Raw genomic sequence first — 57,671 nt, 5'->3', positions numbered from 1 at the left:
CGGTAGCGGTTAGACAGGCAACCTCCTTCGTCCACTTGCTGAAGCCGTTGACCAAACTCGCCAGATCATGGTGAGCGAAGTCACCGAGCTGATCGACGGAAAGCGCGCGGCGAACGAGTTCACCCGCGATCTTGACTGTGACTTGCCGAGCCGCGAACTCGCCAGGCCACCTGCTGAATCCGTTTACGAAGTTGGCCAGACGCTGCGGACTGAAATCGGTGACATGATCGGAGCGGCGGAGAAGCTCGTTGCTGATACCGATCGCTGCTTTGCGACAACTCGACTCTTCCGGCCACTTGCTGAAGACATTGACCAGACTCGCCAACTGTTGTTGCGTGAAATCTGAGAGTCGATCGCTGCGGCGCAGAAGCTCATCTGCGATCGTGACAACGGCCGTGTGAAAGCATTCGTCTCCCCGCCATTTTCCAAAGCCGTTCACGAGCGTTGCGAGATGCTGTTGAGTGAACGCGGAGAGACGATCGTCGGAGCGCATCCGGCAAAGTATCTCGGTCGCGATCTTGACCGCGGCTTCACGAAGCGCCGGTTGATCCGGCCACTTGCTAAACCCGTTTACCAGCAATGATAAGTCTAGGCTCGTCAGGTCCTGGAGGGTCTCGCGCTTATCGCGACAAACTTCAGCAATTCTGATCGTGGCATCCCGGCATTCGGAAGATGCAGGGTGGCGACCAAATGAGCATGCGAAAAGCGAAAGCGATCCGAAGCCGACTTGTTCTATCAGTGTGTGATCAAGACGCGAGAGCCGAGCCGCCAAAGCTTTGCAAAGTTCAGCACCTGCCTGACCTCCAGACTGGCGGCTTAGCTCATTACATATCGTGGCGTATCCCGATGCATGCTTGAGGCGGATGTCTTCTTCAAATCGTGGAACAAATGCGATTTTGAAGGCAATCCCGGACTTTCGCAAGAAGCGTGCTCGATTTGATCTCGTGAGCTGGTTGGAATGCTCTAGTAGTGAACTTGAGAATGCTCGTACGTCGTGACAGCGGCAAGCATCCCCGATTGTTGCGAGAAGCTCATCGAGTGTGGCCATCGCTCGATTCGGTGGTTTTGAGTGTACAGCGTGAACGCGCTGCTCCAACGGGAGCCGGTCAAACGAGGCTGCTTGTCCAAGGCTTGTCATCTGCCGACCCTTCCCTCGCCGGGATCTCAAACCGAAATCACATGACGACATTGCTCACTCAAGCTGGTTGAATTTGGACAGGCAGCAACGGCGTCCTCACGCAGTATATGTCTGCGGTAAAGGTGAAGTGCGTCCGGTGTGCAAGCCTTTCGCTCCCAAGCCGTCGGCAGGCGCTCGTGGACGCTCGCCCGCGCTGGACATAAAGCGGCAGGCGTCGCAATAGAATGAACAACAGCTCTCGCGTTGCGCTGAGGGTTGAGCGTCGGGGAGCCATACATGTCCTTCTTTCGGCTCACGAGGCTCTTTTCCAGTTCGTAGATCCGCGGTCTTGTCATTCTTCCTGTCAATCCCCACCTTCCGCGCAATCGAAGTGATGCCCAGCTCGCTCAGGGTCGCCAAGAAGGCAATAGAATGACCGGCGCTTGGACATGCGACCTGCCCGAAGGGCCTATCGTTGGGCCGCGAATGAAGCGCGCCATCCAATCGGGCTTCTCGAGCTTTCGATGCGTCGAGGAGGCCGTAATTTCTTAGGCCTGAACCCTCCTGAGATTGCTCAGCAAACTGTGAGCCAGCGTATAATCGGACCATCTTTCCTCCGATGGCCGAATCATTGCAGCCAGGCATGACGAGAACGTCGCGATAGGAGGATGCGTACCGAACACTATGGCAACGTGTATGCCTACAGCTGCCCCGTTTCGGCGCGAGCAAGCCATTTGCAGGTTGGTGGTGGTTGGATCACGACCGCATAATTTGGGTATGGCCTCCAACTTCCATTCCACTCTGAGCGGCAAGGCGCTGATCTCCGGACGGCGGCCTCCGCCGTGAGCAATATCTCAAATCGGGCAATCGCCACGCGGCGATGCTGTTCCGATCTTAGAAACCGGTTCTGCTGCACTCCCGGTTTCATCTCGATATCTTGCAACGATTCGCCGAGGCCGCCTCACCGAGGCGTTTGGGGCCACCGCGGGCGTTCTCAAATCTGAGCTCCAAATCACACATTCCCAATTTTGTCGCCCGGAAGCTGTTGTACGGCCAGTTGCGGTCGCCAGCTGCATGAAGACCTTACAATCTGACGCTACGTCCGATTCAAGCCCTTATGTCGAGAGTAGCGCATTTAACGCGGGGACCTGACGCGAGTCCAATCGCCATTATCATTTTGCGTTGGCTTGGTGTTTCCAAGCGGGCGTTCTCAACCGAGAAGACCGTAGTGAAGCTTACTCCTTGGGTTTGTTGCGAGTGGCTTGTCGCATCTCAGACATTGACAGAGCGGGCGGTAGATGGAGGCGAATGAGCTGTGCTTTGGTGAAAGCCGGCCTACGGGATCTTACGTAGGTCATGTGTCGCATTTTCTTGATCTAAATATTGCATCGTCTTTTGCATGAAGCAGAAGAAGCCATTCTCCGACGCCAAACATTGGCGAGGCCGTGCGGAAGCGACGCGAGTAAAAGCGGAGTCGCTCGAGGACGACACATCCAGATGCAGGCTCCTCAAGGTCGCTGAGGAATATGATAAGCTGGCCCGCCTCGCGGAGGGGCAGCAAAGAAATGGGGTTGACGGGCAGTTCTGATCGCCGCCGGAGCGAACGGTTGCATCGAAGGTAAATGCGTTGTGATCGCGGCGCGGAAGCCTCTCCGTTGGAACGCTCTAGGGCTGAACTGCGAAACGCCCTCCTACGGCAAGGCCAATGAGCGAGGCTGTTCAAAAGTGCGGCCCGCGCGGCCGGACCTCTGGCCGTGAATCAATGGTGAATCAGGATGGTCGGCCACATAGATGACGCATTGACGGTGTCTCAGGCGGCAAGCCGGCTAACCTGGACATGAGAAGGAATGAGATGAAAGCCCATCGTCAGATCGTCGCAAGAGCGAAATTGCAAGCCTCTCGCTCGACGAACTGGCGAAGCATCGGCGTCGCTTTTGCATGATCTGCTGAAGCCGGCGACGTGTCTTTAGGTGACAAACTAACGCATCGCCGGATCATGCGAATTGGCTTCCGCCGCCATTTTGGCTGTGAAGCGTTTTAGTCGAATTCCGGCATCTTGCACCAATATCGTTAGCTCAACGCATAACGTTGCGGACTTGTTAAGGCGGAGAGGCGAGCAGAACCCCTGCTGGCATGGCTTGCGTAGCCAAACCATCGGAGATGTCTGCGCGGATCGTCTGCATCAGGCAAGTTCGCAACAAGTCACGCACGACGAGAAAACACACCACAACAGAACTCTTCAGTGGACGATTCCGGACAGAACCGATGTTCTTCATCCAGGTAAGTTGGGTGCAGATGATCAGGAGTATTTGGGGCTGCTCATGCCGGGTAGCAGCCGCTCGATGTATGAGTCGGACAACACGTGTGGTGCGGAGTCAACTCTGTCGGTCGAAACAAGGAGAACGCGTGAGGAAGCAAATTGTTGAAAGACTCGAGGCGGGGCGCGTACGCGATGGCCGATTCGCCACCGCTCCGGGATCTGGTCCTTCCGGTCTCTTCTACGTGCAGGGGCCTTGTGGCTGTCAACTCAAGATCATCGGCTTCGTCCGTCCAGGATGGGAGCATGTCTCTGTGTCGACGCCACGGCGTTCTCCAAACTGGGACGAAATGTGCCTTGTCAAAGATCTGTTTTGGGATCAGGAGGAATGCGTGATGCAGCTGCATCCTCCTCGTTCGCAGTATGTGAACAATAGTCGCTATTGCCTGCATCTCTGGAGGCCGACACGTCAGGTCATTCCGATGCCTTCGGCAGCTTTCGTGGGCATCGTCGGGCTCGGGCCGTCTGAAGCGGCAATTCTGTTTGGGCAGATGAGTGCCGGGGCATAACCGATCCCCCCGCGTCGCTGTTAAGTCGAGCGGCGGCAAAGTACTCTGCTGTTCCCGCAGATCATCCTCGAGAGTGCAGATGGAGTTACGCACCGCAGCCATGGGCGACGTGCACACCGTCGATGGAGAATAGGTGAGCTAATCGTGCACAGGCCCGCCAAGAGGGTGCGGGCCACCACTCTGCGCCCAAGAGCCCAGCTCGCTTCGCTTCTGAAGCGGGCGAGGGGCGCTCGCAGAGGCGGCTCGTCCGGACCACCATTTATTGTGCGGAATGCGACGTGCATGACCACCAGCGAGGAATTGGCAGGGTGACCATTAAAGCAGATCCGCCGCTCCGTTATACTTGTGGCGCGGCCAAACCACTTTTGCGTCAGGAAACGATCCTATGGAGCGCAACCATCGCTCGCATTGGCTAGTTGCCCGAATGAGACGCGTTGGGGAATGTTGTTGAGCGTGCCGCGATGCTGCGAGGAAATCCTGCATGAGGGGCGGCTATTAGCCCGATATGAGCGCCATCCCGGCGCAACTCGGCGATAATTCTCGTTTAATCCCGGGCAAGAGTGCTGCTTTGCGGAGCTACGCACGACGGTATTGTCTGTATGGTCGAGCGAAACTCTTGGGGGATGCTGTGGAAGGCGAAGGCAATAGCGGCCACGACAGCGCGCCGGTCCGCCGCGACTGGGAACGTGCCGAGGCGGAAGGGGTTTACGCGCTGCCACTTGCTGACCTCCTATTTCAGGCCCACACCGTTCATCGCGGCAATTTCGACCCAAATCACGTCGAAACCGCAAGCCTGCTCAGCATCAAGACCGGCGGTTGTCCTGAAGATTGCGCCTACTGTGCACAGAGCGTGCATTACGACACTGGCCTGAAGGCAACTCGCTTGATGGATCGCGTTGATGTGGTCGCCGCCGCGCAGGGCGCCAAGGCCGCCGGCGCGACTCGCTTCTGCATGGCCGCGGCCTGGCGCAGTCCAAAGGACCGCGACCTCGATCGGGTCTGCGACATGATTGCTGCCATTAAACGTGTTGGCATGGAGACGTGCGCAACGCTCGGCATGCTCACGCCAGGGCAAGCCGCACGGCTCGCCGACGCCGGCCTCGACTTCTACAATCACAACGTGGACACTTCGCCGGAGTTCTACCGCAGCATCATCACGACCCGGACCTTGCAGGATCGGATCGACACTCTTACGCGCGTGCGCGAGGTGGGCATCAAAGTCTGCTGCGGCGGCATTATTGGTATGGGTGAGCACGTCGAGGACCGTCTCGGCATGCTGGTATTGCTCGCCAATCTTCGCAACCATCCGGAAAGCATACCGATCAACGTCTGGAACGAGGTGAATGGCGTGCCGGTGAAGGTCACGGCGGAGCGTCCCGATCCGATTGCCCTGGTGCGCCTGGTGGCGACCGCGCGGATCATGATGCCCAAGAGCGTCGTACGGTTGGCCGCAGGGCGCCAGTACATGACTGATGAACTCCAGGCGCTATGCTTCTTGGCGGGTGCGAATTCCATCTTTGTCGGCGATGTGTTGCTCACTACCAAAAACCCGCAACTTGACCGTGACGCAAGTTTGCTCGCCCGCCTCGGCATTACGTCTGGACTCGCTTAGGTTATCAGAACAATAGAGGTGCTGCGCGCAAGCGATCAGCGTAGGTGTGAAATGCAGCTTGTCTTGATGAAGGGAACGATTCATTGCGCCTCCGTAACTGAATCCGACCTGCACTAAGGTTCCATCTCGGTTGATCGCGCGCTTCTGGACGCGGCCGGTATCCTGATCAACGAACGCGTCGAACTCTACAATCTCGAGACGGGATCACGCTTTGCAACGTTTGTGACAGAAGCGCCACAAGGATCCGGCACTGTAGACGTGAACGGTGCGGCGGCGCGATTGGCAACGCCCGGAGATAAGATAAGTATCGTCGCATACCCGTCATTTGACGAGGAGGATGCAAGAATCTCCAGACCGCGCGTTGTGCTGGTTGATCGAGAAAATCGCATCCTGCCGGTTTGATCCAACAAGCCAAACCCGGAAGGCCCCGTTCTTCGGCGCGAGTTAGAGTTTTGCGCATCCACCGTTGCTCAGCGAGTGAAGAATGAGTTGCATCGTTGCCGCTAAAGTCGCCAGCTATGTGGCAGGCTTGGAAGCGCTTAAACAAGACGACCGCCTGCGCAGTCTCAGGCCGCGCACCGGGGCCGACTTTTCATCAAACGATTATCTGGCCCTGGCGAGCGCACCGCGCATGAAAAAGGCCATCGTGACTGCGCTCGAAGCCGGTACTCCGATCGGAGCCGGCGGATCACGGCTTCTGCGCGGCAATTGCGAGGAGCACGAATGCCTCGAAGCAGAAGCGGCGCGGTTCTTCGGCGCGCAGACCGCGCTCTTCTTCGGCGGTGGTTATGTCGCAAATTTTGCGGTGCTGACAACGCTGCCGCAACGGGACGACCTGCTCATCCTTGATGCCCTGGTTCACGCCAGTATTCACGAAGGAGCGCGAGCTGGCCGAGCCGCGTTTCGAATCAATGCCCATAACGACCCGCAGGCTGTCGAAAGCGAAATTTGCGACTGGCGGACCGCGGGCGGAACCGGGCGGGTCTGGATCGTGGTCGAGAGCCTCTACAGCATGGACGGCGATTTCGCGCCGCTTCAAGACCTGCTCGCGATCGCGGACCGGCACGATGCGTTCTTGGTTGTGGACGAGGCTCATGCCACCGGCGTTTACGGCGAGCAGGGACGAGGGCTCACTGCTCCCTACGAAGGACGCGAAAATCTCCTCGTTGTCCATACCTGCGGCAAGGCGCTGGGAGCTGCCGGCGCGCTTGTCACCGCCTCTGGCGTGCTGCGCGACTTCATAATCAATCGCAGTCGACCATTTATTTTCGCGACTGCCCCTTCGCCGTTAATGGCGGTGGCGGTGCGGGAGGCTCTGTTGATCCTGCAAGAGGAGCCGGAGCGCCAACAGCGGCTGGCGAAGCTTGTCGCGTTTACGCATCGGGAGATGGGTGTGCGAGGCGAGAGAAGTCCTTCGAACTCGCAGATCCTGCCCTATATCGTTGGCGAGAATGCCCGCGCCATGAGGCTGGCCTCCGCGCTGCAGGCACGCGGATTTGACATACGAGGAATCAGACCGCCAACGGTGCCGGCCGGCACAGCCCGTTTACGAATTTCACTGACGCTCAACGTCGGAGAGGATGAGGTGCGTGCGATGCTCGATGCGCTCGCTGAGGAGACGAGGGACAGGTTTCGATGAATCAGCGGATCGTGGTGACCGGCACAGATACAGGGATCGGTAAAACTGTCTTTTCGGCAGGCCTTGCCCAGCTCATCGGCGCGAATTATTGGAAACCAATTCAGGCCGGTCTTGAAGATGAGACCGATAGCCAGCTGGCTGCTCGACTGGGCGGTCTCTCGGCCGATCGGATCGTTCCGGAGCGTTACTGCCTTAGAACGCCCGCTTCCCCGCATCATTCCGCTGAAATAGACGGAGTTCGCATCGATCCCGACTCGCTGGTTGTGCCGGATACCGGGGAGCGACCGCTCGTCATCGAAGGCGCCGGCGGGCTGATGGTGCCACTGAGTTCTAACGTACTCTACATCGACGTCTTCGAGCGGTGGCGCCTTCCCGTCGTGCTTTGCGCCCACACGCTACTCGGGACCATCAATCACTCCCTGCTATCGATAGAAGCCTTGCGAAAGCGCCAAATCGACATTCTTGGGATCGCATTCATCGGGGAAAGAAATCCTGAAACTGAGAGCGCAATTTGCGACATCACGCGGGTACGTTGGTTAGGGCGGCTGCCCTGGATTTCTCCTCTGACGGCAGACAGCCTGCAGGTTGCCTTCAAAGGCTCGTTTATTTCCGGCGATTTCAATCCATGATGCCAGACACGCGGTGGCCAATTTGGCATCCATTCACGCAGCATGCTCTTCACAACGAGATGACCAAGGTTGTGCGCGGCGAGGGTGCTTATCTCTACACTGCCGATGATCACCGAATCATAGATGCAATCTCATCTTGGTGGGTCGTCACTCACGGCCATTGCCATCCGCAGATCGTCAGCGCGATTCAGGAGCAGGCCGGCAAGCTGAACCAAGTCATTTTCGCCGGCTACACGCACGATCCGGCCGAGCAGGTCGCTCAGCTCCTTTTAAAACTCACGCCCCGAGGCTTGGACCATGTGTTTTACTCAGACAGTGGCTCAGCCAGCGTGGAGGTCGCCTTGAAGATGGCACTCGGCTATTGGCACAATATAGGCGAACAGCGAACACGCATCATTGTGATGCAGCACTCCTATCATGGCGACACGTTCGGCGCGATGTCCGTTGGTGCCCGCGGTATCTTCAACGCGGCGTACGGTCCCCTTCTGTTCGACGTAACCTCAATCCCGTTCCCTGCCAGCGGTCGTGAGCAGGCGACGTTTGATGCACTCGAGTCAGCATGTCGGAACGAAAATCCCGCAGCCTTTATTGTCGAGCCTCTGGTGCTAGGGGCGGGCGGAATGCTGATGTACCCAGCCTGGGTGCTAAGAGAGATGAAGCGGATCTGCGAGGCGTGGAATGTCCTGTTCATTGCCGATGAGGTCATGACGGGCTGGGGCCGCACCGGAACAATCTTCGCCTGTGATCAGGCCAATGTTGTACCAGATATCGCGTGCTATTCGAAGGGTCTCACGGGAGGGGCGCTGCCGCTCGCCGCGACACTTTGCCGGGCAGAGATTTTCGATGCTCATTATTCAAAAGACCGTACGCGCACATTCTTTCACTCGAGTTCGTATACGGCAAATCCGCTGGCCTGTGCCGCCGCCAAGGCTAACCTGGATCTATGGAAAGACCAGGAAACTCACCGACGAATCGCTGCGGTCGCAAACATGCAAGAGCGGGCAATTGAAGTCTTCCGCGCCGATCCGCGCTTTGCAAACGTTCGTCGCAGCGGCACCATCACAGCACTCGATCTGAATGCGAGAGAGACCGGCTATCTCGCAGGAGTCGGCCCGAAGCTTCATGCCTTCTTTAAAGGCCGCAATCTCTTGCTGCGCCCACTCGGGAATACGATTTATGTGATGCCGCCCTATTGTGTAACAGCGGGCGACCTGGACGAAATATATGCAGGCATCCGTGACGCTGCCGATGCGCTAGCCTGAATACGCGCGCGGCATTGCAAAATCAAGGATTCCGCGGTGCCGTCGGCTTTTCGAACGACTTGAGAGAGTCTTGCCTTAGACTGCCTACGAAATGGACGATTGTTGCCTCGCATCTGCTGGAGTCTGCGGCAGCCGTGCGAGTGCTGGTGCATCTTTCCATTTCCCTCGCCTGGATCCGGGTTCGTTTGCGGAAATGCGCCTGCACTCCGCCGAAGCTGCGCCTTTAAGCGCCGCAAGCCCATCAGCAGCGGAACGAAATGGACATGCCGCCTCAAGGGTAACACGAACTTTGACACGTAAATCGGAGCATCATGAACACATCCGCTGTCGCCGCCTACGTCGTTTCCAGGCCGCCGTTTGTCCCGCAGCGTGCTTGGATGGTGGGCCCAGAATCTCCATGCAGAAGAAGATCTTGAAAGATCTTGTTTACTGAGCGCTCAATCATCGGAAGTGTGTTGCTTTCCAACTTCTCAGTGGGATGCGCCTTTTCGTCCGCTGTAGTGATAGATACCTTTAGGTCTTCAGGCAAAGGCCATTGGGCAAAAGGCTAATAAGGCGCGGTCGTGCGCCGCATGGTCGTGTATCCAAATCGTCCGATCGAGATCGTCACCGCTCCGAGAGACCGTGAGAGGCCGAAAGGTTCGCAACGAGTAATTGCACCCGCCATCTCGCCGAATAAGAACGACTTGTTGGTTGCCGAGGCGCTTTTCCTTCGAGCAGCTGCGCCCGAGACGGAGATTTGAACGACTGGGACGTCTCGGGCAGTACGGCACCCGAAGGACCATCTCGCCAACTGATTGGATTAGGTTCGATCCCCAGATCTGGGTCGAAATCCCCCCGGCTAGAAGACTGGTACAACGAAGCTACCTCAAGACGCTCGATCTTACTTGGATGAACGGCAATGGGCTGAGTTCAACGCTTGGATGGGGTTGCTCGTACGCCGATCACCGGCTCAACCGGCGGCACACCGTCGCCGCCGGATCTGGGTTCGAACGGTATTCCGGCGACGTCAAAAGCCGACGCCATCGCAACACTGCCGTACTCAAAGAATAGATAGAGCTAGACCACCGATTCCATGAAACCGGCACGGAACTGGAAGTGTGTTCGTGGATTCCTCGTTTGAGATTCTCCGAACGAGGATAGGTATCATGGCAACATGGCGACACGCAGTCGAGTTGGCGATGACCGAGGAGGAAATTGGCACGTTGAGCGCTCTTTCGCGGTCGCGGAGCGAGCCAGCGAGCCGGGTATCGCGGGCGGCGATGCTGCTCGCGTACCGCGAGAACCCGTCGTTCTTTGCCGTGGCACGAAAACTTGGCGCCCATCATCAGACGGTCCAGCGCTGCGTCGAGCGGGCGGTGGCCTACGGCGCGTTGGGGGCGCTTGACGACCGGCCGCGACCGGGCAAGGAGCCGGTGATCACGCCGGAGGCCAAGGCCTGGCTGGTGTCTTTGGCGTGCGACAAGGCCAAGGAGCACGGCTATCCGCACGAGCTGTGGACGACGCGGCTGCTGGCACGCCATGCGCGTCAGCGCGGACCGGAGGCCGGACATGAATGTCTCGCCCGTCTGGTCCAGGGCACGGTGTGCAAAATTCTCGGCCAGGAGGAGATCAAACCGCACAAGGTGCGCTACTATCTGGAGCGTCGCGACGCCGAGTTCGAGCAGAAAATGGCGGAGGTCCTGTGTGTCTATCGCGAGGTCCAGGTCCTGAAGAAGGCCGCAGCCAAGTGGAAGAAAGCCAGGTCGAAGACATCGGGCAAGCCGGTAGCGATCGTCTCCTACGACGAAAAGCCGGGGATTCAGGCCATCGCGACGACGGCGCCGGATTTGCCGCCCATCCCAGGCGTCCATCCGGCCTTTGCACGCGATTTTGAGTATCGACGCCACGGCACGCTCAGCCTGTTGGCGGGGATCGATCTGCTGACTGGGAAGGTCCACGCTCTTGTCAGAGATCGCCACCGCAGCCGCGAGTTCGTCGAATTTCTCAAGCTTCTCGACGCGGCCTATCCGGCCAGCACGGCGATCAAACTGATCCTCGACAATCATTCCGCACACATATCGAGAGAAACCAGAGCTTGGCTCGACACACGACCCGCAGGTCGCTTCGAATTTACGTTCACGCCCAAGCACGGCTCCTGGCTCAACCTCATTGAGGGCTTCTTCTCGAAATTCGCCCGCTCTGTCCTGCGTCACATTCGGGTGACATCAAAACACGAGCTCAAGGAGCGCATCATGGCCGGCATCGACGATGTCAATAAGCATCCGGTCATCCACACTTGGTCCTACAAGCTCGCTGAGGCAGCCTGATATGATTCGAACCACGAAAACGCTGACCTAGTTCATTGCAGGCTTGGCTTGCGGGAGACCTGAGCGTGGTGGCATTCCAAGGACCAACTGAGACAGATATGGAACGCCGCGAACGATCGCGCGGATCGTTAGGGCTGTCGCAACAATGGCGGCCCCCAACACACCTGCGATGATCAACCGGGTCGTGAGATCCCAAAATTCTCCGAACTGTATGAAATCCATGAGACGGAACACGGTACCCTGGACGAGGTAGAGCAGCAGCGTGGTCTGGCCCAACTCCACAGCGATAAACCGGGCCATTCGATTTGAATGGCCAAAGCTCCAGCATTGCAGCAGGAGTTCGATAGCGATTGCTGAGGCAGCTGCAGCGCCAACAAACATCAGAAGCACGTCTTTGGCCGACCGGAAATCGTGAAAGACTGCAAGATTATTATAGACATAAGTGTCCTTGCCCCAAGCTAGAAAGGATATGCAAGTCACTATCGAGAGAAAGAAAATCAGGAGCGGCTTGTGATCTCGCGATGTGCTCGTCCATCGTTCTCTCGAATGGGCCAGCAAGAACCCCAAGCAGAAGAACGGGTAAGTGAATCTGATTAGGGGAGATATGGAGAACGTCAGAGGCGTGAGTGCGACCAGTATGGCTGAGCCAGATACGGCCCAGAATGGGTGGCTGAGCCTGGTAAAAATCTTGATGAGAAGGTAGGAAAAAAACGTGGCCCAGATGAACCAGTATGTGCCAGCCAGATCGTCTACAAATTCCAAAAGTCCGCTCGTTAGGCTGGTCGCGCGCCACAATGCCGTTAACTTAGCTGTCTCCATTAAAGCCCACCAAAACAGCATCGGTAGCAAAAGCTGCTTTGCACGGTCGCTGACGGCTCGAATGAACGACTTTTGCAGCAGCGATCCAACAGACAGATATCCGCTTATCGCCATGAACAGTGGCATGTGAAACATATAGATCGATTTGTAATAGGGCGAATACCAAAACCCGTCGTCTCGATAGATGACGTACTGGATCAGGTGCCCAACGATCACCAAGACAATGAGCGCACCTTTCGCGAAATCTAAGCTTAGATCTCGATCGTTTGCCTTTGTCGCGCGCGAGCTCGGGGCGATCGTTCCAGTCACGCGTAGCAATCTCTCAAACATCTTGATATCTGTTGTTGACGAGCCGGCGGCCCATTGTTCGCTTCTTCTGCCTCATTTTTGAGCCAAACGAAAGGTGATGGCGGGAGTTTTTGGGAGGGGAATAAGCCCAGCTTGTTAGGGCTGGAAGAATGAGCTGGGGCCGACCGTCTCGGTTGGCTCCGGGAACTTTGCGGCAGAGAGTAGATATCGAAGTTGAGATGCAGGCGTAGCAGAACGGGCAGGCATACTAGTTGCAGACGCGGTTTTGGGAGGAAGACTGTCGCCCTCAGTCTTCCACTCAGCCCGACGCATCTCAGACCCGGCAGATGCGTCGGGCTTCTTCGGTTGGCCCAGAATAATCGGCGTTTGGTCCGTCACCTTCTTGACGCCGAGGTGCTTACGCCAATGGGGGCCTTTGATAACTGAACTCGGGCACGCCAAGATGGTACGGCGGCGCGCTACGCGCGAACGCGGATGGCGGTGCTCATCAGTTCTGGAGCAAAAGCGAAAACCAACGCTTCCTGATTGAGATGCGCGTTCGGTTTTGTGTAACTCACGCCGTGAACCGCTGGTGCTGTGACGACTTTCGGCGCAACGCCGCCGCCGGAGTGATTGCTGCTGCACCGATACTGTAAACGGCTCGGGCTGGATTGCTGCTGCACAATGTCTACGGCGCTCACAAAGTCTGCGCCCGTGCGATGGGCGCGGGCTCATCAAGACCGGGCGTGCAAGGGCCTGCGCGAGTGGAGTGCCATGTCTTGCTGAAGCTCGTTGATTGGAAGTGCATCCGGCCAAGGCGCTAGTTAGATCGTACCTGGTCGGATGATCAATTGGGTTCAAGTGAGCCATCTTCAGAGAGCGCAAGGTTCGGCGCGAACGAGGTCAGATTTGGCGGACCTCATTCTGAAAACTGAGATAAGCAGCTCGATCAGAGTCGCTCGCCACTGCGAGGTTCTATTGCAAAGCGGCCGCTCGCACTCACGTGTTGTGAAACAAGGAGGGCAGCCAACGTTCTTCGCGCATCAGCCGACTGAGCGGAACACAGACAACGTTAGCGTTTCACGCGTCACCTCCGTGATCATGACTTCAAAACTCCTGGGCGTTTCGGCAGGAAGCGAGGACTAGCGCCAGTGACCTGTGCACCGATGCTGTGCTAGCAACAGTTTCTCTCGTGTGCTAAAACTAGCTTGCTCGGGCTAAATTCAACATTTCACACAATGACTCCTCGAATATATCCAGGCCTTGTCCCAGCGTTTCTTGGTCGATCGTAAGTGCAGGTAAGAACTTCACAACCTGATCTGTCGCTCCGCATCGCTCGACAATCAGTCCCTTCTCAAACGCTCTATGTGACGTCGCCTCTGCAAGCTCGGTCGTTTTGCAATCGAAGCCACATACCATGCCCCGCCCCCGAACAACGAACTTGTTTCCGTGCTGGTGCGCGATAGCATCGAGTCGACGCCGCATAAATGCGCCCAAGCGTCGGACCTCTTGCGAGAACGTCTGATTGTGCCAATACAGATTCAAAGCCGCTTTGGCAGAAACGAGTGCAAGGTTGTTTCCTCGGAACGTTCCCGTGTGCTCGCCTGGCTCCCATGCGTCGATCGCTTCTTTGATCAAGAGCATCGACAGTGGCAAACCGTATCCACTCAGCGATTTCGACATTACAACAATGTCTGGCGACAACCCGGCGAACTCGAAACTGAAGAACTCGCCTGTACGACCACAGCCCATTTGGATATCGTCAACTACGAAAATAGCTCCGACGTCTTTTGCCAAAGCCTGAACTGACTGCAACCATTCCTTTCCCGCGACGTTAATGCCTCCCTCTCCCTGCACGGTTTCGACGAGAATGGCGGCTGGAAGATCAATGCCACTGCTCTCGTCCATTAACACCTTTCGCAGGTAATCCGCCGGACTGTCAGCGGAGCCGAGATACCCATCATAGGGCATGAAAGTTGTGCCGAATAAGGCAATGCTGCTGGCTTTGCGGTAAAAGCGGTTACCGCTTGCAGCTATGGCTCCCAAGCTTTGGCCGTGATATCCATTCGTGAAAGAAATGACATTGTGTCGTCCTGTGATCTTTCGCGAGAGCTTTAGAGCTGCTTCAACAGCGTTAGCTCCTGTAGGCCCCGTAAATTGAAAGCGGTAGTGAAGATTCCGTTCGCGAAGGATGATGGAGCTAAAGGTCTCCATGAATTCGACTTTTGCTGGCGTGGCCATGTCCAAGCCATGGACGACCCCGTCCGAGCCTAGATACTCGCTAATAGCCGCCTTGATTTCCTGATTGTTGTGGCCGTAGTTTAGCGCTCCAGCGCCGGACAGAAAGTCGATGACCTTTCGGCCATCCTCTGTGAACATGATAGAACCGCGCGCCCTGCTGAAGACGGCGGGAAAGGAACGTGAGTACGTGCGCACATTCGACTCGAGAGTTTCGACGGTATTCATTTTGCGCGACGGGCGTACTCCAACCATGTCGTCATCTCCTCGATAACATAATCAAGCGCGCGGCCAACATCGTAGAAGAGAGGCAAAGAGAGCCCCGCTGTTCTGCTGACCGTCTTTTGGGGGTACGCGTTAGCGCGTCTAAAAATCGGCCCCGCTTGCTTACCTGAGAACCAGGCGGAACAAAGCTACTATGTCTAGTAGCTCCGTTCGCATCCAGCGAGGCTCCTGCCTAACTCGCCTTTCGCGGCCAGGATTGCTCAGTCGCGCGCGATCGAAGAATTTGCCCACACCACGCGGTTAACTTTGGAAACGGGAAGGATGTAGGCCGAACAATGTCATCGTCACCAGAGGCGCGGACGCGCTCCCGGCGACAACGCAGCCCGCCAGCCCAAGCGTGTGTTGCATGGTTACGCTCACGGTCCCGGCGAGTAGAAGGGACACCGCCGCCGCGGATCTTGCCCGGCACGCGGGCTCATCGCGCGTCCAGAGCCGAGCGCTTTGCGCAGCGGACCGTTGCGTCGGCGGCGTGAATGCGTTCGATAGCAAAGGCATGGCTTGAGATCGCATCGGCCAGCCGCAACGTATGCGTAAGTTTCGGGTGCTTTAGGTTGCTGGGATCGGACACAGGTTGGCGAATCTGTCGGTGCAAACGTTCGACCGATCGCCTCGCCGGATTACGTGATCATACCAGAGGCGTCTTGTCAGGAGGTCGACGTTGCAAGTGCTTCAACCGGATTTCGAAAGCGGAACAACAGCGATATGAAGGCGGAAGATGGAAAGGCGATGGTTGCCACTGGCACGCTGTAGGCGCGGGTAATCGCGCATTGATCGACATCGCAAGCGCCGTGCGGGTTGCGGCCTGGCCCGGACTGCTTCCCCATCTTTCAGGAGTCCGTTCCGTCACGATTCTCGTGCAGCGCGTTATCGAGGCAAGCTATCAACTCCAGACCGGCAAAGGGTTTGGGAAAAAAGCCGGTCACGCCGGTTTTCAACGCGCGGGCTCGCGTGCGATCATCCGCGAAGGCAGTAATCAAGATGAATGGCGCAGCGTGGCCCTGGGCCCGCATCTGTTCCAAAAGTTCAAAGCCGCTCATCATGGGCATCTGCACGTCTGCAATGACACAGGATGTATCGTTCAATTGAGACGACCGCAAGAATTCCTCAGCCGATGCAAACGTATGAACGATGTGGCCGTGCGATTTCAAAAGATTGTTCAGTGCGGCACGAATTGAAGGATCGTCGTCGACAACGCAGATAGTTGAACACTTAGACAAGACCACCCGTCCTCGTTGGGCGAAGGCACTGGCCGAAGCATAGCGGCCAGCTGAAGGGTGCGCGAGTACGAGGAAATTGTAAAATCATACTTAGGTTTGTACCTTGAGACGGTCGGTCCCAATTCCCAGCCTCTCAGCCATCCTAATCAAATCGGCTAGCGATCGAGCGCCCATTTTCCTCATCACGTGCCCGCGGTAGATTTTGACCGTAATCTCGGCGAGCCCGAGTTCCGCGGCTACCTGTTTGTTCAATAGGCCGGTGGCGACAAGTCTCAAGACATCCTGCTCCCGTGGACTTAGGGCCTCAAACAAGGACTGCAGCCTCTTGATGACCTTGTCTACACCTCGTCTTTTGCGATCCCGTTCGATAGCAGCAATGACGCCATCGAGCAGTTCCTGATCGCGAAATGGTTTGCTGAGAAAATCGATTGCTCCACTCTTCATCGCTTTGACGGTCATCGGAATATCGCCATGAGCGGTGATGAAAATGATGGGAATATGAACCTTCAATTTGGCTAACTCATTCTGGAGCTCAAGTCCGCTCAATCCCGGCAGTCTGATGTCAAGCACAAGGCAGCCCGGAACATCAGGAAGCTCGCTGTGGAGCAGTTCCTGGGCGGATCCGTAAGCAACGACATCTAGACCGATGGATCGAAATAGGTTGACCAGCGATTCGCGCATTGAGAGGTCGTCGTCGACGACGAACACTCTCGGTCTCACCTCCGGCCCTTCGACAGTTGCGGCTTGCGTCCGCGGTTCAGAGCGCTTGGTCACGAAGAGCCTCACTTTTGCAATTATAGTAGAAAAGATGTGTTACCACGCTCAATGGTTGTCCGTCGTGGTCTTCCTAGGAGCTTTCGGGCATTGCAAATCTATGAGACTTTCCAGGGATGTGACCGGGTCAGCCGTTTGCAGCCGCGTAATGCATTACCAGGAAAGTCTAGCAAAAAGCGCCCGAGTGGTCGAGAACTGGCTTTCGCGTCTGTCCGCTGTTCCGTGGGAACAGGCCCGCGGCATCGATCAAATCAATCAGCAGCCGTTTGACAAACACCGAATCCAGAGGTTGAGGCGTTCGCTCTTGCACGGGGCGTCCCCGCTGGCCCTTCGCGAGTGGCGGCTGCAGGAGGCGTCGGCGGACCCTCACTATGCGGCTGGATTAGAATGCCCGCCGTCTTGGTAGTTGGATGCGGGGCTGCGAGCTGAGCGAATCGGCGCGATGGTGCCTAGGCATGCGCCGAGCTCGCCGGCATTGTCGGCACGCGGCGTAGACTACCGCGCTTGTACTAAGGAAAATGGAAATTAGAACGAGCAGCAGCGGCATCAGCACATGAACTCTTTTTGCTTCGTCAGAGCGCCTGTGAGTTGCGTCTTTAGCGAGCTTGGGAAGGCATCTTGCATCGGCTTCGTACAACCTCACGCAAGGTGCGATTCAAGTCCTTTTGGTCGTGCTCATAGGAAATATAGTCATCTCGATCTGCTGAGGTGCCTATGTTCCTTTGTCCCCCCTGTTTCCTTCTAAGCGCCTATCCCAAGATGAGGTGGTGAATCTACGTGGAGAGGCCCATTGGCTGCCTGGCTGTCGATCGCTTCGGCAAAGCCAGTTGCAATTGGCCTCCGGCCTCAGCTCAACAAAGACTGATCCTGGAAAGGTATCGCTCTCCTAGCAGTTTTGGCGGGCATCATAGGTTTGTGGCGAGCAGGCTGTTCGAAGCTTGTACTCAACCCCGCAAGATAGGAATACGCGCCGAGCGGTCAGCCTGAAGCAGTCGCCAACCTGCCACTAGCTAATTGATCTTCCCACGCAGCTCATCAAAGCGGCCCGGCGCACTCCTTCGAGAAGAAGTGCGCAGGGTTCGCCCCACATCGCCAGTACATCCGTGGCGATGCTGCTCCAATGAAGCAATCCACATGGCAAAACTGAGGCTCGCTCCGCAGCCAAACTCAATAGCGGCAGCGGCTGCTACTCCACGCCGGCACGACGAGTTTGAATCGTACGTAGCGTCACGTTGTGCGATGTCGTCTAGATCTCTCGAAGTTGGCAAAGTCCGACAAGGTGGAGTGCGAAATTGGCAAGGATTGCGGCAAATGTTGTTACGGTGCGCGTGGCGAGGGAGAAGGCGTTCCGCTGTTCTTGATACTAGTTGCAATTCGCTTCACCGGTTGTGGGATAGCTTCCGCTGCGCTTGAACCGCGGTTTGAGTATGGGAACTCTCCCTGATCTATCGGGTTCGGCATGGCCGGCAATCGCCCTCCTACGAACGGCGGCGCTCGGCATTCCGATGAGTGAGGGCCTGTACGGGCCCTGTATCAGCATAAGGAGTGCCTTGTCGCGGGTCAGTTGCTTTTCGAAAAATGGCAGCAGGAATCCTCAGAATAGCTATCGGGCACGGTTTGGCTCAAACAGGCTCGCAGATCTGCCGCATGATGCTGCCGTTCAGAGTGGATGACTGCATTGCCTCTGACAAAATGGGCTTGGAATGATTGTCGATCTCGCAAATTGCACCGCGCCTGTCGGCGGCATTTCTCTTGCCTGGACGCGTTGCCTCGATCATGGGCAAACCGATCGGCTTTCATATCTCATGGCCTGATCGAGAGATAGCGGCTATCCGGAGCCCTGCTGCATGTCGGGCAGCGGGGCGCTGGTGGCAGGTAACTGCCACGAGCCGCTCTATCCTCCCGCGCGACACGCTGCGTAATCGGGAGCCGCCGCCCACGCGGGCCCAAGCCTGCGCTCGATCGACATGATCGGGCTCTATGATACAGCCTGCGTTCGTTCTATTTTGCTTGCTGCGGCCTATTCTTTGGCGGCCCCGGACCTGTGGCGTTTTTTGTAAAGTCTCTTCACAATTGCGTCCCTTCTGTGTCAGATGTTGGCTCGCGTCTTCCTAGTCTGGGCGGGCAAAATGCCGCGAGACCCTCTCAGCCGGACTTTGTTCGGCTCAAATCTCGACAGCGACTTCCAACCCCTGTGGGAGGACGGTGATCGCGCGTTCTGCCGTGCGTGGCGACAGCTAATCCATGGCAGCAGAACTGTCGTGCTCGTCGTGCGGCCGATCACGGAAGACCCAGCGACGCTCGACCGCCTCGTCCATGAGTGTGAGCTGAGGGAGGAGCTAGACGAGGCATGGGCGGTGCGGCCTTTGGAACTGATCCGGGAATCTGGTCGTACCATGCTGGTCCTGGAGGATCCATGCGGCGAGCCGCTGCTAAACTTAGCTGGAGCCCGCATGGAGCCCCAGCGCTTCCTGCGCCTGGCCGTTGGTATCACGACGGCCGTGGGCAAGCTTCACCGGCACGGCTTGATCCACAAGGACCTGAAACCCGCTCACATTCTGGTCAATTGCCCCGACGAACAGGTGCGGCTCACTGGGTTTGGTCTGGCTTCCCGTCTTTCCCGCGAGCGGGTGCTGCCTGAGCCTGCCGAGTTCATCGCCGGCTCGCTGCCCTACATGGCGCCCGAACAGACCGGACGAATGAACCGCTCAGTCGACTCTCGCAGTGATCTCTATTCACTTGGCGTGATATTCTACCAGATGCTGACCGGGGCGCTGCCGTTCACGGGCTCAGACCCGTTGGAGTGGATTCATTGTCATATTGCAAGAAAAGCAACACCGCCCCTCGAGAAATCGCAAAATGTCCCGGAGCCAATCTCTCACATTGTGATGAAACTCCTCGCGAAAACCGCCGAGGAACGCTACCAGACTGCCGCTGGCCTTGAACACGATCTGCAACACTGTCTGGCAGCATGGGCCAACCACGGTCGCATCGAGCCTTTTGACCTTGGCGCAGACGACACACCTGATCGCTTGATCATCCCCGAGAAGCTCTATGGCAGAGCCCGCGAGATCGAGACCTTGCTCGGCTCGTTCGATCGCGCGGTGAAGAGCGGCGCGCCGAGGTTGGTGCTGGTTGCCGGTTATTCCGGCATCGGTAAGTCTTCGCTTGTCCAGGAGCTACACAAAGTACTCGTACCCTCGCGCGGGCTGTTAGCATCAGGCAAATTCGACCAAGTGAAGCGCGATGTGCCCTGTGCGACACTAGTGCAGACCTTTCAGAGCCTTGTGCGTCCTCTTCTCAGCAAAAGTGAGGGCGAACTCGCGACCTGGCGGCAAGCGTTCCGGGAGGCGCTCGCTGGGAATGGACGGCTGATCGTCGAATTGATCCCCGATCTGAGCCTGGTTATCGGCGAGCAGCCCGCGGTTGCTGAGCTTCCAGCCCGTCAAGCGCAAATCCGTTTCCAGCTCGTGCTTCGTCGCTTTATTGGCGTGTTCGCCCGGCGGACCCATCCATTGGTGCTCTTCCTCGACGATTTGCAGTGGTATGACGCCGCGACACTCGACCTGATCGAGGATCTGCTAACCCAGCCCGATCTGCACCTGCTGCTTATTGGAGCTTACCGCAGCAACGAAGTTGATGCTGATCATCCGCTCAAACGCAAGCTCGAGTCCATCGGGAGAGCCGGCGTAAATCTCGAGGAGATCACGCTATCGCCGCTCAGCGCAGACGACGTCGCGCAGTTGGTCGCGGATACCCTTCGCTGCGGGCCAAAACGCGCTGCCCCGCTTGCGAACTTGGTGCATCAGAAGACGATGGGCAATCCGTTCTTCGCCGTTCAATTCTTGTCTGAACTAGCCGGAGAGCAGCTGTTGACGTTCGATCACGAGTCGGCGCGCTGGCGTTGGGATCTGCAGCGGATTCACGCAAAAGCGTACACCGAGAACGTCGTCGATCTGATGCTCGGCAAGCTCGTCCGGCTGCCCGAGGAAACCCAGGACGCGCTGCAACAGCTGGCCTGTTTCGGCAACATGGCCGAGACGGCAGAGCTTGCGATCGTGCTCGAAACGTCACGGGAACAGGTGCATGCGAGGCTATGGCCGGCGATCCGGCAGGAACTGATCGTGCGGCATGGGACAGCCTACCGCTTCGTCCACGATCGCGTTCAAGAGGCGGCCTACTTGCTGATGCCGGAATCCTCGCGCGCTCCTGCCCATTTGAACATCGGTCGGATGCTTGCCGCACATGTTCCTGCGGACAAGCGTGAAGAGGCCATCTTCGATATTGTCAGTCAGCTCAATCGAGGTGTCGCACTAATCGTTTCCGATCAGGAGCGAGAGCAGCTTGCTCAGCTGAATTTGGCCGCAGGGCAGCGTGCCAGGGGGGCAGCGGCCTACGCTTCGGCACTCACATATTTCACGGTCGGTGCTGCGCTGTTCGCAGAGCACTCTTGGCAAACGCGCCATGAACTCGCGTTCGCACTGGAGACAAGCCGGGCCGAATGCGAATTCTTGGTAGGCCGGCTGGATATTGCGGAGAGCCTCCTGTCCGCACTGTCGAAACGCGCCTTGAACGCGCCCCAACGAGCAACGGTCGCATGTTTGCGGGTCGATCTTTACTTGACGCTCGGCCAGTACGGGCGGGCGGTACTCATAGGTCTCGAATATCTTCGCGAAGCGGGGATCGAGTGGTCGCAGCATCCGACCGACCAGGAAACCTTAGTCGAATATCAGCGGATGTGGTCACAGCTGCCCGACGCAATCGAGGAGCTTGCTGATTTGCCTGGAATGACAGATCAGACCACGCTTGCCACGCTTGCCGTCTTGACGCGGATTCTTCCGCCCGCGAGTTTCACGGACGCCAATTTATCCGCTTTGGTTATCTGCAGAGCCGTGACCATGAGCCTCGAATACGGCAATACTGATGCTTCTTGCACCCATTACGCATGGCTAGGCCGAATCTCGGCCGGTCGCTTCGGTGACTACCAAGCGGCTGATAAATTTGGTCGTCTTGCTTGCGACCTGGTTGATCGCAGCGAGTTCTCTCGTTTTCGGGCTCCGGTCTACTTGGCCGTTGGATGCAACGTGATCCCGTGGACGAAGCCCTTAAGAGATGGCCGAGTGTTGATTCGGCGAGCGCACGAAGCTGCGGTCATTAGCGGCGACCTCATCTATGAGGCGTACAGCTTGGTTCATCTAACGTCAAACATGATCATGGCCGGAGATCCTCTGAGAGAGGTGCAGAATGAGATAGAGAAGAGCATTGCCACGACACGGAACAGAAAGGTGCAGTTCGCTGCTGATACCATAGATGCTCAGCTCGCAATCATTAGAACGATGCGCGGCCTCACGCGCTCATTCGGATGCTTCGATGACCAACAATTTAACGAGCTGGACGTTGAACGATCGTTGGCCGGAAGTCCGGAGCGGTCGCCTAGCCAAACTGTCTACTGGATCCGCAAGCTTCAGGCGCGGTTTCTAGCTGGCGATTACGCTGCGGCTGTTGGTGCTCGCTCGAAGGCGGAGCCCCAATTATGGACCATGCCGACAGAGCCCTTGATCGCGGAGTTTCACTTCTATGGTGCGCTGTCTCACTCATGTTATTGCGACAAGCTAGGCGAAAGCCAACAGCAGCAACATCGCGATATCATTGATGCCCATTACAGACAGCTGCAGATATTGGCGACGAATTGCCCCGAAAACTTTGAAAATCGAGCTGCCTTGGTCGGCGCTGAAATTGCAAGGCGCGAATGCCGGGATACAGACGCAATGCGACTGTACGAACATTCAATCCAGACCGCAGCACGTAACGGCTTCGTCCACCACGAGGCAATCGCCTGCGAACTTGCAGCGCGCTTTTATGCTGCGCGCGGTTTTGACAGAATCTCCCGGGTTTACCTGCAGGACGCGCGGCGCGGCTACCTTCGTTGGGGAGCGGATGGTAAGGTGCGTCAACTCGAGGAGCTGCATCCGCATCTCATGCATCAGGAGGCCCCTCTTGCCGTGAATGGCATGACGATCGGAGCTCCGGTTGAGCATCTTGATCTGGCGACGGTGATCAAAGTGTCGCAGGCAATTTCCGGCGAGATTGTGCTTCAGAAGCTAATTGACAAGCTTATGCGGACTACCATTGAGCAGGCCGGCGCCGAACGAGGTTTGTTGATTCTGCTGCATGGCGGCGAGCCACGGATCGAAGCGGAAGGCAAAACGGTAGCAGATGCCCTCGATGTAAAGGTGGATGAACAGCCCGTAACTCCGATGGCTCTTCCCGAATCCGTGCTGCATTTCGTGCTACGTGTCCGCGAAAACGTCATTCTCGAAGATGCTGTCGCCCAGCCTTCATTTGCCGAGGATCCGTATATCCGCGAGCGCAAAGCGCGTTCTATTCTTTGCCTGCCACTGATCACGCAGGGCAAGCTGATCGGCGTACTTTATCTGGAGAATAATCTCGCCCCGCGCATATTCTCGGCTGCCCGAACGTCAATGCAGAAAATGCTTGCCTCTCAAGCTGCAACAGCGCTCGAAAACAGCCGGTTGTACAGCGAAGTTCAGCAACGAGAGGCGAAAATCCGGCGCTTGCTCGACGCTAACATCATCGGAATCTTTATCATTCAGGAAGGGGGCGAGATCATCGAAGCAAATCAAGCCTTCCTCACGATGGTTGGATACGACCAAGAAGATCTCCTGGCAGGCCGAGTGAACGGTCTCGATCTGACGCCTCCAGAATGGCACGAGCGCACAATGGATGCTAGCACAGAAGCAAAAAGGACCGGAACTGTTCAGCAGTTCGAGAAAGAGTATGTTCGGAAGGATGGCAGTCGGGTGCCGGTGCTAATTGGCCTGGCCGTGTTCGATGCGCGAGAGGACCAAGGTGTTGGCTTCGTCCTGGACCTGACTGAACGAAAGAGAGCGGAAGCGGAGGCCCGTGAAAGCGAACGGCGGTATCGCGAGACTCTGATGGGCCTTGCACACGCCAATCGGATCACGACAATGGGACAGCTGGCCGCCTCGATCGCCCATGAGGTCAACCAGCCGATTGCCGCGATCAGCAGTAATGCGGGGGCGGGGCTAAATTGGCTCGGTGCTCAACCGCCAAATCTGGAAGAGGTTCGACAAACCTTCGGTTTGATTGTCCGTGACAGTATGCGCGCAGGAAGCGTGATCCGTCGAATCCGCGCTCTTATGAATAAAGCTCCTATGCAAACGGAGCTTCTTGCAATTGACGAATTGATCGTAGAGGTGCTGGCCCTAGTCCGCGCGGAACTTGCAAAACATGATGTGTGGGTGCAAACCAAACGGCCTGAGGCTTTGCCGCTGGTTCGAGCGGATCGCGTTCAGGTGCGGCAGGTGATCCTCAATCTGATCACGAACGCCATCGAGGCCATGAGCGTAATCAAGGAAGGCGACCGCGAATTGCTGATCAGTGCCCGGATGGATGGCGCGAATAGCGTATTGGTCAGTTTTCGCGATACGGGCCCAGGGCTCGATCCAAACAGCGCAGACCGCGTCTTCGAGGCTTTTTACACCACCAAATCCGAAGGCATGGGCATGGGACTGGCCATTTGCCATTCTATTATTGAGGCGCATGGGGGCCGGATGTGGGCGGGCCCGAATGATCCTCGCGGGGCGGTCTTTCAGTTCAGCATGCCCGTTGCGACGGAGGGCGTGAATGGGGTGCAGCAGGTCTCTTGAACGCCTTAGGCTCGATTTCGATGTCGAGCAGGGGTGCTCCGGGAGCCAATGTGACAGAAGCCAGGCGCGTGACGTTCGTAATGTGAAACATTCGCGTTTCTTGCTGCCCCTCGGGAGTGTTGGAGCGACCGCGGATTGTCGCGAATTGTGGTCTGAATGTGACCGCAGTGGCCAGATTCAACAAGCTTTGAGGGCTCTTTGCAGACATCGTGAGCCTTGCAGGCCGTCAAGCGGAATCGGACGAAAGCAGCAGACGGAGTGTTCGCGAGAATGACGTCAATGGTCATCGAGGAAATGGAGGAAGTCTAAGTCGAGGTCGTTTACAATCCGTCGTGCGGTTGGTTATCCCTTCGGAATGAGGTGAGCCATACGGCGGGATTCGTCACGGTCGCTCTTCGACAAGCCGTCAATCACGCCGGCGCGATCCGCTGCGTTGCGATTCTGGCTCATCTTCCGCGTGCCGTCGAGCCGTGTAATTTGCAATCGTACACCAACAATCCCCTTAAGCTCCGCTTTGATGAAATCGGCAGGGGCGTCCGAGACGGTCCAGCGGTCCTTGCCCGCCGAGTCCTCATGCGCATCGGTCAATCGCGTGACCACCTCCAGCAGTCGATCGGCATCATCGAAGAAGTCGACCGGCCCGTAGGCATGCACCGCAACATAGTTCCAGGTCGGTACGGCCTCGCCTCTCTCCTGCTTCGTCACGTACCAGGAAGGGCTAATATAGGCTTGCGGCCCAGTGAAAATAGCCATCGCTTCGCCAGTCCGTGCCAGCTTCCACTGCGGATTCGCACGCGCCAGGTGCGCATAAATCGTGCCCATGCAACCTTCGCGCTCGTCGAGTACTACGGGCAGCATCGTTCCAACAATCCCTTCCTGAGTGGCGGTGATCAGTGTCGCCGAGCGGGCCTCACGCATCGACCGATGAAGGTCGGCGATATCGAGAACTTGGAAGGAGGGCGGCGTGTACATTAGCGAGGCTCCCCGGCAGCCCGGCCGAAGGCCGGGCGACACACGATTTAAACTGGAGTACGCCTCATGCGGGATCACATAAACCGCCAGTTTTGGTGGGTGGTGTCATTTCTCGGAGGCCCCTGCCCCTAAGGGACCGCTAACCTATGGTGATCAGAGGTGCAGATCGAAGAGCGGCTTTGCAAGCTGCTCGGCCGTTGCTTTCCACGGGCGCTTGCAGACGAATTCGGCTTTTCGCAGCGATGAGTGTAGTACATGAGCAGCTTCACCTGAAGGCTATGAGTGGATGACCAGAATTGCGGCTGAGCAGTGCCGCATCACCTCGCCGCACCGCGACTGGGAGGTTCGTTGTGAGCGGCTGTGCTAGATCCGCCCCCGGACTGGACACATCAAAAAACAAAGAAGATCGTACCTATTCGTGATGATTGCCTGTCATCAAATCCATAGGAGGCATTCCTCGTGTGTGTCCGGCACGGGCGTGGGATACACCGGGGCAGATCTCGCCAACCTATAGATGCCAACGCGTTCTGGAGCTGGTGGAAAGTGCCGAGAGCCTCCCGCCGGTTCAGCGAAACTTCACTGACGGCCCATTCGCCCCGGCCAACGTGTTGCCGCCTTCAGTATTCTCGAGTTGCCAATCTTATGTGACCAAACGGACGTTAGAGCTTTTCGGCATCTCACACGTTCTTTCGCCCAGGATATCTCAAAGCTTCGTGTCAGGGGGATCTGTGTTGAACTGCGGGAAAAAACCGTTTCAGAATGGCTGCCGAACGCGCCTAAACAATGCGTCTGGCCGGCACCAGACAGTGCTCGATCTGAGACAGCTCTGGGACGCTAAGCGTGGACGTTTATCCTCTGTATCAACGCTCGATCGGCGGTCGCATCTTGTTGCGATGCTGACGGCGCCTTACGGTGAGCTGTGGGAGTCCTGCTTTGATTCTGACGGGGCTCTCTAAGCATCGACCGCTGCTTTCATCGGCTGTAATTGTCCAATGGCTACCCAGATCCACGCAGCTGGTAGGAAGCCTGCGACCGCACACTTCGGCTGTCGTGTAGCATGGCTCCGATAATTCGATGCTGCCTTGTTGAGGACGATCTGATGGCGTTAACGCCGCATGCTGATGGCCTGTTCCAGTTCAGCATTTGAGATCGAGAGCCCCGGTCCTCGCGGATTTCCGAGTAACAGAGAGAGCATGTGCCTATGAACGACACGATGAAGCACATCAAGCGTTCGTTACGCGTGCTCGGCGGACTTGCTGTCGTCCTCGGGGTCTCGTCCGTGCTCGGACCGAACAATGTGCGATTGCAAGCCCTCAACGGCTTTGGCGTCGGAGCTACGGGCGGCCTTGGAGGCGAGATAGTTCAGGTCAGATCAACCAAAGATCTGACGTATGAGCTGTGTCGTTCCTACAGCTTGGGGTACTGCAGTGACAATACTCCGCGTGAGATCCAGGTAATAGGAACTATAGACTTTACTGGTACGGAAGGGCGAGGCGAAGGGCAGGGTTGCCAATATGGCCATGCTTGTTCGGCACCTTACAAACGTGAATCCCTTCTTCTTATCGATGGCAACGACGCGCATTGCGATGGGAAGGAGAAGATGTTGGTCGGCTTCGATAGGGCTGGAAAGCGTCCGCTCGAAGTCGGCTCAAACAAGACAGTAATCGGTGTTGGCCCGAACGCTACAATGAAAGGGAAGGGGCTGCGCCTGAATGGGGTCAGCAACGTCATTATTCGCAACCTGACTATCAGTGATATCAACAGCGGCGTGATATTTGCCGGCGATGCTATTGCAATTGCACGAGCCGACCTGGTTTGGATCGACCACAACCGGTTTCATAACCTCGGGCGGCAGATGATTGCCGGCGGCTTTGGCCCGACGACGAATATTACGATTTCCTGGAACGACTTCGATGGCAGCGATACCTATTCCTCCTATTGTAACGGAGAGCACTATTGGAATCTCCTGTTTCTTGGTGTCCCGCAGACGATCACCATCGCAAATAACTATTTCCATGAGATCTCGGGCCGGGCGCCGCACATTGACGGTGCGCAGGCCATTATTCATCTCGTTAATAATTACTTCCACAACACGAATGCGCAACAGAGCGGCGGATTTTTCCATGCAGTGGATGCTGGATCATCTGTGCAAGCACTTGTCGAGGGTAATTACTTTGACAACATTGAAACACCTATAAAGACTGGTAGTGGACATATCTTTGGCTTGTTAAGCAAAGGCAGCGGGACCGTGCAGAGCATCTGCTTCAGCGTGCTCGGACGTCGGTGCATCGAGAACATCGCGATCCCCGTGCCGCGGATCAATGGCTTTCGCCTGGATGAAGCCGTAATTCAATCGTTTGGAGCTCTTCCAAAGTCATCTATTCCTCTTCCATTTCCGGCGGATGATGTTCCGGCAGTGATCACGGCCAGGGCAGGTCCCGGACACCTTGAGAGCCGGTGATAGCTCGTTCGCAGACGCGGCTCGAGACTGGGCCGATTGCCGCAAACAGTTGGCCAAAAGGCGCATACTGGACGAGAACGACACGCGTGCCGGACCTTGCACGAGGACGGTATGGCCCTTCTCTTCGGGTGCCGAGCGTTAGAATTCCTGTTGATTGTGCGCGCTATGCCTTTCGCCGCCAGCCCAGGCGCTCGTCTCAGATTGTTATGTCGGGTTTTTGGCGGGGTCGGGTTGAAAAGGATGGGAGGCGGCATCGCGTTCCTGGCAAACTGTTCGAATTATCATCCGATCCACTACCTGACGGACGTTCACAGCTCCGTTTTCCGTCTGGCATGGTGCTTGCTCGAGAGCACCGGTAGCGCGAGCTTCGCCTTCGAAATCGAGTGACACGCGCCCTCGTCCGCTTAAAGAATCCGCAAAACCTGGAAAAATTCGCAATGAATGAAATAGCTTCAAGCGAGAGTGTCATTCCACCGACCGACGTCGTCAAGCGCGCGGCGCGCATCGGTGCTGAAATCAGAAATATCAAACTCTCGGGTGATTTGCCGAGCAAAACCGTCGCTGCGATCAACAGCTTGCTGCTCGAACACAAGGTGATATTCTTCCGCGATCAGGGGCATCTTGATGACGCGGAGCAGGAGCGGTTTGCTGCCTGTTTGGGAAAGCTGGTGCCGCATCCGATACTCGGTACGATCAATGGAACGACCTCGATCATCGAGCTTGATTCCGCGCGCGGGGGTAGCAGGGCGGATGTATGGCACGCCGATGGAACCTTTCTCGCGGCGTATCCCAAACTTGCGGTGCTGCGAGCCGTTGTGATCCCATCGTCCGGTGGCGATACGATTTGGTCGAACGCTGTGGCCGCCTACCTGGATCTGCCGCGGCCGCTCCAACGGCTTGCCGATGAACTCTGGACCGTTCACAGCAACGCCTTCGACTACGCCGGGTCCTGCCGTGTTCGCGAAATCGACCAGAAGCATTTTGATGAGGTCTTTACCAACACGATCTATGAGACCGAGCACCCGGTAGTCCGCGTGCATCCTGAGACCGGCGAGCGCGCGCTGGTGCTGGGCGATCTGGTGCAAAGGTTTATCGATCTCCCAAAACGCGACGGCCAAAAGTTGTTTGATCTATTCCAGTCCCATATCACGGCGCCCGAAAATACCGTCCGGTGGAGCTGGAAAGAAGGCGATGTCGCGATTTGGGATAACCGCGCAACGCAGCATTATGCGGTCAACGACTACGATGACCAGCATCGCGTCGTTCATCGTGCCACAATCGATGGTGACGCGCCCGTCAGCGTCGACGGTCGATGCAGTGTAACGCGCCTCAAGACGACGAAGCACCCGTTCACTAAGGTAGCCTAGCAGGTTTTGGCAAATTCAGCGGCGATTCACTACTTTTTTCACTTGTTCGCGCGAATAGATGTCGCCAAGAGGAGTTCACGCCAACTCCACGCGGAAGTGGTTGGGACGGCAAACGCGCCGCGAGCTCGGCAGGCGACCTCCTTGCTGAACTAGATGCTAAGCTCATCTCGACCGGGCGAAAACGACTCACCACCGACTGGGCTTAAGTCATCCGGCCGCGTCCGGTTGATTTGCCTGGGAGCGTTTCCGCCGATGCGCCGCCCTTTGGCCGGCGCGACGACCGTCGGACAGAAGTAGAGCGATTTGCCTTAGTTGGGTACGTTGGCCATCTGTGTCGCGGTTTCGCTTGCCACGCCTCTTCGCGAAGGAACTAAGCTCCGAGCGCGATTTGTGCCTGTCATGGCGGAGTACGAGCTCGGAGGCGAGTCCGACGAGCGCGAGCAGGGATCGAAAAGCAATGTCGCTGCCGCAAGGGTAGCACTTGATTGGACAAATTAGCATCCGGATCATTCTGCGGCGGAGCACATAGATCTTGCGCAATACGATCGTACCCGCCTCGCGTCAGGAGCACCGCGGTTACCAAAATCGCCGTGATAAGTGGGTCCGAGCCGTTGAAAAGGCCCATTGTGATCTCGACCGGATGCTGGTGAATTCATGCGCAGACTTGAAGCCTTAAAAAAACACCGACGTAGATACCAGTATGTTCAGGGCGTGTCCCGTTTGTGGCGTGTAGGTAATGCTTGTCGGGTGATTGATGTACGTCAGTCCTACTGTCGTATATATCCCGGGCGCCAGATGGGCCGTATACAGCCCGGAAATTGCCGTGCTGTCGCGGTGCGCCAGCTGCTCTTTCGCCAGCGCAGCGTCCACTGCGAAGTGGCTCCAGATGGTGTTGTTGATAACAACACTCATCTGATCAGTGGGCCGGCTGTCAAACAGGCCTTTCGCATACAGGCGAAGCTCGTAGTACTGACTGGCCCTATTCAGGTCAGGCGGGGCGTACATCGCAGAGAACCCGCCATAGATTCCGCGAGATGCCGAGCCGTGGCCGGCAGACTGCCAGAATTGCCTGTCAGCAGCTACATAGTAGACGCTGTTCGCCTTGGCTGTTGCTTGCGTGGGGTGTTCTAGGTCCGTGTAGCTGCTGTTGTTGAAGCCCGCGCCAGCGCGCAGCCACGTCTCCAGCACACCCGGAGTAGGCTTGCTCCTATACGAAAGTTCATCAAGCAAAAGAATGCCTGCGTCGCGCGTGCTCCAGTTCAGGCCAATGGGATTCTCGCTTACATGCGCATATTGGCCGGCTGGACTGAGCGAGCGCTGGATTGAGAACTTGTTATATAAGCGATGATCAAAATTGTACTTCAGATTAAGAGCGGGCGTTGGCGCCCAATTGTTGCTCATGCCTGCTTGGAAGAGCATTTTCGACGAGGGTCCAAACACCTTGTCGCCGGCGCCCGCAAACTCATGTTGGTTCCTGAGATAACCCACTTTGAGCTCGATCTTCCTGTCGAAGAAGGTTTGATAGTAAGAAACTGCATTGAGTCCCAGTCGGTCTGGCCCGGCGCTCTTCCATGTCCAGTATTGATGCTCAGCTCCGAGCACGATCTGACCATCGGGAATGCCGAACCGAGCGAGGTCATAGGTTACGATCATCGAGTTGACCGTACTAAATGTCGGATTCTGGCCGACGTACTGCTGACTGGCGATTGTGCTTCTGGCGGCATTGCCGAGTTCATTGTTGACAAACGTGTTTAGGGTCCAGCCAGAAAATCCAATACCGAGATCCGAAAGCTCGGATCTGACAGAAGCTGCGTCCTGATCTATCGTGTCCGCAGCACCGGGAGCAGTGAACGCGCCACCTTTTTCACGGAGGTTATCGAATTTCGCGAATGGATCGGTCTGCTTTTGAATTCTGCTCTTGGCAGTGTCGAGGGCACTGTCGCGCTTTGTGGTGGACGTAGCTGTTTTTGACAGGAAGCTCCGAGAAAGGCGTCCTGCTCCCCTGGGGCGGCCGCTTCGGAATGTCACGGCCCGATCCGAAATTGGTCGGCTTTTTGCCTCAACGAGCTCATCGGGGCTGTGGCTTCTTGGCCCAGAGATCTCGGCAGTTTCCGCCGCCGAACTGCCGGCGAGACTAGCTATCACGGAAAGGACAAAACGCCCTCGTGGCTTCGCAGGTGCTCGTGAGATGAGAGCAACTACGCCAGCCGGGTATGCCCGAATAGATACAGGAGTTATAACGCAACAATGCATGGTGGTTCCGCGCTGATTGATTCGAATAAAGTGGTACTTCCACCTCAGCGCCTAGAGCGGCTCCGAATCCTTGCTCTCCAAGGCGGTCTGGGTGGCGCTTGACACCAGGCGGCGTCTTTATGAGAACAAGACCCGCTCAGCCTTCCGCGCTGTCACCACTGCCGGCGCAGCTTGGCCAACCAGGCGGGTATTCAGCGCGAAACGACCCAGCCGCTCGATCGCTAATCGAATGCAGGCATCTGCGGCACGGCGTCGACATGGAGAGTGGCCTGCTTGGTGTGAGCGTTCCCTAGCAAGAGATTGGCGGCCAATGCACGCAGCCCAGCGACCTTGCGACAAATCCGCTGCCAAAAGGAAAGCAATGGACTTGAACAGAGAGCAGCGCCAATGGCGGGCTCGCAGAACAAAACGCCGGATCCAAGAAACGCCGCTCGCACATCGGTTTCGGATGAAGCTCTGACACGCAGAAGGGACCTCCATTTTTGAGGTCCGTCAGCTTGCTCGCAACCAGGACTTGATTGGCCCTCATCGGCAGACTGAGAGCGCGATTGCAGGCGTTCTGATACCTGCGGACGACGAGACTGAACATCCATCAGCTCCATCGGATCTACGAGATTTATATTGCATGCGAATTCTTCCTGATGTGGTCCGAGCAAGTTTCACCGGTACTGACTGGCATGTGTCCGTCGTCTCGATCAATCGCTAGGTTTGGTAGTTGACGGGGGGAGGTCGGCTGTCGGTGCGCGAAGCGCACCAATTGTGTCGCTCGGCGCGAGACGGCTTCGGCGTTCACGGACGACCGGTATGGCAGCGGTGACGGTACAATTCGGGAAGTCGTCGCTTCGATCCAAGTCGCGCGAGGGTCTCAGGTGCTGCTCTGGATTGCACGCCGCCGCCGCTGTCGATCCGGTCGAGCGGCGACCGTGCACATCAACTGAGCCGTCGCGTCACCACGACGAATCGCTGCGTATTGGTGTGAGCACGCATCGGCGTAGACCGCGGCTTGATTGCAACATTTCGGCTGCCAGCGCTTGCGCCAGGTCAGATCTCTTTGTACATCCGCACGAGTTCGATCAGGTTTTCGATGCCGAAGTCGCTGACCGGCGAGATGCCACCTTCTCCGACGCCCTGGGCCCCTGACGATCCCTCCTCGATTCCATTTCGTTGGGACCTCCTGCAGCCAGTCGTCGTCCCGTCGGGGGCCGCCACTACAAGGATCATGGCGGTGATGTGATGAACCTTGCCGGGGTGTGTGGTCATGCTGCTTGAGCGAAGAGCGTTGCTGTGGGGCGTCCAATTTCCGGCAGCAATACGTCCAGCTTGTCTTCGCGGCTCGGTCCAGGGCGGCTCTCGCCGCACACGGCGCGTCTTACCCATTTGGAGCTGTTTGGGAGTGTATCAGCTGAGCGAAACGCGTTCGTCAGGCTTTGTGGGCGTACAACGGAACGTAATGCATTTTTTTCAGTCATCGCCCCTTGGCTGGCGTCAACAGAGCGGTGTGCCAAGATAAGCATCGAATGCGGCTGCCACAGCGCGAGTTAGAAAACGATGCTGCGGCCTCACGCGGATACATCCCTTTTCCATTTGCACGATTCCATCCTCAGCGAGCATCGCCAAGCGTTCGCCTGAGCCGAGGAAAGCGACCGGGTCAAATCCATGAGCGACGCAAATTGCCGGCACGTCGACCTCGAAATCGCACATTAGCCGCTCAATGATCGCGGCCCGGACGCGGTCTTCAAGACTGAGACAGTAGCCCTTCGACGTCGCCAGACGGCCGGCCTTGATTTGGCTGCTGTAGGAACCCGCCGTAACTTCGTTCTGGACGTAACCCTCGCCAAGCCGGCCGATCGCCGACGGTCCGAAGCCGATCACTTTATTGCAGGTGTCGGCCGAGTAACCGAGTGAGTTTCGCCGCAGGCGACGGGCTTTCTGCGCCAGCACGAGCTCATCGCCCGGCAAAGCGAAATGATCGAGCCCGATTTGGCGGTAGCCCGCTGCAATCAGTGTATTGGCCATCGCCGCGGCTTGTTCTGCACGGGCAGCGCTGTTTGGCAGCGCTGCCTCGTCGATCAGGCGCTGATTCTTCTTGAAGGAAGGAACGTGCGCATAGCCGAATACCGCAAGCCGGTCTGGTCGCATCGCCACCGCCGTAGTCGCGGTCTGAACGCAGGACTGCACCGTCTGATTTGGCAGACCGTAGATGAGATCAAAGTTGATGCGGAATATTCCATGCTGCCGCAGCGTTTCGACAGCGCGCGCCGTTTGTGCCTCACTCTGGACCCGGTTGATGGCCTTTTGAACGATTGGATCGAAGCTCTGGACGCCGAGGCTTGCGCGGTTCACGCCGGCAGCCGCTAACCCTTCGGATGTGGCGCGCGTGAACGTGCGCGGGTCGATCTCAACAGCGATGGCGGCCGTTTTCGAAACCGCAAACCGATGGCGCAGAAGTTCCATCAATCGCCGAAACTCCGCCGGCTCGATGAGGGTCGGCGTTCCACCGCCGAAGTGCACGTCGCTCACGGGGAGAAGTTGCGGCACGTGCGCCGCGACCAAATCGATCTCCTTACGAAGAACCGCCAAAAATTCGAGGATGGGTGAATCCCGGCGAGTGATGCTTCGAGCGAAGCCGCAATACCAACAAATCGATCGACAGAACGGAATGTGGAAATAGAGCGACACCGAATCATTGACCGGCAGGCGCTGCAGCCAGTTCTCAGAGGCTTCGGCGCCGACCGCTGTGGAGAATTGGGCTACGGTTGGATAGATGGTGTACCAAGGAAGGCGAGCATCGCAATACTTTTCTAGCATTGAGGTCTGCAACCGTTCTATCCCGTGTTTACGAAGTTTGTGGTTGCAAGATCCGTTTACATTGCCTCGCTTGCCGATACCAATCCGGATTGCCGCTAGGCGAGTTTGCGCAAGGGCCAATCTGCCGGCGAAACACGCTGTCGGTTCGCGAGCCGTTCCTCTCGAACGGAGAGTACAATTGCTGCAGGCGCGATACTCGCCGCGACGGAACCCCAGATTCAACTCCGCTTCGGTAATCTGTAGTGGTTGCCAACGAGATATCCACCAGGGCCGTTGATGCTGCTAGACCTCGAACTGCTTCACGACCTGACTCGTGCGAGGTTCATTGACTAAGATTGTTACGTACCCTGTAATCTCAATCAACTGACAAGGTTGGTAGTTGACATTTGGGTGGCGTATTCCCGATCGTTCCAGGAATCTTGTGCCGCCTTTGGGGTGCGTCCCGGTACGTAGTCGGACGCCGCCAATCCCGGGATGGCCGGAGGGCCTCGTTCGTGAGTCCCGCGGGGCGAGAAATCCGCTCATGCGTGGGTCCATTGCTCGGCGGAGATCTCTCACAGCGTATTGTCGATCGTCGGGCGCTACCACGGCTGTTGGCGGGAGATCGCGGCGCCTGATAGCTCTATGCGGTATTCCTGACCGCCTCAGCTAGCATCGCGTAAAGCTGTCGCTTGCTCATTTCGAGAGGCCGGTTTTCTAGCGTCTTTTGCGACAGCTTCTTTCCGCCGCCATCGCGACCGGCCGCCGTCGACGTCAGCCCTCGCTTGGGAGCGGCTCTAATCTTGGGTTTTGCTGTTGGTGGCTTGTGACCTCGAGTGAGGCGCAACCGAGTTAGCGTGCCGCAAACTGCGTTGCGACTGCACTCAAGATGACGCGCGATCTGCGCGGCACTTTGTCCCTCGGCCCAGAGCTTTTTCAGCTCTGCCAATTCTCTTCTATTCCAGCGCATGGAACATACTTTATATTGCCAGTTGCGACGTCAGGTTAGTCTAGTCCTCGTCGTGCTCGGGCACCACAACCGGTTTGCTCTGGTGTTGGTGTTGCTCCTCCTTGCTTGCTCACTCGTTCTCGGAAAGCGCGGCATCGCCGGCGGAGGAAAAAGCGAGGGCTTGGCGGCCCGCGACTCTTCTTAGTCTCTATCGTGTTAGGGGGTCCATCTGCTCGCGCGATGTAAGTAGCCGAGTGGCAAAGGGGCGCGCCTGCCCGGGATACTGAGGATAGGCGGCTAGGTGCCGTAGCTGCGAGTGCTTGCGTCCTGATGTTGAGTACCGCATATAGTCGCGTTCTCGCGCCTCCCAATCCTGATAGGGGAGCTTCGCCCGCCTTTCCATTATTCTTCGCCAGGGCCGAACCAAATGCCCGCCTAACCTTCCGCCGGTAAGATGATGTCAGATTTCGGAGCCCTCGGTAACCCGAGCCATGGACATGCGTCACACAAGTCAGTGCACCGCCCAAGCTCGTTGTGTTTCGCCCGAGCTTCCAAGCGAAGTCTAAACAGCGCACTCAGCTGAGGAAGCAAAATTGCATGCCAATGTCCACGAGACAACCATGACAGCCTTATCGGCCGAGAACGCTTGCGAGAGGGCTGATATTCCGCTGAGCAGCCTTGATGTAAGCGAGCCCAAGCGCTTTGAGGATGATACCATTTGGCCCTGTTTCGAGCGGCTGCGAAGGGAAGATCCCGTCCATTATTGCGAAGAGAGCCCATACGGACCATATTGGTCGATAACAAAATACCGCGACATCATAGCCGTGGACTCTAATCATAAAATATTCTCATCAGAGCGAAGCGTCACAATCGTCGACCCGCCGGAGAAGTATTGGACTCCGAGTTTCATAAAAATGAGTCCTCCTCTCCATGCTCAGCAGCGTAAGACTATCAGTCCGATAGCGGCATCGGAGAACCTGGCGAAGCTTGAAGGCTTGATCCGCTCGCGGGTCCAGAAGATCTTGGAAGGTTTGCCACGCAATGATACCTTCAACTGGGTCGACAGGGTCTCGATCGAGTTGACGACCCAAATGCTGGCCACGCTGTTCGATTTTCCATTTCAGGATCGACGGCTGCTGACCTACTGGTCGGACGTAGCTGCCTTGACCCCACGAATGGACGACCAGATCGACAGCTGGGAAAAGCGAAACGTGGTGCTGTCGGAGTGCCTGGACTATTTCACACGGCTTTGGAGCGAACGGGTGAATTCGGAGCCGCGCGCTGACCTAATCTCGATGATGGCGCATTCACCGGCGACCCGAAACATGGCGCCGCGTGAGTTCCTGGGCAACCTCATTCTGCTGATTGTTGGAGGTAACGATACTACGCGCAACGCGATTACCGGTGGCGTCTTGTTCATGAGCCAAAATCCGTCCGAAATGCGAAAACTCCGCGATGATGTTTCGCTCGTGCCGGGAGCGGTATCCGAGATCATACGATACCAAACGCCTATTGCGCACATGCGGCGGACCGCTGTCGACGATTTCACGATAGGCCACAAGGAAATCAGGCGAGGCGATAAAGTTGTGATGTGGTACATCTCTGGCAACCGAGACGACGAGGTCATTTCGAGCCCCAACAGCTTCATCATTGATCGTGGAAATGTACGGAAACATCTCTCTTTTGGGTTTGGGATTCATCGTTGCGTGGGAAGGCATCTTGCGGAGCTGCAGCTGAAAATCCTTTGGGAGGAGATGCTGAATCGATCAATGGAGGTAAAGGTGGTCGGCGAACCGGAGCGAGTTCAATCCAATTTTGTCCACGGTTATTCCGCGCTGCCGGTGCAGATTCCAGACTAGTCTCGAGCCACGTTCAACAGTATCGAGATCGTGCAGATCCGCTTAGGACAACAACGTTGTGGAGACCAGTTCTCTGGGTAAGTTCAGGGGCGTTACCTTACTCTTGTGGTTGTTTCCAAGATTGCGCGAACGTCGCCCTTCGCCAGCGGATCGCGATATTCGGCACGCTGCCCGCGGTATCACCTCTGGTTGTCCTCGCTTTGTGGGTCCTGGTTGTGCTCCGCCGAGCCGGCCCTTTCGCCTCGTTTGGGCGAAATGCCCGCTCGCGTTCACCTGGGGGAGTTGGCGGAAGACTGATCGAGCTTAAGCGGCGCGAGCGGCGCTCTGAGGCTGCCAATTCAAAGACCGCTTCGTGAATGCAATTGGCAGGTTGACCCGGCAGGTGAGGCAGAACGTCGGCAAGGCAAGTTGCGGGATCAATGTCGTCGACCTTGCTGGGAAGAGATCGCAGCCGCACGCCGGCCGCCCGCATCGGAGCTGGCGAAGGTCCAAATTCCTTCTTACTCGGGGGAGATCCCGCAGCTCGCGTTCGGCGGCATTCTTCGACATGCAAGGGCACCCGTCGTGAATAAGGTGGCTGGGTGCATCCACTGGCTGATGCAGTGATTGAGCGGTTTGGTCGCATAGCGTTACTGGAGAACTTGGCGCGCGGCTCGCGTAACACCGCTCCAGTTCAGCGGTCGAGACCGCGGCTACGCTTTCAAGCGTAGCCCGTTATCGAGCGCTTCAGGCTAGCTAAATTCCGGCGACATACTGAGCGGCCTACGAAGTGGGCTCCTACGGCTCCCGCCGATCGCCTTCTCTCCGGACCCGCGCGAAAGCTTTCCGCCTCTTGACGCGGCGAGCCAGAGGACCGTGGCCGCCCATCTGAGGACCATTGTGCCCGCCACAACAGGTGAGGCTCGGCCGGCCGTCGGGCATGCGGCTGCCGAGAGCGTGGAAAATTCGAGCCGTGCGCGACGATTCCGTCTTCTCCCAACAGCGATTCGAACCCAAGCGCCTCGCGCGTCAATTGCGGAGATACCGAGCCGCGTCAAACCATGAATTTACTTCTGCACGCGAAGAGGCTTTAACCGCTCGACAAATCTGCGCTGTACCGACTGCAAAAGCGGCACTAGCCTTGTCGCATTCTCGAAAGGAGAGCTGGAGCGTGGGCGAATTTACGCGAGAAGTTCAAGCGAATATGGGCCTGGTCTTGGACCAGGTGTGTGTGGAGCTGCCAAATGGCGGCGATCACGAAAGCCGTCGGTACGTCGCCGAGCATCTGATCCAAGCGGTGCGGGCAGGAAAGACCACTCTGGGAGAGCTGACGTCTGCGGGACGTCGAGCTATCGTCTATCTGAAGAATGCGCCGAAGTCAGCCTAGCAGTCCCTTGTTGCCGCTCCTGATCTGCCTGCGTTCGCTCGCAAGCAACCGCTGCTCACGTCAGCGGCAAGATGGAAAACGAGCTTTAGCGCGCAACCTTTCGTCTTTGGATCTTGAGCTTGTTTCGGTGCTGGATGGCTAGCCGTAGGCTTTGCACCATGTAGTAGCGCGCCAGCTGTTGTCCTTCCAGTCGCTTACGAGCGTTATAAGTCGAAAGCTCGATCTCGATACCGACGAAATGCCAGCGATAAGTGCTCTCGCAGCCCCAAAGGCAGCGGTAAAGATGGGCACAGTCATTCTGAGGAGGATCAGGAGGCTTTTTCTTACCGACAGACGTTAGGGTACGTTGACGGGGGGCATGGGCGTGGTCGGGTGCGGCATGAAAGCACTTTGGTGCTGGCCGCGGGCCGCCAACATGATCACGAAAGCCGTGAGAAGGATGAGGAGTCCACGCATGTCGACGGGTTACTCGGAAAGCCGTAACGCAATCATGAAACGGCTCATAGTAGGTGTGCCGGATCAACAAGAAAGTGAAGCTGTTGTATCATGCCATGAGACGAACGCGGTTGGATTGCAAAGTGCCAAAATCATAGCGTTTGCTCTTGCGGCAAGACGTCAAAGCCAGTGCTTTTGTGCCGAAAACGTGCGTCGGGTCTTGGTTACGGGCAGAAATAATGCGGCGGATTTCAAGCGTAGGATCAATCGCTGGATGCCTTCGTTCTTGGCCTTCTATTGGGTTTTCGTCCCCCGTCACGAGTTCACCGAACGGGCCGCGGATCATGAGCGTCTAGACTCCAAGATTTCTCCTGGCCACTTGCGATGGAGACCGACCCACGAGCTGTTCGTAAACGCCAGGATCTGTCGCACCCTCGGTATTGATGAGAAAGACCCGTGCGTCAGGTCCAAGGCCAATCTGACCGCGCAAGGTCGAATCGGCAGCAACTTTCAGCAACCCCGCCAGACCAACCCCGCCGCTTTCGCCTGCAACGACAGCTGGATCACCGGCCCCGGGATTGGCCAAACGGTTCATGACCCCGATGGCGTCCTCTTCATCGACAATCATAAAAGCGTCGGCTGCGCGCGAAAGGATCCGCCAAGCGACGAGTGAAGGTTCGTAGCATTCGAGCATCGCCATCACTGTCGGCTGCCCATGAGCTACCTTGATGCGATGCCCGGCTCGAGCGCTTTCAAAAAGGCACGCTGCGCGCGATGGATCGACAACCGTGAAGAACGGGCGCTTATCACTTAACAACACCGAAAAATGTCCGGCGACCGCCGCGGCCAGTCCACCGACTCCTGCCTGGACAAAGACGTGGGTCGGAGGTTCGGGCAACTGTCGTAGTGCTTCACTCAGGAGCGCGGTATATCCCTGCATTACCAACCCAGGGATACGCTCGTAACCCGGCCAGGACGTGTCGGACACCATGATCCAGCCGTTCCCTGCGGCGACTCGGGATGCTTCGGCAACGGAGTCATCATAGTTGCCGTTGACGCGGATCATCTGCGCGCCATATCGGGCGATTGCTGCGCTACGCTGATCGCTGACTCCCGAGTGAATGAATATAGCACAGTTGGCCCCCACCAGCTGGGCGCCCTGCGCTACGGACCTGCCGTGATTGCCATCTGTGGCGCAAGATACCGTCATTCCCCGTGCTACGGCCTGCACCACAGGTGCGTGAAGCTCCGGCAAGTCAACATCCCTGCCGAGGCGCCGAGTTGCTGCCTCTAAGACGAGCCGGATCACGGCATAGGAGCCGCCCAAAGCCTTGAAACTGCCAAGGCCGAGCCGCTGACCCTCGTCCTTGACTTGGATCGAGCCCACGCCAATCTCATTGGCGAGACCCGGCAAAGAAATAAGCGGTGTTTCGTTGTGGCCATTGCGATGTCTAAGAAACCGCTCCACCTCGCGCGCAGCTTCGCAACCCAGCATGTTGGCATCCGCACCGTCCAAAGGCGCCCGGTGGTCAGTGCGATGGTTAAGGAGCAACATGGTTTGAATTCCTGGGACGCAGCTCTAAGCATCGCGGCGATGCGCTTGTCGAAACACTACCGGCAATCCCAGCGATGTCACGCCTTCTCCCAATGCGCGAGAAATGGACGCCGCTCGCGATGAAGACCTGACGGTGTTCAGGATCGGCTGGATGATGCCGCATGTTCAAGATCCCGCGGGAGAGCGCTGCCGGCATCTCTCACCCTTGCGGCTGCACTGCTCTTTTCGGGCACGAGGAAGGATGATAACTTGGGTTGAGCGAAAAGCCGAAGCGTATCTGTCGTCTGCACCTCTATCGGATCGACGATACGTGCCTCGCGCCACGCCTTGATCCCGAGCCAGATGCCTCCGACGTTCTTCAGGAAGGCGAACGCCTGCGCGCTTGCGACAAGAAGGGCACACAGACCGACGGCGCGCCGAAACGTGGACAAGCCGTCCGGTACCTAGGCCAACCCTCGATGCGAGCCCTTCACTTCTGCCAGCAAGCGTCCGGCCACAATATAGAGGAGGCCCGGGCTTGGCATGACCGCCACAAGCATGCCGCAGCCAGGAACAAGAAGAAGGTATGCGGGTCGAACATCGCTCACCCCATCATCGTTTCAACTGGCGTTCGTGGCGCCAATCTTCGTGCATGATGGCTAGACCCGTTTCAGGCCTGAGCGCAAATTGCTGAAAGCTCAGGACCGCAGCGGCCGTGTGGCTCGCTGCAAAGCCAGTTCTAACGCCGTCGGTCGGCCGCTGGACCGATTCTGGCTCATTTGCGCGAGCAGTTTCGGCTGCTCAAAGACGAATGCACTTCTTCTCTGAGAGATCTTCCTGCTGCCGGGTTGACCCCGTGACCAAAACCAAGGGACGTCAATCTGGTACAGCAAGAATGCCGCAGACTGGCACTATCGGATGAACCAGTTGGGGTCTACATCGGCTCATGAATGCTCCACAGCATGGGGAACCGTTATGGGCAATGAAAGCGCTCGCCTGCACTCCGAAACAGCGCTCGACGCACCGGTTTACAAGACCTGGATGTGCGCGCTGTGCGGGGTAGTTTACAAGGAGCGGGAGGGATGGCCGGACCAGGGCATCCCGCCGGGCACTCGCTGGGAAGACGTTCCCGACGAGTGGATCTGCCCCGATTGCGGCGCAGACAAGAGTGAATTCCAGATGACCGAGGTCTGAACGAAAACCCGTTGATGCTGTGAGCAGCGTGCGCGGCATTCATCAATGGCCAAGGAGCTAGCATGTACGTCCCCCCACATTTCGCCGAGTCGCGCCCCGAGGCGCTTCACGATCTCATCGACAAAAATCCTCTTGGCATCCTCTTTACCAACGGGAAGAGCGGGCTGGACGCAAATCACCTGCCTTTCGAGTTGCACGCGAACGAAGGGCAGCAGGGCGTGCTTCATTCACATGTCGCTCGCGCGAATCCCGTTTGGCAGGACATCTCCACGGGCGACGAGGTGCTGATCGTGTTCCGCGCCGCGGACGCCTACATCGCGCCGAACTGGTATCCGAGCAAGGTCGAGTTCAAGAAACAGGTTCCATCCTGGAATTATATTGTGGCACATGTGTACGGACGCGCGACGATCCGCGACGATGAGCGTTACGTCCGTGGCATGGTCGCGCGACTGACGCGCATTCATGAGGCGAAGCAGGCCAATCCTTGGAAGATGACCGATAGCCCCAAGGATTATATCGATACGATGCTCAAGATGATCGTCGGGATCGAAATCGAGATCACACGGCTCGTTGGCAAGTCGAAGCTCAGTCAAAATAAAGAGGTCCGGGACATTCTTAGTGCAGGGAACGCGCTCAAGGCGCAGGGCAAGGATGTGATCGGCGATGCAATGCTGGCCGCCGCTGCGGTCAAAGCGGAGCAGGCCTGACTCTTACGCGACCGAGCGACATGCTCGGAAAGATCGTGGCACAACAACCCACCTGCAATCGTCGGGGCAGGGTATGGCGGGCCAAACCCATCGGCGGCCCTGTGAAAGCACGGATGATGTCGAAAGCTGTGCTATTGGACTCAAAAGCTGGAGATCAGTGCGCGTTCTTCCCGGCGCGCTACAGAGCTCGCGATCCAATGTTCTAGTTCGCGGCGAGCGCCGATCGCCGCGAATGAGACCTGAGAGCGGCCATCCGCTATCATCTGGCAGTTTTCATCCGTGAGCCCTTGGACAGTTTGGCCTTCCTGTTCGCGCGGACCGATGCCTCAAGTACGCCTTTCAGGCGGACTGCGGCGGCCTGCAATTCCGGGACGGAAAAGCCGCCAAACCCGAGCATGAGACCGACGCGAGCAGGCGCATCTTGATACATGGGCGAGATCGGTCGCACGACCAGCCCGGCCTTCTGTGCTTGGTCGGCAAGCTTGACATCGTCGAGGCCGGCAGGAAGCCAGAGCACCAGGTGCATACCTTGGTCGCTTGGTTGGAGCGCTGCCCAGGATGGCAGCTCTGTCTCGATGGCGGAGATCAGGGTTGCGCGCCGTTCTGCATAAGCGCCCCGGATGCGCCGTATGTGAGCTTCGAAATAGCCCTCGCGCATATATTGTGCGAGCACATATTGATCGGCCGTCGGAGAATGGCGGTCGATAAGAGCACGGGCGCCCGCGAACGCATTCACCAGGGGAACGGGAACGATGGCGTATCCGATCCGCATCGAGGAAAATAGCACCTTGCTCATGGTCCCGAGATAGATGACGCGTGTAGGATCAAGTCCCTGCAGGGATGGAAATGGATGTCCGGCGTAGCGAAGCTCGCTGTCGTAGTCGTCCTCGACAATCCATGCATTGTTTTGACGGGCCCACGACAACAGAGCCGTGCGCCTGGCCATGCTCATCGGCATGCCGAGCGGGTATTGATGCGATGGTGTAACGAAGGCGACCCGGGCCTTCGGACGTCGGACGAGACCTTCGTGGACGTCGATGCCCTGTTCGTCGACAGGAATCCGACAGGTCTGGACGTTGAAGTTTCCGAGGACCGCGACAATACCGGGATAGGCTGGGTCTTCTGCCCATACCGCGTCTCCGTCCGCAAGAAGAACGGTTGCAGCGAGAAAAAGACCCTGCTGCGTACCTGCCGTGATCACGACCTGACCGGGCTCGCATTTCACTCCACGGGCCTTACGGACGTACTCGGCAATCGCGATCCGCAAATCTGGCAATCCTTTCGGGTCGATGTACCCTGACGGAGCAGCCACGCGTAGCGCTCGGACGCGATTACCAAGGCGGCGCCACTTGTCATCCGGGGCGACCGCGCCTGCCGGATGAGCGATTGCAAATGGCGTCGTCCCTTGGGGTCGAAGAGTTTGCGCGACCTCTGCAAGACGGGCGACGTTCTCCGCCAACACAGGACCGATCCGCGGCGGCTCGATGAATGCCTGCGCGGGGCTCACGAGTTCGCTCTCGCCATTGACGTTCGCTACGATGGTCCGGCCTCTGGCGCGCGCCTGGAGATAGCCTTCCGCATGTAGCTGACCAAATGCCTCGATGACCGTACCTCTCGCAAGTTGGAGCGATGCAGCAAGGGCTCGGGTGGACGGCAGCGGTTCGCCCGGTTTCAAGACTCCCTTCGATATTGCCTCACGGAGTGCCTCTGTGAGTTGGTGTCCGACTCTCCGAGCGGTCTTGTCGAGAGATCCCAGCGAGGGAATCGCGACAATGTTTCGGCGCCTTACCATTGCAGTTCTGGCCTATCTGTCCTGCCGCATTTCGACGCAAACAATAGGCCAATTCCGGCAGGCATTGAAGAATTCTAAGCCTGAACCGCCGAAATTTCGGTCATCCCAACTCCAGCTGCCACAAGCGTGTCTAGGTCGATCATCTTGCCGTAGCTCTGGAAGCTGTAACCGGTTCGCAGGACGTGCCGCCAAGCTGGCGGCAACATGTGGGTGATGGGCGCCAGCGCGTTGGCGTTAACGTTCGCCTCGTAGTTCGTCAGTAGCCGCGACAGGATGCCCGAGCTGTAGAAGATGACTGCGTTGGCGATCAGCCGGGCACACCAGGAATTCGCCCGGGGGCATCGTGGTGTCCAGGTTCTCAGCCAGCGAGCGGAACGCCACCCGTTTGTCCTTGAGCGAAGTCACGATGGCGAGCAGGTGCGACAGCGAGCGGCCGAGCCGGTCGAGTTTCCACACGACCGGCACGTCGCCGGGCCGGACGAATTCGAGGGCCCGCGCTAAGCCGGTGCGGTCATCCTTCGCACCCGAGGCGTGACCCTCGAACAGGTGACGCGGATCAACGCCGGCGGCGAGCAGCAACTCGCGCTGCAAGTCCGTGCTCTGTCGCTCGGAGTCCGACCACACGCGCATGTCGCCAACCAACATAGGCGGATGCATAGGTTTCCGTATGGCAGCGCGTGGCGACAAAGTTCTCCGCATATTTTCTTGCACCACCAGGCGTTTAGCTTAGTGGGGCTACTACAAGATTCGGTAGGTGGTTAAAGCCAACTTGAGGCCCTAGGGTCCGGCCGCCTTCCGCCGATCATCGTCGACGAACAGAAGGGAACGCAAGCGCACGTGAAGCCGCTGCTCGCAGCGCCTGCCTGTCACCTTCCGCCCTCCATCGCTGACAGAGTGAACTGCCAACATGTCCGAACAAGCCTTGGCGACGCTGCCGATGTGGCGCGTCGATCACATCGAGCCCTCGCCCGAGATGTTGGCGCTAAGCGCGAACGGTCCAATCCACCGCGTGCGCTTCCCATCCGGGCACGAAGGCTGGTGGGTGACAGGCTACGACGAGGCCAAGGCGGTGTTGTCTGACGCGGCGTTCCGGCCCGCGGGAATGCCACCGGCGGCATTCACTCCGGATTCGGTGATGCTCGGTTCGCCGGGGTGGCTGGTCTCGCACGAGGGGAGCGAGCATGCCCGGTTACGCACGATCGTGGCGCCGGCCTTCAGCGAGCGCAGGGTGAAGCTGCTCGCCCAGCAGGTCGAGGCGATCGCCGCGCAGTTGTTCGAGACGCTGGCGGCCCAGCCCCAGCCCGCCGACCTGCGGCGCCACCTCTCCTTTCCGCTTCCGGCCATGGTCATCACCGCGCTGATGGGCGTGCTCTACGAGGATCACGCCTTTTTCGCCGGGCTGTCCGACGAGGTGATGACACACCAGCATGAAAGCGGCCCGCGCAGCGCGTCGCGCCTGGCCTGGGAAGAACTGCGCGCCTACATTCGCGGCAAGATGCGGGACAAGCGCAAGGATCCGGGCGACAACCTGCTGACGGATCTGCTCGCGGCGGTCGACCAGGGCAGGGCGAACGAGGAAGAGGCGATCGGCCTGGCGGCGGGCATGCTGGTGGCGGGGCACGAGAGCACCCTCGCGCAAATCGAATTCGGCCTGCTGGCCATGTTCCGCCATCCGCAACAGCGCGAACGCCTGGTCGGCGATCCATCCTTGGTCGACAAGGCGGTGGAAGAAATTCTGCGCATGTACCCGCCGGGCGCGGGCTGGGACGGCATCATGCGTTACCCGAGGACCGACGTGATCATCGCGGGCGTGCATATTCCCGCGGAGAGCAAGGTGCTGGTCGGCCTGTCGGCGACGTCGTTCGATCGCCGCCATTTCAAAGACCCGGAAATCTTCGACATCGGACGCGACGCAAAGCCGCACCTGGCGTTCTCCTATGGGCCGCACTACTGCATCGGCTTGGCGTTGGCCAGGCTGGAACTCAAGGTGGTGTTCGGTTCGATCTTCCAGCGCTTTCCCGCGCTGCGCCTGGCCGTGGCGCCTGAAGAACTGAAGTTGCGCAAGGAGATCATCACTGGCGGGTTCGAGGAGTTTCCGGTGCTCTGGTGAGGCGCGGACGCCGCTCGGAATCGCGATCTTCTCCGCAATTTGTTGGCGCCTGGCGTGCACCGGTCAGATCAGCCAGCCAACAGGTGACCAAGATGGACGTGCAACAAACCACGGCAGCATGCCGGGACGCCTTCGCAGAACTGGCGTCGCCAGCGTGTATCCACGACCCGTATCCGTTCATGCGGTGGTTGCGCGAGCACGATCCGGTGCATCGCGCGGCCTCGGGCCTCTTTCTGTTGAGCCGCCACGCTGACATCTGTTGGGCGCTCAAGGCCACGGGCGATGCATTGCGGGGACCGGCGCCAGGCGAACTTGCGCGCTATTTTCCGCGTGCGGCGACCAGCCTGTCGCTCAATCTGCTGGCGTCCACGCTGGCGATGAAGGACCCACCGACGCATACGCGTCTGCGCCGGCTGATCTCGCGCGATTTCACCATGCGCCAGATCGACGACCTGCGGCCGAGCATCGCGCGCATCGTCGCAGCGCGCCTGGACGGCATGACGCCCGCGCTGGAGCGCGGGGAGGCGGTGGACCTGCATCGGGAATTCGCGCTGGCCTTGCCCATGCTGGTCTTCGCCGAACTGTTCGGCATGCCCCCGGACGACATGTTCGGGCTCGCCGCCGGCATCGGCGCCATTCTGGAAGGCCTGAGCCCGCACGCCAGCGATCCCCAGCTCGCCGCGGCGGATGCGGCCAGCGGCAGGGTGCAGGCCTACTTCGGCGACCTCATACAGCGCAAGCGCACCGATCCCTGCCACGACATCGTCTCGATGCTGGTCGGCGCACACGACGACGATGCCGACACGTTGTCGGATGCGGAGTTGATCAGCATGCTATGGGGCATGCTGCTGGGCGGTTTCGCCACCACTGCTGCGACCATCGACCATGCGGTCCTGGCGATGCTGGCGTATCCCGAACAGCGGCACTGGTTGCAGGGAGACGCCGTGGGGGTGAAGGCATTCGTCGAAGAAGTCCTGCGCTGCGACGCGCCCGCCATGTTCAGCTCCATTCCGCGTATCGCCCGGCGCGAGATCGAGCTGGGCGGCGTGGTGATCCCGAAGGACGCGGACGTGCGCGTGCTGATCGCGGCCGGCAATCGCGACCCGGACGCCTTCGCCGATCCCGATCGCTTCGATCCCGCGCGGTTCTACGGCACCAGTCCTGGCATGTCGACCGACGGGAAGATCATGCTGAGCTTCGGCCAAGGCATCCACTTCTGCCTCGGTGCGCAACTCGCCCGGGTGCAGTTGGCCGAGTGCCTGCCGCGGATCCAGGCGCGCTTCCCCACGCTGGCATTGGCCGAGCAGCCGACCCGGGAGCCCTCCGCATTCCTTAGGACATTCCGCGCGTTGCGGGTGCGGCTGCATGCAAATGGGGGCTGAGATGCGCGTCGTGGTCGACCAGGATCTGTGCGGAACCACCGGGCAGTGCGTGCTGACGCTGCCGGGCACCTTTCGCCAGCGCGAACCGGACGGCGTGGCCGAAGTGTGCGTGACGACCATCCCGCAGGCGCTGCACGCCGACGTGCGGCTCGCGGCCAGCCAGTGCCCGGTCGCCGCCATTCGGGTCATCGAAGGCGACGCTACTGATGACGAGCGCGCCAGCGCCGACCCTGCGCCTTCTCCGGCCGAGGCCGAGCGGCATGCCGCGAAAGACCAACGCAATCCACGAGGACACGATGGGACGGTTTGAAGGCAAGGTGGCCGTAGTGACCGGCGCCGGCGCCGGCATTGGCAAGGCATGCGCGCTTGCCATCGCGCGCGAGGGCGGCAGAGTGGTGGTGGCCGACATTGATGGCTCGGCGGCCATCGCCTGCACCGCGCAGATCGCGGCCGAAGCGGGCCACGCGCTGGCCCTAGCCATGGACATCGCCGATGCGCAGGCGGTGGCAGTGCTGTTCGAGACGGCGGAGCGGCACTTCGGTGGCGTCGAGCTGCTGGTGAACAACGCGAGCGCCATGCATCTGACCCCGCGCGACGGCGCGATCCGCGACCTGGATCTGGCGGTCTGGGATCAGACCATGGCGACCAATCTGCGCGGCACGCTGCTCTGCTGCCGGCAGGCCATCCCACGGATGATTGCCCGCGGCGGTGGCGCGATCGTCAACATGTCGTCATGCCAGGGGCTCAGCGGTGATACCGCGCAGACGTCCTACGCCGCGTCTAAGGCGGCGATGAACATGCTCTCGGCCTCGCTCGCCACCCAGTACGGTCAAGCGCAGATCCGCTGCAACGCGGTTGCGCCGGGTCTCATCATGACCGAGCGTCTCCTCGCCAAGCTGGACGAGTGCAAGCAACGGCATCTGCGCCGGCACCAGCTCCTGCCGCGCATCGGCCGCCCCGAGGACGTGGCCGCGCTGGTGGCGTTTCTGCTCTCCGACGATGCGGCGTTCATCACCGGTCAGGTCGTGTGCATCGACGGCGGCATGCTGGCGCATGTGCCGACGTACGCCGACGGTGGCAACAGCCGCGTCGCGCGGCGTGCCGGCGACACCGCCGAAGCGGCCGCGGCGCCGCGCTGCGGATGAACATGCTGCTCAACCCGCTAAACCGTCGGCACCGGCTGCGGCTCGACATACCGGTCGTGCCCGGCGCTTTCCCCCTGGTCGGGCATCTTCCCGCCATCGTGTGTGACCTGCCTAGCTTGCTGCGGCGCGCGGAACGGACGCTGGGCAGCCACTTTTGGCTGGATTTCGGCCCTGCCGGACACCTGATGACCTGCGTGGATCCGGATGCGTTCGCTCTGCTCCGGGACAAGGACGTGTCCTCGGCGCTGATCGAGCAGATCGCGCCCGAATTGTTTGCCGGAACGTTGGTCGCGCAGGACGGCGGCGCGCACCGGCAGGCGCGCGATGCGATCAAGGCGGCGTTCCTGCCCAAGGGGCTGACCCAGGCCGGCATCGGCGACCTGTTCGCGCCCGTCATCCGAGCGCGGGTGCAGGCGTGGCGCGACCGCCGGGAGATAAGCATCCTGCGCGAAACCGGCGACCTGATGCTCAAGCTCATCTTCAGCCTGATGGGAATCCCCGCGCAGGACCTGCCGGGATGGCATCGCAAGTACCGGCAACTGCTGCAGTTGATCGTCGCGCCCCCGATCGATCTGCCCGGACTGCCCTTGCGGCGCGGCCGCGCCGCCCGCGACTGGATCGACGCGCAGTTGCGCCAGTTCATCCGAGACGCGCGTGCGCATGCCGCGCGTACCGGGTTGATCAAGCACATGGTGAGCGCCTTCGATCGAAGCGACGATGCGCTCTCCGATGACGTCCTGATCGCCAATATCCGCTTGCTGCTGCTTGCCGGTCACGACACCACCGCCTCGACGATGGCCTGGATGGTGGTCGAGCTGGCGCGCCAGCCTATGCTGTGGGACACCCTGGTCGAGGAGGCGCAACGCGTCGGCGCGGTGCCGACCCGGCACGCGGACCTGGCGCAGTGTCCCGTCGCCGAGGCCCTGTTCCGCGAAACGCTGCGCGTGCATCCGACGACCACGCTCCTGCCGCGTCGCGCGCTGCAGGAATTACAACTCGGCCAGCGGCGCATTCCCGCGGGCACCCATCTGTGCATCCCGCTGCTGCATTTCTCGACCTCGGCGCTGCTGCACGAGGCCCCTGATCAGTTCCGCCTGGCGCGGTGGCTGCAACGCAGGGAGCCGATCCGGCCGGTGGACATGCTGCAGTTCGGTACCGGCCCACACGTCTGCATCGGCTACCACCTGGTATGGCTGGAACTGGTGCAGTTCTGCATCGCCTTGGCGCTGACCATGCACAAGGCCGGGGTGCGGCCGCGGTTGCTGAGCGACGGGGAAAAAGGCCGGCGCTATTACCCGACCGCACATCCGTCCATGAAAATCCGCATCGGATTCTCATGAGCTGGCATCGCTTGCGCCGGTGTGGCGAGGCAGCCACGCCGGCAATACCGCGGCGGCTCGCCACTCGCCGTGGCCGTCTCCTGTCAGGTACAAGGACATAAACGACATGCAGACCGGTTACACGCAACACGACGGACGAACTGGTGTTTCCGCGCTCGGCGGATTGGGCGCGCAGGGGCGCGGCGCATCCGGCAGGCTGCTTCCGGAGATCTGGATGCAGGACGGCGCAAAACGGGTCGAACAGGCGCTAGCGCGTCTTCTCTGCGCCGAAAACGACGGTGGGACCGAGCTGATGTCGGCGATGCACTACGCCACCTTGAATGGCGGGAAGCGCACCCGCGCCTTGCTCTGCATGGCTGCCGGCGCATTAGCCGACACGCCGGCGCATATGCTCGACGACGTCGGCGCCGCCATCGAGATGATGCACGCCTGTACCCTGGTCCACGACGACCTTCCCGCGATGGACGACGACGTGCTTCGCCGCGGCCTTCCGACCGTGCATGTCAAGTTCGGCGAAGCCACTGCAATCCTTGTCGGCGATGCGCTGCAGGCGCACGCCTTCCTGACCTTGGCGAGCCTGGATGGGCCGGGCGACAACCGTATCGCGCTCGTGCGCGAACTGGCGCAGGCAGTGTCCGCCGAGGGTGCCGCAGGCGGGCAGGCAGTGGATCTGTCGCTGGTCGGAAAGCACGTCGAGCTGGACAGCATCCTGGCGATGCACCGGATGAAGAGCGGAGCGCTGGTGCGCGCGTCCGTTCGCATGGGCGCGCTATGCGCCATCGCGGACAATGCTGCACACGCTGCACTGTACTCTGCGCTCGATTGCTATAGCGCCTGTTTCGGCCTGGCATTGCAGGTGGTCGACGACATTCTCGATGCGACAGCAGATACGGCGGCGCTGGGCAAGACCCCCGGCAAGGACGCGGCGGCGCAGAAGCCGACCTGCGCGTCGATCATGGGGCTGCAGGCTGCGCGCCAGTTCGCGCTGGATCTGTTGCGCGACGCCGGGGAGGCCATCGCCCCGCTTGGGCCGCGTGCGGAACGGTTGGCGCAGATGCTGCAGCGGGCCAACGCGTATCTGCTCAAGCACACGCCATGCGCATGAGCGCGCCCGTCCGCATGGAGTCGCTCCTGTGCCGCTGCCATCGACCGGCGGCAGCCGTGCATGCTGCACTGTGTCCGAGTCCGCGGCGCCGATCGCAGCGATTGCCCAGCACGGCCGCAGCGCCCGCGGCGGGCTACGCGCAAGCCTATGCGGCGGACCGGCGCCAGGATCGGGGCACCTCGCCGCGCCGGAGCAGGGCGGCCGTCCGGCGCTGCCCATGCGCGGGGCCGCGACGGGCCTGCGGCGACGCGCGCGGCGTCTGCCCGATCCTGGTTCTCGTCAACGGACTGGAGAAGGAGCAGGGCGCGTGAACGCGCGGTCGGAACAGATCCTTTCCGAATTGCGCCACTTGCTGAGCGAGATGAGCGACGGCGGCAGCGTCGGTCCGTCCGTCTACGACACGGCGCGAGCTCTGCAATTCCACGGCAACGTCACCGGTCGGCAGGACGCATTTGCGTGGCTCATCGCGCAGCAACAGGCCGATGGCGGATGGGGAAGTGCGGACTTCCCGCTGTTCCGCCATGCGCCCACGTGGGCGGCGTTGCTGGCATTGCAGAGTGCCGATCCTCTTCCCAGCGCTGCCGACGCGGTCCAGGCTGCAACCCGGTTCCTCGAACGCCTGCCCGATCCCTACGCGCATGCGGTGCCGGAAGACGCGCCGATCGGCGCGGAGCTGATCCTGCCGCAGCTTTGCGCCGAGGCCGCATCCTTGCTGGACGGCGTGGCGTTTCCGCGCCACCTGGCGCTGTTGCCGTTGCGGCAAGCGTGCCTGGTCAAGCTTGGGGCAATGGCGACGTTGCCGAGCGGCCATCCGTTGCTGCACTCCTGGGAAGCCTGGGGGACGTCGCCGAGCACCGCATGCCCGGATCACGACGGCAGCATCGGTATCAGTCCGGCGGCCACCGCCGCCTGGCGTGCGCAGGCCGTGACACAGGACAGCACGCCGCAGGTCGGGCGCGCCGACGCGTATCTGCAGGCAGCATCGCGCGCGACGCGCAGCGGCATCGAAGGTGTCATTCCCAACGTCTGGCCGATCAATGTGTTCGAGCCATGCTGGTCGCTGTACACCCTGCATTTGGCCGGGCTGTTCACACATCCCGCGCTCGCCGAGGCGGTGCACGTGATCGTCTTGCAGCTCGACGCCCGCTTGGGCGTGCGCGGTCTGGGCCCGTCCTTGCACTTCGCGGCCGATGCGGACGACACCGCGATTGCGTTGTGCGTCCTGCGCCTTGCAGGCCGCGAGCGGGCGGTCGATGCGTTGCGCCATTTCGAATGCGGCGAGCTGTTCGTCACCTTCCCCGGCGAGCGCAATGCCTCGGTGTCGACCAACATCCATGCCCTGCATGCGTTGCGACTGTTGGGAAAGCCCACTGCCGGCACCACCGCCTACGTCGAGGCCAATCGCAACCCGCAGGGTCTATGGGACAACGAAAAATGGCACGTTTCGTGGCTGTATCCCACCGCGCACGCGGTAGCAGCGCTGGCGCAAGGCAAGCCCCAGTGGCGCGACGAGCGCGCGCTGGCGGCGCTGCTGCGGGCGCAGCGCAACGACGGCGGCTGGGGCGCCGGTCGCGCGTCCACATTCGAGGAAACCGCCTATGCGCTGTTCGCGTTGCACGTGATGGACGGGAGCGAAGAGGCGACAGGGCGCCGGCGCATCGCGCTGGCGGTGACGCGTGCGCTGGAGTGGATGCTCGCCCGCCATGCGGCGCATCCATTGCCGCAGACGCCGCTGTGGATCGGCAAGGAACTGTATTGCCCCACGCGGGTCGTGCGCGTGGCTGAACTCGCCGGCTTGTGGCTGGCGCTGCATTGGGGCCAACGCACCCTGGCCGAGGCAGCAGGAGCGGTGCCGTGATCCAGACCGAACGCGCGCTGCAGCAGGTGGTGGAGTGGGGGCATTCCCTGACCGGGTTCGCCGATGAGCATGCCGAGGAAGCGGTCAGGGGCGGCCAGTACATCCTGCAGCGCATCCACCCGAGCCTGCGCGACGCCAGCGCCCGCACCGGCCGCGATCCGCAGGACGAAACGCTGATCGTGGCGTTCTACCGCGAACTGGCGCTGCTGTTCTGGCTCGACGATTGCAACGACGTCGGCCTGATCGCGCCGGAGCAGCTCGCCGCTGTGGAGCAGGCGCTGGGGCAGGGCGTGCCGTGCGCGCTCCCCGGATTCGAGGGCTGCGCTGTGCTGCGCGCCTCGCTGGCCGCACTCGCCTACGATCGTGGCGACTATGCTCAGCTTCTCGACGATACCCGGCGTTACTGCGCGGCGCTGCGCGCCGGACACGCGCGGGCGGCAGGGGCGGAACGCTGGTCTTACGCCGAGTACCTGCACAACGGCATCGATTCGATCGCCTACGCGAATGTGTTCTGTTGCCTGTCTTTGCTGTGGGGGCTGGACATGGCGACCTTGCGGGCGCGTCCGGCGTTTCGCCAGGTCCTGCGGCTCATCTCCGGGATAGGGCGTCTGCAGAACGATCTGCATGGACGCGACAAGGACAGCTCGGCCGGCGAGGCCGACAACGCGGCGATCCTGCTGCTGCAGCGCTATCCGGCTATGCCTGTGGTGGAGTTCCTCAAGGACGAGCTGGCCGGCCATACGCGCATGCTGAACCGCCTGATGGCGGAAGAACGCTTTCCCGCGCCGTGGGGAGCGTTGATCGAGGCCATGGCGGCCATCCGCGCGCAGTACTACCAGACCTCGACCAGCCGCTACCGCAGGGACGCCGCGGGCGCAGCCCAGTGTGCGCCCGGCTGAACGCGCGGAAGGCGGCGGCGTGCGCCCGCTGCCGTCGGTCCGATCCGACGCAACGCCGTCACCCGATGCAGCGAGCAGAGCGACACCGCCCTGAGCCGGTGCAAGGACGACTAACTGGACGTCGTGCTGGATCGCCGAACGGCGCCGGCCACGGTCGCCGCCGCCTGGGAGTATATCGCTTTCGAACACTGCGCATTGCCTGAGTTGGACTTGACGCAGATCGAGCTCTGCGGCCTGGCCGCTGGGCAAGACATGCGCGCGAAGCGTCGTCCATAGCGGTCGCCGAGAAATCCGGTACCGAACGATCCACCATCATGCCGACGAAGGCCGCGGAGATGAACACCACATTCTCAGCGAGGGTCGAAAAGCCCGTCTTCAGCATCACGCTCAGCACGGTACCGGCAATGTAGATGTCAAAACCCTCGAAAAACATTCCGATGCCGATCAGCAGCATGATGCCGCGATGGAACGGCCCGACCGGCAGTCGACAAGACGAGTGCCTGCGTTCACGGATATCGACATTGACACTCTCCTTTTATGCTTTATGCGGCCCGCCTTCTTCGAACGTCTGCCGCTTGTCGTCATGTTAGTTCAGCCGCTTCTGGTTGGCCGTGTCCCGATACCAGTCGAACGGCTGCTCGTGCGTGGCGATCATCACGCTCTTGGTGTTGAAGTGGTCGTCGAAGCTCTCGGTGCCGCATTCGCGGCCGGTGGCGGAATAGCCGAGCCCGCCCCAGGGCGAGGCGGGGTCGAGCCGGTGATGATCGTTGAAACGGAGGCGGCAACTCGATGCGTGCGGGCGACGTCACCGGTGCGGATCGCTGCGGCAAGGCCGAAGCGGAAGTCGTTGGCAATCCTTAGGGCAGAGAATGCCAAGCACCTACCTGGGTTGGCAGGTTACAAATTATGCTGCAGTGCTTAGACTCTCGAGCGAATGCAACTCGCAATATTTGGCGAAACAAGATCACCTTGTAACTCAAATCGTCTTTTCGCTGCTTTCGGAAAGCTGGCAGAGTTGTCGACGCCGATAAAACGAACCCTTCCTTCGGAAAGGGCAGGATCCAGATGACGCTCTCATGGCGAAAAGCACAAGTCCTCGCCAGATCCAGATCCAGATCCAGGTCCAAGAGTCAGGGCCTCCAGCGAGGAATCTCCGTCCGAAGCGGCGGTCGAAGGCGGTCTTCTGAGACAGGATGAGAGCGGGAGACGGAAACTAAAGGGATCCGATGAATCTTCGGGGGCACAACCATTCCGCTCACGTCCAAGGTATCGGTCGTGTGCTCCAACCTTCAACTCTGCGATCGAAAAAGCGGTGCAACATGACAAGCGAGCCGGGCGTCACCTCGGCGAACGCAAGTATTCGGGCAAGAATCGTCTGGACAATTGTCCTCGGCTTTGCCGCCGATCCTTTGATGCGTTGGAGTTGGCCGGACCCTGGGCAATATCTTGGCAGCATGACTCAGTTCATCAACGCCTGTGGCGGACGAGCATTCGAGCATGGCACAGCATACGTCGCGGCAGACAGTCGCGCCGCGGCCCTGTGGCTGCCTCCCGGCGTGCAGCAGGATGAGGATGCGCTGGACGCAATCATGGCGCTGTCCCTGCGCCCGGAAATCAGCGAACATATGGCACACCTACGCCAGGGAATGGCCGAACATCATCCCTCCGAGCCACATTGGTATTTGCCCGTCATCGCTGTCGATCCGAACTGGGCCGGACAAGGGCTTGGCACATTGCTGATGAAGTACGCTCTTCAACGCTGCGATGAGCAGGGCATCGCTGCCTACCTCGAAAGTTCGAATCCTGAAAACATTCCCTTTTACCAACGCCACGGGTTCAAGATCATTGGAGAGATACAGCACGGTTGCTCACCCCCACTTACGCCGATGTTGCGAAAGGCGTATTGAGCGGAATTCGGAGACGCCTCGCATGCTGCGGCTCCTGGAGCGTCCTTGCAGACGCCGAACTGAGGCGCATTGCCTCGTCCGGATGGTTACTGGACAACTTCTCGCCGGTAATTGAGTGGGCGCCATCGAATTAGTCCGGTGGCGTCTATGGCGGGAAAGATCAGCATGGGCGCGCGGCGGCAGGTGGTGTCGGCCGTAACGGATCGTGGCCGGTCGGCGCCGGGCGGAAAAGAGGCGCATCCTCGAGCGATATGCGCGACGACGGGTTGGCATCCGCAAGCACGCGGTGCCTGCAATTCGGGTACGCGCAACGGTTGAACCGGGGCCGGTCGAGGCACCTCGAGAGCGCAAGCGTAGACATGACGCTACGATCAAGGACGCGACGACCGCGGCGTGGGAGGCGTCGGATCGGGTGTGCGGCAAGCGACTCAAGGGCCGGGTTTCGTCAACTCCTGCCTCAGGCTGGCTGTTTTTGTGTCTCGATCGACGGCAGTAGCCCACCGTGGATCTTTGCCTCAAAGCTCCGCAGCCGCTGATAGATCGAGATCAGTTCGACGATCGTGCTCCAGGAGTTGACGAGATACTGAAACGAGGTTCGCACTTGCGTGAATGCATTGAGGATCTGGTTCATCGCGCCGAGGGTGATCTTGCCTGTGATGATCGTAGGCGCAAGCAGCAGATAAGGAAAGATGGCGTCAGTCTGCAGATAGACGATCCGGCCGATATTGAAGTACATGAAATTCAGATAGAGACGGAAGTAATTCCTGCGAATGTCGCTAAACAGCACGCTCAATGTCGGAGCATTGGCACGCGCCGCATCATCCTCGCCGAGCACCAGCTCCTTGCGATAGGCCGCTTCGACCCGCTGGTTGAAAAATTCTATTCCGGGCAGACGGATGCCGATAAGCGCGAGAACGCCGGTGCCCAGGATCGACCAGATCACTGCGGCGAACACCAGCGGATAGGGAATCGAGCCGAACAGAGGCAGCTCAGTCACGTTGCTGGACAGCCGCACTAGAACCGGCAGGAAGGCCAGGAGCGTCAGCACCGCGCTGATGAGATTGACGCCTAGACCCTCCATGGTGCTGGCAAAGCGCATGGTGTCTTCTTGGACGCGCTGGGAGGCGCCTTCGATCGTGCGCAGCCGTGGCCAGTTCGCGACATAAAAATCGTTCATCGCTGTGCGCCAGCGGAAGATGTAGTGGCTGACGAAGAATCGCGTCATCACGCCGACCACGACGGCCACGAGCGCGATACCGGCAAAGGTCGACAGTTCGTTGTAGAACTGCTCAACCGTGACCGGCGCCGATTTCGAAAGCGCAGCCTGGACCAGGTCGTAGAACGGTCCATACCAGCTGTTGATCGCGACCGAGACCTGGACCTGAAAGTAAGAGGTGAACAGGATCAGCGCCGAACCAAGAATGGACCACGTCGCCCAGGGATGGGGGGCAAATAACATCCATGCAGCCGCGAACACCGTAACGGCCAGCGCAAAATAGAGATCAAACCACAGCGCCGAGGCCGACCAGAACGTCGCAAGCCC

At 59.2% G+C, this 57,671-nt stretch carries 40 protein-coding genes and 4 pseudogenes (1 of these 44 running past the window's edge); 25 read left to right on the top strand and 19 right to left on the bottom strand.

Annotated elements, in window-relative coordinates; genetic code table 11:
• Nucleotides 1-1,048 carry the 5' portion of a hypothetical protein gene (locus AC0L2O_RS30770; RefSeq protein WP_473372389.1) on the bottom strand. Its footprint begins 977 nt before the window's first position, so 1,048 of the gene's 2,025 nt are visible here — the first part of the coding sequence; it begins with the start codon at nucleotides 1,046-1,048; the stop codon falls past the left edge of the window.
• A 2,475-nt stretch (nucleotides 1,049-3,523) separates the two neighbouring features.
• Here AC0L2O_RS30770 and AC0L2O_RS30765 point away from each other — a divergent pair.
• From AC0L2O_RS30765 to AC0L2O_RS30735, 7 genes are all read left to right on the top strand, one after another.
• Nucleotides 3,524-3,943 (top strand): DUF7694 domain-containing protein, encoded by a 420-nt coding sequence (locus AC0L2O_RS30765; protein WP_473372388.1) that lies wholly within the window; start codon nucleotides 3,524-3,526, stop codon nucleotides 3,941-3,943.
• Between the two features lie 616 nt (nucleotides 3,944-4,559).
• The gene (gene bioB, locus AC0L2O_RS30760) at nucleotides 4,560-5,555 is read left to right on the top strand and encodes a biotin synthase BioB (RefSeq protein ID WP_473372400.1); all 996 of its coding nucleotides are present in this window, start codon (nucleotides 4,560-4,562) and stop codon (nucleotides 5,553-5,555) included.
• A gap of 123 nt (nucleotides 5,556-5,678) precedes the next feature.
• Nucleotides 5,679-5,957 (top strand): aspartate 1-decarboxylase, encoded by a 279-nt coding sequence (locus tag AC0L2O_RS30755; RefSeq protein ID WP_473372399.1) that lies wholly within the window; start codon nucleotides 5,679-5,681, stop codon nucleotides 5,955-5,957.
• 82 nt (nucleotides 5,958-6,039) lie between these two features.
• Nucleotides 6,040-7,194 (top strand): 8-amino-7-oxononanoate synthase, encoded by a 1,155-nt coding sequence (locus tag AC0L2O_RS30750; protein ID WP_473372387.1) that lies wholly within the window; start codon nucleotides 6,040-6,042, stop codon nucleotides 7,192-7,194.
• A complete protein-coding gene (bioD, locus tag AC0L2O_RS30745) occupies nucleotides 7,191-7,823 on the top strand; it encodes a dethiobiotin synthase (protein ID WP_473372386.1) in 633 nt (210 codons plus the stop codon). The genes AC0L2O_RS30750 and bioD overlap by 4 nt, the downstream gene beginning before the upstream one ends.
• Complete coding sequence (locus AC0L2O_RS30740; RefSeq protein WP_473372398.1) at nucleotides 7,823-9,085, top strand: adenosylmethionine--8-amino-7-oxononanoate transaminase; 1,263 nt, start codon at nucleotides 7,823-7,825, stop codon at nucleotides 9,083-9,085. Before bioD ends, AC0L2O_RS30740 begins: the two co-directional genes overlap by 1 nt.
• Before the next feature lie 1,181 nt (nucleotides 9,086-10,266).
• The gene (locus AC0L2O_RS30735) at nucleotides 10,267-11,394 is read left to right on the top strand and encodes an IS630 family transposase (RefSeq protein ID WP_473372385.1); all 1,128 of its coding nucleotides are present in this window, start codon (nucleotides 10,267-10,269) and stop codon (nucleotides 11,392-11,394) included.
• 27 nt (nucleotides 11,395-11,421) lie between these two features.
• Here the strand turns inward: AC0L2O_RS30735 and nolL are convergent, their stop codons facing one another.
• From nolL to AC0L2O_RS30710, 5 genes are all read right to left on the bottom strand, one after another.
• On the bottom strand, nucleotides 11,422-12,543 hold the full coding sequence (nolL, locus tag AC0L2O_RS30730; RefSeq protein ID WP_473372384.1) for a nodulation factor fucose acetyltransferase NolL: 1,122 nt from the start codon (nucleotides 12,541-12,543) through the stop codon (nucleotides 11,422-11,424).
• A 437-nt stretch (nucleotides 12,544-12,980) separates the two neighbouring features.
• Nucleotides 12,981-13,202 (bottom strand): hypothetical protein, encoded by a 222-nt coding sequence (locus AC0L2O_RS30725; RefSeq protein WP_473372383.1) that lies wholly within the window; start codon nucleotides 13,200-13,202, stop codon nucleotides 12,981-12,983.
• 502 nt (nucleotides 13,203-13,704) lie between these two features.
• Nucleotides 13,705-14,967 (bottom strand): diaminobutyrate--2-oxoglutarate transaminase, encoded by a 1,263-nt coding sequence (gene ectB, locus AC0L2O_RS30720; protein WP_473372397.1) that lies wholly within the window; start codon nucleotides 14,965-14,967, stop codon nucleotides 13,705-13,707.
• Nucleotides 14,968-15,851: 884 nt separating this feature from the next.
• Nucleotides 15,852-16,247, bottom strand: a complete 396-nt coding sequence (locus AC0L2O_RS30715; RefSeq protein ID WP_473372382.1) for a response regulator transcription factor — start codon at nucleotides 16,245-16,247, stop codon at nucleotides 15,852-15,854.
• A gap of 84 nt (nucleotides 16,248-16,331) precedes the next feature.
• Complete coding sequence (locus tag AC0L2O_RS30710) at nucleotides 16,332-16,961, bottom strand: response regulator transcription factor (protein WP_473372396.1); 630 nt, start codon at nucleotides 16,959-16,961, stop codon at nucleotides 16,332-16,334.
• A gap of 2,183 nt (nucleotides 16,962-19,144) precedes the next feature.
• Here AC0L2O_RS30710 and AC0L2O_RS30705 point away from each other — a divergent pair.
• A complete protein-coding gene (locus AC0L2O_RS30705) occupies nucleotides 19,145-24,706 on the top strand; it encodes a trifunctional serine/threonine-protein kinase/ATP-binding protein/sensor histidine kinase (protein ID WP_473372381.1) in 5,562 nt (1,853 codons plus the stop codon).
• A 342-nt stretch (nucleotides 24,707-25,048) separates the two neighbouring features.
• Here AC0L2O_RS30705 and AC0L2O_RS30700 read toward each other — a convergent pair whose 3' ends face one another.
• On the bottom strand, nucleotides 25,049-25,678 hold the full coding sequence (locus AC0L2O_RS30700) for an FMN-binding negative transcriptional regulator (RefSeq protein ID WP_473372380.1): 630 nt from the start codon (nucleotides 25,676-25,678) through the stop codon (nucleotides 25,049-25,051).
• 1,201 nt (nucleotides 25,679-26,879) lie between these two features.
• On the opposite strand from AC0L2O_RS30700, the gene AC0L2O_RS30695 reads away from it, so the two are divergent.
• Together AC0L2O_RS30695 and AC0L2O_RS30690 are read left to right on the top strand one after the other, a co-directional pair.
• Entirely contained in the window at nucleotides 26,880-28,139 is a 1,260-nt protein-coding gene (locus AC0L2O_RS30695) for a pectate lyase family protein (protein ID WP_473372379.1), read from the top strand.
• A 437-nt stretch (nucleotides 28,140-28,576) separates the two neighbouring features.
• Nucleotides 28,577-29,506 (top strand): TauD/TfdA dioxygenase family protein, encoded by a 930-nt coding sequence (locus AC0L2O_RS30690; protein WP_473372395.1) that lies wholly within the window; start codon nucleotides 28,577-28,579, stop codon nucleotides 29,504-29,506.
• Between the two features lie 672 nt (nucleotides 29,507-30,178).
• On the opposite strand, the gene AC0L2O_RS30685 is transcribed toward AC0L2O_RS30690, so the two are convergent.
• The 4 genes from AC0L2O_RS30685 to AC0L2O_RS30670 all read right to left on the bottom strand — a co-directional run bounded on the left by AC0L2O_RS30685 (nucleotide 30,179) and on the right by AC0L2O_RS30670 (nucleotide 35,516).
• Nucleotides 30,179-31,534, bottom strand: a complete 1,356-nt coding sequence (locus AC0L2O_RS30685; RefSeq protein ID WP_473372378.1) for a carbohydrate porin — start codon at nucleotides 31,532-31,534, stop codon at nucleotides 30,179-30,181.
• A 1,266-nt stretch (nucleotides 31,535-32,800) separates the two neighbouring features.
• Nucleotides 32,801-33,019, bottom strand: coding sequence for a hypothetical protein (locus AC0L2O_RS30680; RefSeq protein WP_473372377.1), 219 nt, complete (start codon nucleotides 33,017-33,019; stop codon nucleotides 32,801-32,803).
• Nucleotides 33,020-33,244: 225 nt separating this feature from the next.
• The gene (hemN, locus tag AC0L2O_RS30675; RefSeq protein WP_473372376.1) at nucleotides 33,245-34,579 is read right to left on the bottom strand and encodes an oxygen-independent coproporphyrinogen III oxidase; all 1,335 of its coding nucleotides are present in this window, start codon (nucleotides 34,577-34,579) and stop codon (nucleotides 33,245-33,247) included.
• A gap of 610 nt (nucleotides 34,580-35,189) precedes the next feature.
• A complete protein-coding gene (locus AC0L2O_RS30670) occupies nucleotides 35,190-35,516 on the bottom strand; it encodes a GcrA family cell cycle regulator (protein WP_473372375.1) in 327 nt (108 codons plus the stop codon).
• Between the two features lie 599 nt (nucleotides 35,517-36,115).
• On the opposite strand from AC0L2O_RS30670, the gene AC0L2O_RS30665 reads away from it, so the two are divergent.
• Nucleotides 36,116-37,354 carry a cytochrome P450 gene (locus AC0L2O_RS30665; protein ID WP_473372374.1) on the top strand — a complete coding sequence of 413 codons (1,239 nt, stop codon included), beginning with the start codon at nucleotides 36,116-36,118 and terminating at the stop codon, nucleotides 37,352-37,354.
• A 1,150-nt stretch (nucleotides 37,355-38,504) separates the two neighbouring features.
• Nucleotides 38,505-38,720, top strand: a complete 216-nt coding sequence (locus AC0L2O_RS30660; RefSeq protein ID WP_473372373.1) for a hypothetical protein — start codon at nucleotides 38,505-38,507, stop codon at nucleotides 38,718-38,720.
• 544 nt (nucleotides 38,721-39,264) lie between these two features.
• Here AC0L2O_RS30660 and AC0L2O_RS30655 read toward each other — a convergent pair.
• Nucleotides 39,265-39,501 carry a hypothetical protein gene (locus tag AC0L2O_RS30655; RefSeq protein ID WP_473372372.1) on the bottom strand — a complete coding sequence of 79 codons (237 nt, stop codon included), beginning with the start codon at nucleotides 39,499-39,501 and terminating at the stop codon, nucleotides 39,265-39,267.
• Nucleotides 39,502-39,507: 6 nt separating this feature from the next.
• A complete protein-coding gene (locus tag AC0L2O_RS30650; RefSeq protein WP_473372371.1) occupies nucleotides 39,508-40,710 on the bottom strand; it encodes a diaminopropionate ammonia-lyase in 1,203 nt (400 codons plus the stop codon).
• A gap of 254 nt (nucleotides 40,711-40,964) precedes the next feature.
• Between AC0L2O_RS30650 and AC0L2O_RS30645 the strand changes: the two genes are divergently transcribed.
• The 3 genes from AC0L2O_RS30645 to AC0L2O_RS30635 all read left to right on the top strand — a co-directional run bounded on the left by AC0L2O_RS30645 (nucleotide 40,965) and on the right by AC0L2O_RS30635 (nucleotide 42,590).
• Nucleotides 40,965-41,345, top strand: coding sequence for a hypothetical protein (locus tag AC0L2O_RS30645; protein ID WP_473372370.1), 381 nt, complete (start codon nucleotides 40,965-40,967; stop codon nucleotides 41,343-41,345).
• 319 nt (nucleotides 41,346-41,664) lie between these two features.
• Nucleotides 41,665-41,883 carry a rubredoxin gene (locus tag AC0L2O_RS30640; RefSeq protein WP_473372369.1) on the top strand — a complete coding sequence of 73 codons (219 nt, stop codon included), beginning with the start codon at nucleotides 41,665-41,667 and terminating at the stop codon, nucleotides 41,881-41,883.
• A gap of 62 nt (nucleotides 41,884-41,945) precedes the next feature.
• Entirely contained in the window at nucleotides 41,946-42,590 is a 645-nt protein-coding gene (locus AC0L2O_RS30635) for an FMN-binding negative transcriptional regulator (protein ID WP_473372368.1), read from the top strand.
• 259 nt (nucleotides 42,591-42,849) lie between these two features.
• On the opposite strand, the gene pdxR is transcribed toward AC0L2O_RS30635, so the two are convergent.
• The 3 genes and pseudogenes from pdxR to AC0L2O_RS30620 all read right to left on the bottom strand — a co-directional run bounded on the left by pdxR (nucleotide 42,850) and on the right by AC0L2O_RS30620 (nucleotide 45,012).
• Nucleotides 42,850-44,382: a MocR-like pyridoxine biosynthesis transcription factor PdxR gene (gene pdxR, locus AC0L2O_RS30630; RefSeq protein ID WP_473372367.1), complete on the bottom strand. Its 1,533-nt coding sequence runs from the start codon at nucleotides 44,380-44,382 to the stop codon at nucleotides 42,850-42,852.
• Between the two features lie 100 nt (nucleotides 44,383-44,482).
• Nucleotides 44,483-44,702, bottom strand: a pseudogene (locus tag AC0L2O_RS30625) (hypothetical protein); the annotation flags it as partial.
• Nucleotides 44,617-45,012, bottom strand: coding sequence for a recombinase family protein (locus AC0L2O_RS30620; protein WP_473372394.1), 396 nt, complete (start codon nucleotides 45,010-45,012; stop codon nucleotides 44,617-44,619). The gene AC0L2O_RS30620 and the pseudogene AC0L2O_RS30625, both read right to left, overlap by 86 nt.
• A 277-nt stretch (nucleotides 45,013-45,289) precedes the next feature.
• On the opposite strand from AC0L2O_RS30620, the gene AC0L2O_RS30615 reads away from it, so the two are divergent.
• The 9 genes and pseudogenes from AC0L2O_RS30615 to AC0L2O_RS30575 form a co-directional block, all read left to right on the top strand.
• Nucleotides 45,290-46,492 (top strand): cytochrome P450, encoded by a 1,203-nt coding sequence (locus tag AC0L2O_RS30615; protein ID WP_473372366.1) that lies wholly within the window; start codon nucleotides 45,290-45,292, stop codon nucleotides 46,490-46,492.
• A 92-nt stretch (nucleotides 46,493-46,584) separates the two neighbouring features.
• Nucleotides 46,585-47,874 (top strand): cytochrome P450, encoded by a 1,290-nt coding sequence (locus AC0L2O_RS30610; RefSeq protein ID WP_473372365.1) that lies wholly within the window; start codon nucleotides 46,585-46,587, stop codon nucleotides 47,872-47,874.
• A 1-nt stretch (nucleotide 47,875) separates the two neighbouring features.
• A complete protein-coding gene (locus tag AC0L2O_RS30605) occupies nucleotides 47,876-48,184 on the top strand; it encodes a ferredoxin (RefSeq protein WP_473372364.1) in 309 nt (102 codons plus the stop codon).
• Complete coding sequence (locus tag AC0L2O_RS30600; RefSeq protein WP_473372393.1) at nucleotides 48,171-49,019, top strand: SDR family oxidoreductase; 849 nt, start codon at nucleotides 48,171-48,173, stop codon at nucleotides 49,017-49,019. The genes AC0L2O_RS30605 and AC0L2O_RS30600 overlap by 14 nt, the downstream gene beginning before the upstream one ends.
• Complete coding sequence (locus tag AC0L2O_RS30595) at nucleotides 49,016-50,359, top strand: cytochrome P450 (protein WP_473372363.1); 1,344 nt, start codon at nucleotides 49,016-49,018, stop codon at nucleotides 50,357-50,359. The genes AC0L2O_RS30600 and AC0L2O_RS30595 overlap by 4 nt, the downstream gene beginning before the upstream one ends.
• A gap of 106 nt (nucleotides 50,360-50,465) precedes the next feature.
• The gene (locus AC0L2O_RS30590) at nucleotides 50,466-51,464 is read left to right on the top strand and encodes a polyprenyl synthetase family protein (protein ID WP_473372362.1); all 999 of its coding nucleotides are present in this window, start codon (nucleotides 50,466-50,468) and stop codon (nucleotides 51,462-51,464) included.
• Between the two features lie 307 nt (nucleotides 51,465-51,771).
• The gene (locus AC0L2O_RS30585) at nucleotides 51,772-53,322 is read left to right on the top strand and encodes a hypothetical protein (protein ID WP_473372361.1); all 1,551 of its coding nucleotides are present in this window, start codon (nucleotides 51,772-51,774) and stop codon (nucleotides 53,320-53,322) included.
• Nucleotides 53,319-54,221: a terpene synthase family protein gene (locus AC0L2O_RS30580; protein WP_473372360.1), complete on the top strand. Its 903-nt coding sequence runs from the start codon at nucleotides 53,319-53,321 to the stop codon at nucleotides 54,219-54,221. The genes AC0L2O_RS30585 and AC0L2O_RS30580 overlap by 4 nt, the downstream gene beginning before the upstream one ends.
• 19 nt (nucleotides 54,222-54,240) lie before the next feature.
• Nucleotides 54,241-54,482, top strand: a pseudogene (locus AC0L2O_RS30575) (type 2 isopentenyl-diphosphate Delta-isomerase); the annotation flags it as partial.
• Here the strand turns inward: AC0L2O_RS30575 and AC0L2O_RS30570 are convergent.
• Both AC0L2O_RS30570 and AC0L2O_RS30565 read right to left on the bottom strand, forming a co-directional pair.
• Nucleotides 54,482-54,743 (bottom strand): annotated as a pseudogene (locus tag AC0L2O_RS30570) (MFS transporter); the annotation flags it as partial. The pseudogenes AC0L2O_RS30575 and AC0L2O_RS30570 sit on opposite strands and share 1 nt — an antisense overlap.
• Nucleotides 54,744-54,807: 64 nt before the next feature.
• Nucleotides 54,808-55,085: pseudogene (locus tag AC0L2O_RS30565) on the bottom strand (aldehyde dehydrogenase family protein); the annotation flags it as partial.
• A gap of 455 nt (nucleotides 55,086-55,540) precedes the next feature.
• On the opposite strand from AC0L2O_RS30565, the gene AC0L2O_RS30560 reads away from it, so the two are divergent.
• Nucleotides 55,541-56,128 (top strand): GNAT family N-acetyltransferase, encoded by a 588-nt coding sequence (locus AC0L2O_RS30560; protein WP_473321975.1) that lies wholly within the window; start codon nucleotides 55,541-55,543, stop codon nucleotides 56,126-56,128.
• Between the two features lie 457 nt (nucleotides 56,129-56,585).
• On the opposite strand, the gene sbmA is transcribed toward AC0L2O_RS30560, so the two are convergent.
• Nucleotides 56,586-57,671: peptide antibiotic transporter SbmA (sbmA, locus tag AC0L2O_RS30555; protein ID WP_473372359.1), on the bottom strand; the 1,086-nt coding region annotated here is incomplete at its 5' end.

Source organism: Bradyrhizobium sp. Kon10, assembly GCF_055807395.1.
The sequence above is the reverse complement of the archived record's forward strand: the minus strand, read 5'-3'. Positions and strand labels throughout refer to the sequence as shown.

What these genes read in the sequence shown, in the direction of transcription:
- AC0L2O_RS30610 (WP_473372365.1), top strand. Translation starts at nt 46,585, where the DNA reads ATGGACGTGCAACAAACCACGGCAGCATGCCGGGACGCCTTCGCAGAA.
- AC0L2O_RS30670 (WP_473372375.1), bottom strand. Translation starts at nt 35,516, where the DNA reads ATGCGCTGGAATAGAAGAGAATTGGCAGAGCTGAAAAAGCTCTGGGCC.
- AC0L2O_RS30695 (WP_473372379.1), top strand. Translation starts at nt 26,880, where the DNA reads ATGAACGACACGATGAAGCACATCAAGCGTTCGTTACGCGTGCTCGGC.
- ectB (WP_473372397.1), bottom strand. Translation starts at nt 14,967, where the DNA reads ATGAATACCGTCGAAACTCTCGAGTCGAATGTGCGCACGTACTCACGT.
- AC0L2O_RS30750 (WP_473372387.1), top strand. Translation starts at nt 6,040, where the DNA reads ATGAGTTGCATCGTTGCCGCTAAAGTCGCCAGCTATGTGGCAGGCTTG.
- AC0L2O_RS30680 (WP_473372377.1), bottom strand. Translation starts at nt 33,019, where the DNA reads ATGACCACACACCCCGGCAAGGTTCATCACATCACCGCCATGATCCTT.
- AC0L2O_RS30635 (WP_473372368.1), top strand. Translation starts at nt 41,946, where the DNA reads ATGTACGTCCCCCCACATTTCGCCGAGTCGCGCCCCGAGGCGCTTCAC.
- AC0L2O_RS30705 (WP_473372381.1), top strand. Translation starts at nt 19,145, where the DNA reads ATGCCGCGAGACCCTCTCAGCCGGACTTTGTTCGGCTCAAATCTCGAC.
- AC0L2O_RS30650 (WP_473372371.1), bottom strand. Translation starts at nt 40,710, where the DNA reads ATGTTGCTCCTTAACCATCGCACTGACCACCGGGCGCCTTTGGACGGT.
- AC0L2O_RS30700 (WP_473372380.1), bottom strand. Translation starts at nt 25,678, where the DNA reads ATGTACACGCCGCCCTCCTTCCAAGTTCTCGATATCGCCGACCTTCAT.
- nolL (WP_473372384.1), bottom strand. Translation starts at nt 12,543, where the DNA reads ATGTTTGAGAGATTGCTACGCGTGACTGGAACGATCGCCCCGAGCTCG.
- AC0L2O_RS30560 (WP_473321975.1), top strand. Translation starts at nt 55,541, where the DNA reads ATGACAAGCGAGCCGGGCGTCACCTCGGCGAACGCAAGTATTCGGGCA.
- AC0L2O_RS30665 (WP_473372374.1), top strand. Translation starts at nt 36,116, where the DNA reads ATGACAGCCTTATCGGCCGAGAACGCTTGCGAGAGGGCTGATATTCCG.
- AC0L2O_RS30600 (WP_473372393.1), top strand. Translation starts at nt 48,171, where the DNA reads ATGGGACGGTTTGAAGGCAAGGTGGCCGTAGTGACCGGCGCCGGCGCC.
- AC0L2O_RS30590 (WP_473372362.1), top strand. Translation starts at nt 50,466, where the DNA reads ATGCAGACCGGTTACACGCAACACGACGGACGAACTGGTGTTTCCGCG.
- AC0L2O_RS30605 (WP_473372364.1), top strand. Translation starts at nt 47,876, where the DNA reads ATGCGCGTCGTGGTCGACCAGGATCTGTGCGGAACCACCGGGCAGTGC.
- AC0L2O_RS30740 (WP_473372398.1), top strand. Translation starts at nt 7,823, where the DNA reads ATGCCAGACACGCGGTGGCCAATTTGGCATCCATTCACGCAGCATGCT.
- AC0L2O_RS30735 (WP_473372385.1), top strand. Translation starts at nt 10,267, where the DNA reads ATGACCGAGGAGGAAATTGGCACGTTGAGCGCTCTTTCGCGGTCGCGG.
- AC0L2O_RS30615 (WP_473372366.1), top strand. Translation starts at nt 45,290, where the DNA reads ATGTCCGAACAAGCCTTGGCGACGCTGCCGATGTGGCGCGTCGATCAC.
- AC0L2O_RS30655 (WP_473372372.1), bottom strand. Translation starts at nt 39,501, where the DNA reads ATGATCCGCGGCCCGTTCGGTGAACTCGTGACGGGGGACGAAAACCCA.
- AC0L2O_RS30640 (WP_473372369.1), top strand. Translation starts at nt 41,665, where the DNA reads ATGGGCAATGAAAGCGCTCGCCTGCACTCCGAAACAGCGCTCGACGCA.
- AC0L2O_RS30690 (WP_473372395.1), top strand. Translation starts at nt 28,577, where the DNA reads ATGAATGAAATAGCTTCAAGCGAGAGTGTCATTCCACCGACCGACGTC.
- bioD (WP_473372386.1), top strand. Translation starts at nt 7,191, where the DNA reads ATGAATCAGCGGATCGTGGTGACCGGCACAGATACAGGGATCGGTAAA.
- AC0L2O_RS30595 (WP_473372363.1), top strand. Translation starts at nt 49,016, where the DNA reads ATGAACATGCTGCTCAACCCGCTAAACCGTCGGCACCGGCTGCGGCTC.
- pdxR (WP_473372367.1), bottom strand. Translation starts at nt 44,382, where the DNA reads ATGGTAAGGCGCCGAAACATTGTCGCGATTCCCTCGCTGGGATCTCTC.
- AC0L2O_RS30620 (WP_473372394.1), bottom strand. Translation starts at nt 45,012, where the DNA reads ATGCGCGTGTGGTCGGACTCCGAGCGACAGAGCACGGACTTGCAGCGC.